This window comes from Candidatus Paceibacterota bacterium, assembly GCA_028714635.1.
In the GTDB taxonomy this organism is placed as follows: Bacteria; Patescibacteriota; Minisyncoccia; order Phycocordibacterales; family JAQTLZ01; genus JAQTLZ01.
In genome coordinates this window covers 57,672-115,342 of record JAQTLZ010000001.1, presented here as the reverse complement: position 1 = coordinate 115,342, position 57,671 = coordinate 57,672, and the positions used below count along the sequence as shown (strand labels likewise).

Genomic DNA, 57,671 nt, shown 5'->3' with positions numbered 1-57,671 from the left:
CGATCTGAAAAAAGAAGTTCGTAAAGTCCGATGCGGAGAATATTTCTATCTACGATTGAAATTTTATCTATCGGCCAGTCCGGCGCCGCTTTTTCAATAATCGCGTCAATATCTTTTTTCTTTTCGAGAATATGCTGAGTGAGAGATTTCATAAATGAAAAATCTCCCATCCCAGGGGCAAACTCTTCGGCATTTCTTTCGAGCACGGCAGATGCATCAGAGGCAGGAAGTCCTCTGAAATCCATTTCAAACATGGACTGCATCACTATACTTCTGGAAAGGTGCCTATTGGCCATTTATAGCTTATTAGCTAAGAACTTCTCCCTCAAAACACGAAACAAAACTCAAAAACTACCTCGAAAAACTATCTTTTAGCGGCAGTTTTTGCTTTCTTTTCTTTCTTGGCAATTTTTGCCAAAACATCGATAACCACCCGGCCTTTATATTTGCCGCAATTGGTGCACATGGTGTGATTCATACGCATTGCGCCGCAATCTGGGCACTTCGATACACGCATCGAAACGAGCGCATGATGTGAGCGCCTGTTTCCTGTATGAGCACGTGTATGTCGCATTCGTACTACCATATTCCGAACAGTATACTCAATTTACAGAAAAACACAACACTTAAGAGATGCGTGAAGCCCTCCCGAACAATCTTGTTGAGGGAGGGCTTTTAGGACACTTTACGCGCGGGACTTTGGTCTCTGCGGAGAACGAAATGGCTGAGAAGGACTTTCGGAGGCGGGCTTGCTCGCCGCTGTCGCAACCCCCTCTTTCTTTTCACCTTTCTTCTCGTCCTTGGGCTTCTCCGGCGGAGTGAGTGTGACAACAAACCGCCGATCTTCATCCTGCCACTCAAACTTGAACACTCCATTTTTCTCCTCCCCTGTGCAAGTTGGTTCACTAGTGACAATTCTGCAAAGCGAGAGCTCACCCCCGCAAAGCGGCCTCTCCAACCTATCCTTGACGTGTATAACCGTCAAAGGATCCTCCAACAAATCCACCTGAATTACTCCTGCGCTGAGAGACAAGTTCTTGATTATACCCCTGACTTCGGAGTAGCCCAGCGTTTGCCAATGAAGCATCCCGCCTTTGAGACCGGCAAGAGTGGCCTCAACTAGCTGTTGCTCAAAAGCCATGACACTATCCTCCTTTCTGCGCATTCGCGCCCACGAGACCTGTTCCCTGTTCACAAGGAACTTACCCTTTTAATTATACCAGAGTAAAACCAAAAAATCCGCAAGAGCGGAAAAATTCAAAAAAAGTGTCCCCCCGGTGAGAAAGGAGGGAGCACAATGCGAACGGAGTTGAATGGAGCTATTTGCAAGCGGACGGGACATCGAAACGATGACGAAACAGCTTTGCAGCCCTCTTTGAGAAGAATTCGGAGCGATCAACGCTACTCATCCTTCCAAGAATCTGAAGCAGCTCAACAGCTGCAGGCCGTTCCGATGTTCCACCGAAATCCCAATCTGATTTCCCTACTTTTGGATCCACATCACCCACTTGTGGATTGAGAATCGAGCTTGTCATGGCCGTTCCCTCCTTCGAGAGTGTGAATGGAAAAACTCCAATTTAACTGCACAATGTTGCTGATATCTATTTTACTCTCTTTTCCACAGTTAGCTGTGGATAACTTGTGGGGATGCTGTGGGTAAGGAGTGGAGAAAACTCTTGCGATGAATCTCCGAAACGCCCCATTTTTTAAGACTTTTATAGTGAAGTTTGGTGCCATAGCCTTTGTGGATTTCAAAGCCGTAACCGGGATATTTTTTTGAAAGTCGAGCCATTTTTCTATCGCGATGAACTTTAGCGATAACAGATGCAAGAGAAATGATTTTTACTTTCGAATCGCCTCCGATAATTGTTTTCTGATTTTTAAATTCTTTGGGAGCGTAAAGCGAGCCGTCTAAAAAAATTTCGCATTCGCTCGGAATTACTTCGAGTTTTTTCAAGCAGTTTTTGAGCGCGCGCCGTACGGCGCGCGCGAGTCCAATTTTGTCTATCGTAAAATTTTGAACTGATGAAATCGAAAATTGGATGGCACCTTTTTCTTTTTCTGATTTTGCGATTTTTGACCACTTTTCACGCACCTTTTCGGTAAGCTGTTTTGAATCCCGGACCCCGCGAAAAATTTCCGAGAAATTTTTCGCTGCCCCCTTCTCCACCATAACTGCGCACAAAGTTACCGGCCCCGCCAAAGGCCCCCGTCCCACCTCATCAATTCCAATACTATACTTGACGACCATTTAAAAATCTTACCACGTTTTTTCGCGTTTTGAATATGTGATAAATTATAAAGAGATTTGACATCATTCGAGACAACCATTGGGAGGAATCGCACATGGAAGAGAGAACGGCGCCGTGGGTCAATCTGCGAAAGGACGCAAAAGGACAGGTGTTTTTGAGCGGAACTTTTGATGTTAGCCCTCCCAATCGATTGGGAGGAAAATGGAATGCGAGAATCAACCTGGATCATAAGACAGGGGAATTGGCCGGAGCATTTAAGACTGAAAAGGGGCGCCGTGCCCGCGCTTGGGTAGTAATAGGCAAGCTCGAAGGAAAGAGGTTCTGGTTTTGCCTAAAAGAGAGATCGGAAGAGGACGACATCATCTTCATTTTCGAAAGACATGCAGAAGAAAAAATCTGCCGAGGCCTCTGGGCATATCTTCTCTTTCTTGATCAAGATGATGCGACCAATCAATCCTTGAAAGAAATTGCGCAGGAACTCGGAAAGGATATGATCGGAGGAGAAGTCTCTTGTAGCCTTCCCCTCCCCACCGATAAGTTCCCCAGATTTCGAATATAGTTCGTTCACGACCCGCCTTTACTGGCTGGTCGTTTTTTCTTGCCCACAATTGACGAACGAGTACCGGATGCTATCTTTATGCGAGGAAAAAGCACAACAAACCACGGGGAGGATACCATGAGCGCAAAGAGGTGCATCAATCCGAGATTTGCGATTGGAGCAGCAATCGGGAGGAAAAGAGAAGAGTGCGGCATACCTCGGGAAGAATTCGTTCGCCGAGTGAAGGTGGATAGGATAGACGCGGATCTCCTCGAGGAAATCGAGAAAGGCGAAGAAAACTTGGAAATCGCCAGTTGGAGATTCATCATCAAGTCCGCGGAGGTCTTGGGGATGTCACTGGAAGAGTTGCTTACAAGTGCCCGCCCAACAGAAATCTCCATGGAGCGATTCCTGTTGGAACTTTTCTGTGACGAAATACGAGAACGTCACGAATAACGTGGTTCAAGAGAACCTCTTCGACTGTATTTGACCCGCCTCTGGTGGGTCAATTTTTTGTTATACTACATCCACAATGCCCTCGAAATTCGTCCACCCCGGTAGCACATCAGAGATGGCTACGGGGCAAGCCTCCATACAAAATGTCTAAATTTATCCACTTACATACACATTCACATTACAGCTTATTGCAGGCCCTGCCCAAAATCCCAGAGCTTGTTTCAGCTGCAAAAGATGCCGGGATGAACGCTCTTGCTCTTACCGATAATGGAAATCTCTACGGTGCCATCGAATTCTATCAAGCCTGCAAAAAAGCTGGGATAAAACCCATCATTGGCGTTGATGCATACGTCGCGCTTCGTACCCGACAAGACAAGCAAGCTGGAGTGGACAACAGACGCACTCGGCTCGTCCTTTTGGCAAAAAGCGAAACGGGATATAAAAATTTGATACAGCTTGTCACTCGCGCAAACATTGAGGGCTTTTATTACCGGCCTCGCATTGATAGAGAGCTTCTTAAGCAAAATCATAATGGTCTCGTCTGCATTATGCCCGCTTTTAATGGAGAACTTTCGGGAGCGTTAAAAATCCACGATACGGAGAAAGCGAAAGAAATTGCTCACTGGTATCAGGAAATTTTCGACCGTGATCTCTATCTTGAAATTACCCATCATCCGGAAATTGAAGGGCATGAAGCACTCGTGAAAGAAATTGTTGAATTTGGAAAAGCAGAAAAAATCCCCGTTGTCGCTACGAACGATGTCTATTATCTTTCACTGAATGACAGAAAAGCACGAAATACGCTTCTCTCGATACAAAATAATGGCGAAGTAGGAGAACGAAATGCGTTTGGAGACGACGAACCCGACCTTTCTTTTATCAAAGAATCACTGGCGGAAGAATTTTTCAAAGATTTTCCTGAAGCTGTCGAAAATACGATTAAAGTTGCCGAAAAATGCAATTTGGAATTGACGCTTGGTACTTGGTATTTTCCAGATATGAAAATTGAGAGCGGACGGACACCGGATGAAGAATTACGGCATCTTGTAATTGAAGGCCTCAAGACGCGAAAAATGGAGGCAACGGAAGAAGTGAAAAAACGATACGAATACGAGCTTGAGGTCATCAAAAACAAAGGATACTCAAAATATTTCCTCGTCGTGGGAGACCTTTTGCGTTTTGCCCATGAAAATAAAATTTTGACCACCATTCGAGGTTCGGTCGCGGGCTCGCTTGTCACCTACCTCGCAGGAATTACGAATGTAAATCCGCTTGAATATAAAATTCCGTTCGAACGATTTTTAAACCCCGAACGCCCTTCCGCTCCCGATATCGATATGGATTACGCCGATAACCGCCGAGACGAAGTGATTGCTTACGCCCGCAAAAAATACGGAGAGGAACATGTCGCCCAGATCGGAACATTCGGAACGATGATGGCTCGAGGCTCTGTCCGCGACGTTGCCCGAGCGCTTGGCTTTGCATATTCCGAAGGTGATCGGCTGGCAAAACTTATTCCGATGGGCGCACAAGGATTTCCTATGACGATAGACAGGGCACTCGAAGACGTTCCGGAACTCAAAGAAACATACGACAAAGAGGCCGATGCAAAAACCATCATCGATATGGCAAAAAAAATCGAGGGTTGTGCTCGGCACGTTGGAGTCCATGCCGCAGGTGTGGTTATCGCTCCAACTCCCCTTACCGATTACACCCCGCTTCAGTTTGATCCCAAAGGCGAAGGGAAAATCATCACTCAATACGATATGTACAGCGTCGGAGAAGATGGCGTCGGACTTCTGAAATTCGACTTTCTCGGAATCAAAAATCTTTCTATTCTTGCGAGTTCGGTTGATCTCGTAGAGAAAATTCTCGGCCAGAAAATCGATATTGAGCATGTTCCGCTCAATGACAAGAAAACATTTGAAATGTTAGCACGCGGAGAAACGATCGGGCTTTTCCAATTGAATGGTTCAGGCCTTACGAAATTTTTGAAAGACCTTCGCCCCTCGACAATTCTTGATATAAACGCAATGGTGGCGCTGTATCGCCCAGGACCGCTTGAATCAATCCCTCGGTATATCGAGCGCAAGCATAATCCCCTTCTCATCCGCTATCTTGATCCGCGAATGAAAGATATCCTCGACCAAAGTTACGGAGTGATCACCTACCAGGACGACGTGCTTCTCATTGCCGTAAAAATCGGAGGTTATTCATGGCTTGAAGCGGACAAGCTTCGAAAAGCCATGGGAAAGAAAATTCCAGCTGAAATGGAGGCGCAGAAAGAGAAACTTCAATCTGCTTTTGTCAAAAATGGCATGAGTAAAGAAAAAGCGGAAGAGCTTTGGAAACTTATCGAGCCTTTCGCTGCATACGGATTCAACAAAGCCCACGCTGCGAGCTATGGACGTGTCGCATACCAGACCGCATATATGAAAGCGAATTTCCCTGCTATCTACATGGCGGCAGTGCTCACAGCCGACGCCGGAGATGTGGAGAAAATCGCCGAGTTCATCGCGGAATGCAAGCGCATGGGAATTCCCGTGCTTCCACCTTCTATCAACGAAAGTTTCCAGGATTTTACTGTTGTTAAGAAAGAAGAGGAAACCAATCGTGTTATTTTGGATGAAATTCAAGAAGGGAGTGAGCACCGCGACCAAGCTGTAGTTAATACTACTGCGCGTGGAGCGGGCGGAGCTTCCGACGCAGAAGTTCGCCAAAATGGCACGATTGGAAAAGATAAGATTCGGTTCGGGCTCAACACGATTAAGAACTTTGGAGAAGGCATCGCGAAAGTAATCATCGAAGAAAGAAAAACGAACGGACAATTCAAATCCCTCGTCGATTTCCTCGATCGTATAAAGGATAAAAATTTAAATAAAAAATCACTCGAAGCGCTCATCAAATGCGGAGCGATGGACGAACTTGGCGAAAGAGGAACAATGCTCGGAAATCTTGAAGATATCCTTACTTATAACAAAGAGAAAAATAAGATCAAAAATCAGGATTCCCTTTTCGGTGGAATCGCGGGCGAGCACGAAAATCTCACGTTGAAATCAATGCCTCCTGCGGAACAAAAAGACAAGCTCGCGTGGGAAAAAGAGCTTCTCGGCCTCTATGTGTCTGGCCATCCGCTCGATAATTTCAAAGAAAAGCTTGCAGGAAAAATTTCCATTCAGAAAATAAAAGAAACAATGAAAGAAGGCATGATGACCGTTGTCTCCGGCATTGTAGAAGAAGTGAAACCGATACAGACCAAAAAAGGCGATCAAATGGCATTTATCAAGCTCTCTGATATGAGCGGAACGATGGAAGTGGTCGTCTTCGCACGTACCCTTGCAGAATTTAAAGCATTCCTTCTTCCCGAAGCCTGCATAGCGATTAAAGGCAAGGTTTCAATGCGAAATGGAGAATTTTCGCTTCTCTCTGAAGCAGTGAAGAAATTATGACCGAAGAAAAATCATGGATTATTTTTGACTGGGGACGCACTCTCTATGATGCAGAAAATGCTGATCTATTTCCCGACGCTATTGAAATCCTTGAATATTTGAAAAGTAAATATCATCTGGCTATTGTTTCTCTTGCTAAAAAAGACGGAGATATCGAAAGACGAAAAGCTATCGTAAAAGAAAAGGACTTGGAAAAATATTTTGAATATGTTGCTTTTACGGACGAAAATAAAGATGCTTTATATGAAAAAACGGTACAGCAATTCAAAATGAAGCCGGAAAAGACAGTGATTATCGACGACAGAATGTTCCGAGGAATACAATGGGGAAATAAATTCGGAGCAACAACGATCTGGCTCCAAAAAGGAAAATTCGAGAATGAATTGCCGAATGAAGAAACCGGCCTTCCCACTTTTACAATAAAAGATCTGAAGGAATTGAAGGCTATTCTTTAGGAAAATTCTTCTCGCGGAAGCAATGAAAAAAATTATAAAAAACTACACAAATTTTCTTAGTGTAGTTAATCCTTTTTAAGGCGTCTCACAACAACATCGGCTAAAGATACCTTGCTCCTAAAAGAAGGAGGATAAGCTGAGCCGTTTAAATGTTGAAGACGTCTCTCTATATTTTTCGCCAAATGCTTTGAGCTGCTCTTCTTGGCTTTTTCAATACAAAGAAGACATGTGCAACGTTTTTGTCCCCTAGGAGTTTCAGAGGGGGCAAGACCAGCAAGACGGCATTTCTCTACATTCACCGAAGTGCACAGCCAAGGTTGAGAGCACCCAGGACAAATGTAGCATTCACCAATCTGTAGTTCCATCGCCACCTCCTCAATCCAAGTGTTACCTCTTATGCCAAAATATCTTTTTGGGAGAAAATAGTCAAATTTTAACTATCTCAAGAAAAAGAAACAATGGAATTTCTTTGCGGGCTTTGTCTTCCGCTACCGCTCGCGGGCCTTTTTGGCTCGCCTTGTGGGAAATCCATTCTTCGAGACGGGTTACGGCCAAATTATTTTTACGAAACATTTTGAAATAGACTTGGAGCGAGCGGTGGAATGAGACCGTGTGCTCACTTTCTTTTTGACCCGGATGCATATCGATTTCGGTGCGGGATTCTGAAAGATATTCGTCCACTCGGCGAAATTGTATCTTCTTTTTCTCGTCGAACTCCCAGCCGGATTTTTGCGGGATGCGAAATGCTGGATGGTTGAGAACCAGATAGAGCTTCCCTGTCTTACGCAGTATCCGAGATGCTTCTGCTAGTGTTTCGGAAAGTTTCTCGATATTTTGAAGCGCCAGGATACAGACTACCTTATCGAAAGATTCATTCTCTTCAAACGAAATATCATCCGAAGGAGCAACATGAAAAATGGCTTCTTTGGGCGCGTCTTTTTTAGCGATTGCAATAAGCTCTGGAGCGATATCCGAACCGACAACATTCGCTCCCGCTTTTACAAATTCCCGCGAAAAAAATCCCTGTCCGCAAGCAATATCAAATATCCACTCGCCCTTTTTGATCTCCATAAGCCGAAGGAGGTTCGGCAGAATAACCTTAGATTGGTAGCTGTCGGAATCCTTCGAGAGAAGTTCGTCATACCATCCCGCAACATTCCCCCATGATGTATCTTTCTTTTTCACATTGCTACTCTATCACAGACTAGAAAACAAAAAAGCCACATGCTAGTATTTTATTAGTCACCGAAACTCAACCAGAAACCGGAGGAACGTATCATGGCTTCAGAGAATCTTTCTCGTCCCGACGCCGTAGCGCGAGCGATCTACGGAAGGTTGGAGAACAAAAAGCCGCTCTTGTTTACATGCGAAGAGTTCGCGAGTAACGATGCCAGTGTACAGGCGATGTGCAGGGCCTTTGTAGACCAGGTGCTCCTGGAACTTGCTCATCATTGCATAGTCGTCGGACCGCGAGGAATAAGCGTGGAACTTGGAGAAGAAGGACTTTACGTGGTGCTTAGCCAGCACACTGGAATCCGAGCGACTCCGCGCAAAGACCACTGCGATATCATCGCCATAAGTTCATTGCCCTAAGGATTTCGAAGGGTGCAAGTTTTCGAAAGTGGCCGATTCACGTCGCGCCATTTTTTTAATATTTTGAAAAAACACCAGAAATGCTATGATTACGGGCATGAAATCCGAAGAAAAACTCGAACATAAACGACACTCACTCTCTCACCTTCTCGGCGCGACTGTTTTGGAAATGTATCCGAAAGCAAAATTGGCGATCGGCCCTGCGATTGAAAACGGTTTTTATTACGATATCGAATTGCCGGAGACTATAAGCGACAACGACCTTCCTAAAATCGAAAAGGTAATGGAGAAAATGCTTCCAAGTTGGAAAGAATTTACCCACAAAGAAGTTACGGAAGCAGAGGCAAAGAAACATTTCAAAGGAAATCCCTACAAACTCGAACTCATCGAAGAAATTGCTGGTAAAGGTGAGAAAATAACCCTCTACACTGCGGGAGAATTCACCGATCTCTGCCGAGGAGGACATGTTGAGAATCCTGCAAAAGAAATTGACCCATTGGGATTCACACTCGTGCGAGTTGCGGGAGCATACTGGCGAGGAGATGAGAAAAATAAAATGCTCACCCGTATTTATGGACTAGCATTCGATACAAAAGAAGAACTCGAGGCGTATGAAAAGCAAGAGGAGGAAGCAAAGAAACGAGACCACCGAAAGCTCGGGAAAGAGCTTGGCATTTTTGCATTCGATGAAGACGTGGGCGCGGGATTGCCCCTATGGCTTCCACACGGAGGAGCAATGATAGAAGAAATTGAAAAATTAGCGAAAGAAACTGAGTTTGAAGCCGGTTACGAACGGGTCAGAACTCCTCATATCGCAAAAGAATCTATGTATCTAAAAAGCGGTCATCTCCCCTACTATGAGGAAAGTATGTACCCTCCGCTCGAATATGAAGGCGGAAAATACTATCTGAAGGCAATGAACTGTCCCCATCACCATAAGATCTTTGCCGCGGAACCGAAAAGTTATCGCGATCTTCCTCTTCGTCTTGCAGAATACGGCACTGTCTATCGCCACGAAAAATCAGGAGAACTCTTTGGCATTATGCGTGTTCGCTCTCTTTCAATGAACGACGCGCACATTTATTGTACGGAAGAGCAATTCGCCGACGAATTCAGAGCAGTGAACGATATGTATCTCAAATATTTCAAAATCTTCGGCATTGATAAATATGTTATGCGCTTCTCGACTCACGATCCAGCAAAACTTGGAGAAAAATACGTGAATGAACCAGAGCTTTGGAAAAAAACCGAAAAGATGGTGCGTGATGTTCTTATTGAATCAAAAATTCCGTATGTCGAAGTACCGAACGAAGCCGCATTTTACGGACCAAAGATTGATGTTGAAGTTTGGAGCGCTATCGGACGCGAATTTACCTTGGCAACAAATCAGGTTGATTTCTCGGTTCCCAAAAAATTTGGACTAGTGTATACAAACAAAGAAGGAAAAGAGGAAACACCGCTTTGCATCCACCGAGCGCCTCTTGGAACTCACGAACGCTTTATCGGATTTCTTATTGAACATTACGGAGGCAATTTCCCTCTCTGGCTCTCCCCTGTACAGGTGCGAGTGCTTCCTGTAAGAGTTTCGCATAATGAATACGCAAAAGAGATTTACAAAAAATTGCGTGAAGCTGGTATCCGAGCGGAAATCTCACTCGAAGATGTTGGGCTTGGCAAAAAGGTCCGTTCTGCGAAAGAAGAGCGAGTTTCTTATTTTATAATTGTCGGAGATAAAGATATTGAAGCGAAGAAAGCAACACTCGAACATCGCGAAAAAGGAAATCTCGGGCAGATGAGTACGGAGGAGATTGTTACAAAACTCACAGAGGAAATAAAAAGCAAAAAATAAAACACGCAAAAAACCGCGCGACCTTTAAGGGTCGCGCGGTTTTTTTAATTAGAGATTATTAAGTTTTTCTTTCGAGAGAGCAATCCAAGAATCGTTTCCTGAAACGGCTTTTGCTTTCGCAATAACTCGCTTAAGAACTTCGCTTGCAATCGCCTTTTCAGCTTTTGCTTTCTTCATAATGGAAGCGATCGCATCTTGAGATACAACCACATTCTCTTTTCGAGCTTCCTCTTCGAGAGAGCTTACGAGTGCGCTATTTTTAGCAATATCGCGAAGCACTTTCTTTCGGAAGATGAAGTATGCGATCCATGCACTCCAGAGAATAAGAGCTCCAACGAATCCGACAAGCTTCCAAGAAAGCTCAAGACCGGTGTAAGGAACCTGGGAGAGATAAACTGCAGATGAAAGCGGAGCAGTAGGTATACTGGTCACCGTTACAGATGTTCCAAGTGTGCCTGTAATAAATACCGATCCACAATCTTCAGTTTCGCTGTCTCCATTAGATCTTACAGTCAAAGAAACTCTTTTCGTTCCTGTCGAATCGTATCGAGTACGAAGTGTTTCGTTATCCTTACTACCGACATTATCAGATGTTCTCCATGAATAATCATAGTCTCCATCGCCCCCTTCGACGTCAGCCGTCCATCGGACAGTCTCGCCTACTCGCGCGCTATTTCTATCGGCTTCACAAGTAAAGTTGAGATCACGGTTATTATTTCTTTCTATAGTCGTGGTACAGCTTCGGGTGATCGTCTGATTTCCAGATCGCACTTCTACCGTAGCTCGTTTCGTACCAGAACTTGAATATGATTCTTGTTCAGTCCTTCCATCTCCTGTGACAGCTCCGCTCCAATCGTAGGAGTAAGAACCTGATCCTCCAGAAGGAAATACCCTCCAAGTAACCGTTTCATTTCGGTCAGCATTATTCGGAGTTGCTTCACAATATGCGTCTAGGTCATTTTGTTCCTCCTGTACGAAAGTTGTACAAGAAGCAGTTTCTACCTGATTTCCAGATCGTACTTCAACAGTTGCACGCTTAGTTCCAGAACTATTGTATGTTCTCGAAACATTAGAGCCTGAACCGGAAGCGTCTCCGCTCCAAGTGTATGAGTAATTGCCATTACCGCCAGAAACATTCGCTCTCCATGTTACGGAATCTCCTACACGGATATTTGTATCACTCGCTACACAATAAACGGAAAGATTCTGAACAGGAGTTGGTGTTGGATGCGGAGTAGGATGCGGAGTCGGACGTGGTGGAGGAGGTGGCGGTGGATAACAATTGTATGAACAACCAGTGTTGTGACTGTAACAGTTAGAAGAACAGCCGTAATCGTAATTATCATAATAGCCAGAATTACAGTCTGAACATCCATTGTCATAATTATTATCGTAATAGGTGTTATTACAATCATCACAACCAGAATCATAATTATTATTATCGTATGAGGTGCCCCAATCAGCATCGTAAGTAGTGCCATAGTCACCATCATAGGTTGTGCCCCAATCCGCGTCATAGGTGGTACCCCAGTCAGCGTCATAGGTTGTGCCCCAATCAGCATCGTAAGTAGTACCCCAGTCAGCATCATAGGTGGTTCCCCAATCTCCATCATAATAATCATCCGCTTTCGCAACGAAAGGAGCGAACACGGAAAAAACCACAACAAAAATAAGTGCTGTTGCGAAAATTTTCGACATAGTATCTTTTACTGAAAAAATGTTTTTCATGAATGTTAAATTGCCTAAAAAAGCCATAATTCAAGCCGTTTTTAAGCTCAATTAATTACCTTACTCTTGTATTATATAGTATATAGATACTATTGTCAAGTATTTAGCTCTCTCCTCGAATACGGCCTCCCGTGGCGAGAAAAGAACTTTAGAGATCAGTGCTCCCAGAAAAATCGGCTTCGACGACATAGCGCTGTTGTTTTGTGCCAAAAGTATCGCAAGTCGAGAGCGTAAGCATCTTTCTTTGTGTAGAAAACTCCACAAGCACCTTGCTTGCATCCACAAGAGTTACTTTAGAAACAGTGTACGAATAATCTTTGGTCTGCGAGAGGACATGAATTACATCGCCTTGTTTTAAAGTCTTGATCTGGGTGAATACTTTAAAGGCTTGATTATGGATAACAGGAAGATTTGATCCATGGCCAAAGAGAAACATATTCCCCTGCCCCAGATATCCCGAACCTGGATAATGCACAACGCCTTTCAAAAGCTCGTTATCGAGCGCGTCAATATCGGTAGTCGAAGGATTTCGTATTGGAGAATCAACTCCAATATTTGGGATTTTAATGCGGATCGGCTCTTCACCCGTAGCCATTGAGGCCGTCGGTGCTGGCGACATCCCGGAAACTGAAACGCTTTCAGTGGGGCTTGGCAGAGACGGCTCTTCATTCGTCGGTGCAAGCTCAAGAGGAATGAACCCCAGGGCGTAGAGAATGCCGAACGATACGAAAAAAACAGCGAAAAATATTCCAAGAAACAAAAGCTTGTTCTTAAATGAACTCCCTGTGACGATGTTATTCTCTTGATATGACATTTTTTAAATATAGCACACAATCAGACACAAAAACGAGAACATGCTGTCGGACTGTTGACATTGAATAGATACTATCATATAATAGTGAAATATGGAAGACGACGAACATAAGCCGGATGTAGAGGTAAATTTCCACGAAGAGCCCCCAAAAAAGAGTGGGACGGGAGAATTTGTCAAAAAAGCCCTAGTAATTGGGCTGATTATTATCCTTATCATCGTAGGTAGCTGGGCAGTGATCAGATTAGCCCCTTCTATTTTCTCTGGCCTTGCTTCTATTTCTGTGTCTGTCTCTAAAATTTTCAAACCGAAAGCGACTCCTATTCCCGCAGTTTCTACACCAACACCAACCCCCGTCATTATTGTAAGCACTCCAACACCAACCCCCGCTCCTGTTGTTTCTTATCCGGATAATTCTGGAACCACCGACTATACGCCGACTCCAACACCCGTCGCTGCCTACAATCAAAACACGCGGGCTGATTTGGTTTTATATATTCTCGCGACTGGAGTTATCGATCGAAACACAAACGTATTCGTCACTCGCCCTTCGATAGACGCGAGTGAGCGTGCAGCAGTAAGATTTGAAGTGCAAAATGCCGGCGGACGAGCAAGCGGAGCATGGGCATTCAGTATGCTTATGCCAGTTGTAGCTGGAAAAGATACTTATTCTTCACCAACAGAGCGCTCACTCGCACCCGGAGAGAAAATGCAGATTACCGTCGGTTTTGACAATATTCGTTCTGGACGACAGCCCGTAACGATAAGCGTAGATGAAGGCGGTCTTGTCTCTGAATCACGAAAGGATAATAACGCGGGCACTGTTTATTTCAGCGTGACTGGAGACGCTTACTACGGAAATAATGATGTCTATTATCCTCCTGCAAATAATTATTACGGAAATGGTTTGCCCGATCTCGCTATCCGAGTCATCGGCATCGGTACTGTCGATCCATACACCGGAGCATTTCGACCAACAGGACAGCTTTATTCAAACCAGAGAGTTGGAGTGCAATTCGAAGTAAGAAATGATGGCGGGACTGCAACAGGAAGATGGGCGTTCAATGCGGACTTGCCTACCAATGCTGACAGCTCGTTCGAATCAGATCTTCAGCCGTCGCTGCGACCTGGGGAGAGAATCATCATTACGATCGGATTTGATAATCTAGATACGAATTATTCAGACGATTACAGATACGACGATTATCGTTATGACTATCGAGGAAATTACACCGCTCCAGTGACAATCACTCTCGATCCAGACCGAGACATTCGAGAATCGAGTGAGAATAACAATACTTTGAGAATCTCGATTCCGATTGTGTACTAAGCATAGTAGAATTGGCTTATGAGAAAATCCAAAATACTCCAGGTTGCTCAACTTGGAAATGCGGTAATCCGGCAAAAAGCTAAGGCTGTCAAAAATGTTCACGATCCTGAAATTCAGGAACTTATCGAAAATATGATCGCCACCTGTAAGGATTCGAACGGAGTTGGTATTGCTGCACCGCAAGTTTATGAACCGCTCCGAATTTTTATTATTTGGTCGCACCCAAACTCTCGATATCCAAAAGCTCCAAAGATGAAGCCGATTGCGATGATCAATCCCCGAATCCTCAAGAAATCGCACAAGATGAAGAAAGATTGGGAAGGATGCTTGAGTGTGCCGGGAATCCGCGCTCTTGTCCCCCGCTCGATTTCAGTCGAAGTCGAATACACAGATAGAAAAGGAAAAGTAGAGAAGAAAAAACTTTCGCATAATTTTGTCGCGAGAATTTTTCAACACGAGCTCGACCATTTGAATGGAATTGTATTTCTCGATCGGGCAAGGAGCAAAGATATCCTCACCGAAAAGGAATATCAACTTCTCATGAAGAAGAAATAGAAAAAAGCCTCGCGATTTTGGTCGCGGGGCTTTTTTGTTTTAGATATCTATGTTTGCCAATTTTGCGTTAGACTGTATAAAAGATTTTCGTGCCGGCACATCTGTCCCCATGAGGATATCGAATACTTTGTCAGCCTCTTGTGCATCGTCTATCTTTACTTGTTTCAAAATGCGTCTTGCGGGGTCCATCGTCGTCTCCCAAAGTTCTTCCGCATTCATTTCTCCGAGACCTTTGTAACGCTGGATTGCAATTTTAGCAACTTTTTTTGATTCCTTGCCTGCGCCCGCTTTTGTATCTTCTGCTTCTTCGCTTTCTTCACCTTCCGGCAAAGATTCGGAACTCTCTTCAACTATTTCCGCTGAAGCGTTTTTGCCGACAATCTTTACTTTATCCTCATCCGAATAGGCGTAATGAATTTCTTTCCCTCTCTTTATTTTATAAAGCGGCGGCTGGGCAATATAAATAAATCCTCCATCAATGAGCGGACGGAAATACCGGTAGAACAAAGTTAAGAGCAAAGTACGGATGTGTGCTCCGTCAACGTCGGCATCGGTCGCAATAATGATTTTGTGATAGCGAAGTTTACTGATATCGAATGTGTCGCCGATAGCAGTACCGACAGCAACCACCAAGTTCTTGATCTGCTCTGACGCAAGCATTTTATCAAGCCGAGCTCGTTCAATGTTCAAGATTTTTCCTCGCAAAGGCAACACTGCCTGCACTCGCCTATCACGGCCAGTCTTTGCGGTACCTCCTGCAGAATCTCCCTCTACTATGAACACTTCGGATTCAGAAGCGTCTTTACTCTGACAGTCTGCAAGCTTTCCCGGCAACGTCATACCCTCGAGCGCACCTTTTCGAAGCACGCTGTCTTTCGCAGCCTTAGCGGCTTTTCGAGCCTTCATAGCGAGCACAGCCTTGCTTATGATAGCCCGGCCATCATCAGGATGCTCTTCCAGAAATGCGCTAAATGCCTCGCCGAAAACAGTGCTTACTGCTGACTGGGCTTCAACGGTTCCGAGTTTAGCTTTCGTCTGGCCTTCAAATTGGATTTCGCGGATCTTTACAGAGACAACGGCAGTCAGTCCTTCCAGCACATCATCTCCGGTAAAATTATCTTCGCTTTTCCCCCCTCCATTTTTATTAGAATAACTGTTGAGCGTTCGGGTAAGAGACGTTTTGAATCCTGTGATATGCGTACCGCCTTCGGAGTTGTAAATGTTGTTTGCGAAAGCAAGTACGCGAGAACTAATATCATCCACGTATTGAAGCGCGACTTCTACCGCCACATTATCCACCTCTTTCTCAACATAGAAAATATTTTTATGTACCGGCTTTTGAGTTTGGTTATAGAACTTAATGAGCGACATGAGTCCTCCTTCAAAATAGAAAGTGAATGAAGGAAGGTCTCGTCCAAGCTCTCGGAAATAAAAGACATCAGTCAAATCCACTTTCTCGAGATCTTTTGATTCTCGCGCATCAATGACAGCAATTTTCAATCCCTTCACCAAATAAGCCTGCTGGCGCATGTGCGAAACGATCTTGTTCCATTCAAATTTTATCTCCTTAAAAATCTCGATGTCTGGCTCGAAGGTCACAATCGTTCCGTGGAGTTTCGATGAACCAATTTTCTTGACCGCCGCCTTTTTCTTTCCTTGCTTGTACTCCTGCATGTACTTTCCGCCATCTCGATGCACAACGACTTGGGTGTAAATAGAAAGTGCATTCACCACAGACGCACCCACTCCGTGCAACCCACCGGAGACTTTGTACCCTTCCCCGCCGAATTTTCCTCCGGCATGAAGCGTGGTCATAATCGTTTCAAGCGCGGAAACTTTTGTAGATTTATGAACATCAACTGGAATACCTCGGCCGTTGTCCGTCACTCTCACTTTATTTCCGGGAAGCAAAACGATTTCAATATCGTTAGCAAAACCACCCATCGCCTCGTCGCGGGAGTTATCGAAAATTTCAGTGATGAGGTGGTGCAATCCGTCCGGTCCAGTCGTTCCAATATACATTCCGGGACGCTTTCGGACAGGTTCAAGACCCTCAAGAACAGTGATGTCTTGAGCGCTATATGAACCTTTTGTTTTGACTTCTTCTTTAGGCATTTATGAGCGAAAATACAAACAAAAAAGCACCCTTTTGGTACTCTTATTATAGCAAATTTAGCCTTAAAATGAAAGGGCTTTTTCTCGGTTTTAGTGGATAGTTTCTGGTATCAAAAATTTGACTTTTTAAAAATAAAATGATATGAATTTGATAGAGTTCTTCATGTATAAAGCCTGTCACCAAGGCTTCTGGAAGGGGCTCGACCCCAAGTGTGAGCTTGCCCGCGTGAGGCAATACAGGAGGAGTGAAGTCATGAGAATAAAAGTTCCGAGAACGAAAAGAATCTTTGTCGCCCTGTCAGGCGTACACATACTCGCGTTCGTCGGCCTGCTGCTCTGTGTCCCGATAGCGATTGCTCTGATCGTTCTCAATGCCGAAGGCAAACCGGCCCACATGAGCAAGCTCCAGGGCGAGCCGCATACGCTCCTGGCGCAAATCGGAGACACATCTGTCTTCGAAGCGGCGGATGGCACTCGGGTGTTTGTGAACACCCCGGGTCCGACGCTGCGAGTCGGCGCGCAGTATGTGGTAAAGTCCAAGTGTTATGCAGTTGGTAATGCGAAAACCAACTCATACTGGCTCGAGCGCTTATAAACAGAATGCGCGGACAAACACAGGTGCCGTTGAGGGCTTTTAACTCAACGGCATCTTTTATTTTCTCAAAAATATATTGATTATTTTTACAAATATTGCGTAAACATCTAATCCCCAACAAACTCACAATTTCTCCACAGGCTTATGCACAAAACCAATTTGCGGGTTTTTTATACAAATGCATATAGTATAAAAAGATGCGGAGATAAGGAGGGATAACCAAGTACATTTTGAAGGGAGAAAGTCATGCAACTGGCATGTGACAAACGGCAAGAGAACCTCTCTCTACTCCTATCAAAACCGCGAGGTGCGATAGGTGCAGGAAGCAGTAGCCTGTCCGCGTGTTCAAGAAGTATCGCCGATGTTCTAACTTGCGGGAGAAAAAGGCCTCCGCGGGTGAAAAATCCCGGATGCTACCTCGCAACACATGTAGCGATCTACTTCAACCTTCCGTGACACATTCTGTTCTGTTTCGCCACCGACAGCGATACAGAACAGTTTTATTTTCTCAATTCGAAACCCTCTTTCTCTAAAACTCCATAGACCTTCTCCATAAATCCATTCGCCTCGCTGTCTGTGAGTGTCTTTTCATATGATTGGAAAACAAGCCGGAATGCGAGAGATTTCTTGTCTCCTTTTTCGAATACATCGAAAAGTTCCGGACCTCGGACTACCAAATCCCCCGCTGATTGTTTGATTATATTTTGCACATCCCCCTCTTTGGTGGCAGATGGGACGAAAAGTGCTACGTCACGGACAATAAATGGAAAGGCTGATGGTTTTTTGTAAATGACTTCTGTCGCTTTGGCAAAATCATATTTCTTTGGGTCGGGTAATTTTTCAATACACGCATCAAGATTCGCTTCCATAACATTCGCCGTAAGATTGTGCGCCTCTGGCGCATCTCCAATCTCCTTTCTGAAAGCATCTGCGATCTTGTCGAACTCGGCTTCAATCATTTCTTTTTGTTTTTTCTTTGTGCCAGTCCAAAAACCAATACCCAAAGCTGTATGTTCTTCAGCGCCTTTATCGAATACTTTTCCAATTTCAAATATTCGTACATCCGTGAGCCCGAGAAGCGGAGCATTGAGCGCGTTCATATCGAGGCTATTTTGAAGCGCAGAAAGGTTTTTGCGCAAAAAGCTTTTATCCGATGCCAATGGGTTTTCAAGCTCTACTTCCCCACTTTCCTGAAGCGCATATGTGTAGACTTCGGTAAAGCCCAGATTTGTAAGCACGTCTCGGAATTTGTTTTGATAATAGACATTCTTATTGATCGTGGGAGATTTCTGCATTTTCTCCATCGGCACGGGCTTGATATTTTCATAGCCGTATAGCCGTCCAATTTCCTCCACAATATCTTCAGACATCTCTAAATCAAGACGAACAAAGGGAATCGTGAGTGAAAGATGTCTGCCTTTCTTTTCTATTTTAATTTCAAGGCGATTCAAAAGTTCAATAACCTTTTCTTCGCTAATTTCAACCCCAAGAAGCCCGCTTGCCAAACTTGGGTCAAAATCAATCACAGTTTGCTTTGCAGGATGTGGGTAAACATCCACAAGGGATCCGATTTTGAAAGGACTTTTAATACAGTATTGAAGGAAAAAGGTAAGCATTTCCATTCCGCTTGCTGCCAGCTCCGGAGTTATCTCATTTTCATAACGCTTTGATGCATCAGTCTTGATTCCAAGCCGAGTAGAAGTCTTGCGAATATTTACCGGATCAAAATTGGCAGATTCGAGAATGAGGTTTTTGGTCTCTTTCGTCACTTCCGCCCGCTTTCCGCCTTTGACCCCTGCAATAGCAATTGGTCCCTCGTCGTCAGCAATCACAAGCGTTTCAGCATCGAGAGTAATATCTTTGTCATCAAGTGTAGTGATTTTTTCCCCTTTTTTTGCGAGACGTACTGTAATTCCCCCCACCACTTTATCCGCATCGAAAGCGTGAAGTGGCTGACCGACATCGAACATCGCTCCGTTGGCATTATCAACAACAACATTTATTGGTCGCTGACCGACAACCGCTAAGTCGGCAGAAAGCCAATCCGGCGAATCAGTAACAACCACATCTTCGATAACGCGCCCGATATATCGTCGGCAAAGTTTCGGCTCATCTATTTTTATTTTCAAATCACGAACTTTGGCAATAGGAAAAACTTTCGGCTCGATTTTCTTGAGTGGAATTCCGGTTATTGCAGAAAGCTCTCCGGCAACGCCTCGATGCGAAAGACAATAATGCGCTCGGTCTGGCAAAATTTTTACATCCAGAGTTGCATTATCGCCTTTCTTTTCCAACCCTTCCACCTCAAAAGCATGAAAAGTAAAAAGCTTGGCAACCTCCTCCGGTGAAGGAATCGGTTTGTCGAAATACATCGTGAGCCATTTGTAAGAGATGAGCATAATTTATTTTTTAACCTGCCACAATCGTAAATCTCCTGAATAAAGCGAACGAATATCATCTACGCCATATTTGAGCATCACGAGGCGGTCCAGTCCGAAACCGAAGGCGAAACCTGTGTATTTTTTGTGGTCAATTCCTACACCTTCGAGCACTTTTGGATTAACCATTCCTCCGCCCATAACTTCTATCCAGCCGGTGCCTTTGCAAAGCGGACAGGCAGAATCTTTTCCAGCACACTTAAAACAAGAGACATCAATCTCAACGCTTGGCTCGGTAAAAGGGAAAAAGCTCGGGCGAAATCGAACATCCGCATCGGGACCATAGAGCTTTTTGAAAAAAGTGATGAGCACTGATTTCATATTCGCGAGCGTAATTCCCTCGCCCACGGCAAGCCCTTCCATTTGGAAAAATTGAGCTTCATGGGTGGCATCCGTTGCCTCATGACGGAAAGTTTTTCCTGGAACAATAATGCGGATTGGCAAATCCTTTTTGTGCTTCTCCATATAGCGGATCTGGACAGGAGAAGTGTGAGTTCGCAAGAGTTTACGAGCTGAAAGAGGTTTCAGCCAAAACGTATCCCAAAGATCCCGTGCTGGATGATTCGCGGGAATATTCAAAGCGTCGAAATTGTAATGTTCGGTTTCAATTTCCGGCCCTTCCGCCACTTCAAATCCAAGATCATTCCAAATCGAAACCGCCTGCCGAATAGTCTGTGTAATTGGGTGCAAATATCCTTTTTTACTTTCTGTCTCCACGCTTATAGTATATTACAAATTTATCTTCGATATATTGGCACCGTCTTTTAAATAGATGACGCCATTTGAAACTCTAAAGTCCGCTGTCTTCGTCGGATATACCAAAACTGCATTTTGAGGAAATGTCGTATCAAGCTCAACTGCCTCTATACCCTCTTTTGTTTCGAGTAACACCACATCGGTACGCCGTGGCAAAAATTCAAGATGGGATTTCGGCACAACATTCGTATAGACAGTGGAAGTCGCGCTTGTATCTGTCCCGCACAAAACTGCATGACAGAAAAAGTAGGGCATCGAATTGGTATCTCCAAGCCAGACAGCCTGTAATTGAGTTCCTGTCTCAAAAACCACAAGATTCCCATTTCGAAGAGCGTCCTCTCCGTAAGACAACGTAGTTGTAGCGAGAGTTTTCTTTACCAGCGATTTTTGGAAAAGAAGCAGAGCATCGGCATAATCAGGATTTTTTATTTTTGTGCTAGTAGCTGTGGAAGTTGAAAATTCGGGGATCAGAACGGGCTCAATATTCAAAGGAATAAGAAACGGATGTCCTTCCGTAACAAATCCTTCTTTCACTTCAATATCTTTTTTCCAAGAAGAAAAATCTGCCTTTGATACTGAAATCTCATACTTCCCTTCTGTAAGACCGTCGAGAAAAGTTCCCCTCTGAAAAATCCCACTTTTCTGCAAGAGGACTCCGTTCAAAGAGACGTCTGCATTGCTTTCGGAAGCATAGACATAAATACCGCCCGTTTCAGCGACTTGCCAATCTTTGGTGATCCTATACCCATTCGCGTAAAAAACAAGAACAGGGATGAGCACGAAAAAAATCAGGCAAAAAGAATAGAAATAGAGCCTTCTTCTGCGAAGAGACATGTGCGGCATATAGGAGGATATTATACACAAAATCGGCTTCTTTTACAGAGACGGCATTTCTTAAGATTTCCGGTGTTTTGGCGTCACCCAATAGCCAAGACGGAATTTTCCGGAGAGCATGAGACGGGTCTGCGCCTCAAGAGCCGGGATCGAGCCAAACACGAGAAGTGTTGCGGGCACGAATATCCACTGGGCAAACATGGTGAGCGTTCCTCTTTTTGAGCTCCCTTTTGGAGGCGGAGGAAGAAGCGAAATAGAAACGATAGCGGAGAGCAAAATTCCGAGGATGCCGAGAAATGTCAGATTCCTTGAGACAACCGGCAAATTATATGAAAGCAAAGTACTATTGAAAACTCTTCCTCCGAGAAGAATTGGCGTCCAAGTGAAAAGAAAAAGAAGGATCGGGTTTGTCGCAAGAGACCATGCCCGTTCAAGTTCGATGAATGTGATGCGCAATTTTCTCCCCAGAGAAATCCGAGGATTTTTTACAAAGCCCATAAGAATATAAGGAAGATTTTCTACGCCCCAGCTCCATCGGCGCTGTTGTTTATAGACATTCTTCATGGTCTGCCAGAAAGAGGGCGCGAGATTGGCATCCATCGAGAGCGGGTAAGAAATCGGTACAGCTTTGTAATTTCCATCATGTGCAAGAAATGCATTCCAAAAAATACGGGAATCTTCGGAAACAATATTTTTCTGCCAATAGCCAATTTCTTGCAACGTCGGAAATGGAATGGAATGCGAAGAAAAAGTGGTAAGACGCTCCGGACGCTCCTGCTGGATCATCTGCCAGAAACTTCCCGACGTAGCGACGATTCGCGACAGTGCCGGTGCATCCCACATATTATTATTATAAAAAGGAACTGGCTGATACGAAGCATGAAGCCTATCTTCGCTCGTCAGGAAATGCCACATAAGACAGAGGAAATAATCCGGATACGCGATAGTATCGATGTCGAATGCAGAAACAAGAACATCCTCGTACAGAATTTCATTCGCGTCGAGAATCTTCTTTCGCGCATCTTCCGCTGCGTAAGCAATGTTCGAACCCTTCCCATCCATCTCTCCTGAAATACCGCTTGGGTGAATGGTGATTAGAAAGTAGCCAAATTCTCTGCCATACAAGTCCCTGATTTTTTCTGCCGTTTGGAATGCGCTCTCGCCTGCTCGCGCCTCAACAGCGAGAACGACCGCCATTTTCTTTTTATTCCCACGCGCAGAGAGAAGGGATTTAATACTTGTTTCTACAATTTCATATGATTCTTTGTAGAATGGCAAAATAACAAGATGGACAATACGAGTATATTTAAGAGGCGCAAGCATTTCCTCCCAATCCATTCCCAAAGATTTTCTGATATGGCGCCAATTTTGGTAGAGGTGAAGCGAGAGATAGGCGCTTTTCAAAACCCAATATAAATTGAAGACAATGATAAAAAGCGCCGCATAAAAAGGCGCGAGGTAAGAAAGCAAAAGCGCGCCAAAGAGCGTAGCCCACGCCAAAAATCCGGGAAGAATTTCAAAGAAGCGATAAATACGAAAATCTTTTCCTGTAAGATCTTTTGCCTGCCCCGCTGTGTAATAGGGTGTCCGAATGTATTCCATGTCCTATGAGTTAGTCTTCAAGTATTTATTCTTTCGCCAAATTCTTCCTTTTCCCTTGTTCAAATTTCTGAAACCCGGGGTGAGAGAATGACAATTGGGACACAAAAGTTTTAAATTTTTTTCGCTATTATTCTCTGCATTTCCATCCTCATGATCAACTTCTAGCGGGACTCTACCAGTAATAGGATGAATATCCCTCCATCCACACTTCGAACAAAACTCGCCGCACTTTTCAATGAGGTAACGCTTCAGGTGTTGAGATAGAGCTTTGGTTGTGATTCCTCTACTCCCATCAAAAGTCCCAGATTTCCAGCCCTGAATGTATTCCTTATATTGATGATTGGACTGACACTTATTAGAGCAATATTTTAATTGAAATCTGGTTTTAAGCGACACACCACATTCTTTGCATCTTTTCATACTTTACAGTGTACCACAAGTAACCAAACATTTGGTATACAGGGAGCCGGCACGAGGGTTCGAACCCCGGACATCCACTTTACAAAAGTGGCGCTCTACCAACTGAGCTATGCCGGCATCTATAATTTTTACAAAACAGTTCGTTATTGTCTGCTTCATTTCATTCAGCAACGGCAATTTCGATTACGAACCTCCTGAAACGAAAAGCAGTTTTCGTTTCAGCCCCACCAACTTCACTAAGGCAACGTGAAAACCTTCTCCATTCTACATTTTTTTCTCTCCTCCGCCAGTTTTTTTATCCCGAGAAATATCCTTAAGAAAAATGGAAACTTCTCCGTCGCTTTTTTTGACTGCGCCAGTCTTAAGTGAATGGAAAAAACCATTCCATTTTCGGATGAGACTTTGTCTTATGTGGAGAGCTGCTTCAGCCACTCCGCTAAAAAAGATCTTGAAAAATTTTCTCACCGTTCCCTTTTCAAACATATGAGAGTGGCTTTTTACCACTGAAATGTTTTCAGACACCATCGTATCCATCTTTCCTCGAATTTTCGAGAATGCGGTCTCGCTCCGAGACATTTCATAAAGCTTGTGCCCGATAAGCACCACGATGAGCACAAACGACACGATGAATGATGAGAGTGCAAATGTCATTTTTAGAGGAACTTACTTCTCGAGAGAACCGAATCTCACAAATCGCACAATTTCTGTCTTCTCGCCGAACTTCTGAATCGCTGCCTGCACAAGACCGTTTACAGTTACTTCAGGATTTTTGATGAATGGCTGTTCAAGAAGAATCTTGTCTTTGAAGTAGGCATTGATCTTTCCCTCGAGAATCTTTGCCTGCATATCTTTCGGTTTTCCAACCACTTCCTTTTCAAAAATCTCAATTGCCTTCTTTTTCATGTCTTCGGAGACATCTTCTTTCTTAAGAAATTCCGGATTCATCGCCGCAGCATGCATCGCAATATCATAAGCAAGAGCCTTGAACTCTTCGTTCTTTGCGACAAAATCTGTCTCACAGGAAAGTTCAACGAGAGCGCCAACTTTTCCATTACTATGAACATATGCAGAAACAATACTCGCACCAAGGCTTCGATCAGCTTTCTTAGCTGCAATATCGCCTCCTTTTTTCTTGAGAATAATGAGAGCCTTTTCCTTATCGCCTCCCGCCTCTTCAAGAGCCTTTCGGCACTGCATAATAGAAATACCTGTTTCGTCTCGAAGCGCTTTGATTTGTTCTGTGGTAATCATAGTTAATAGCGATTAGCGTATAGCGGTAAGCGTGTAGAAATACAAAACTCAAAATACGGGGACGAGCTGGCGTTCTTCTCTACGCTTTACGCTTTGCGCTCAACGCTGCCCTTTCCTTCCTGGTAGGCCTTCACAATTTGGTCTACGAAAAATCGAATACTGGCGAGCGAAGCGTCATTACCGACGATAGCATGATCTACTTCAGAAATATCACAGTCAGAACCGAGAAGAGCGATAACGGGAATGTTCATTTTCTTTGCTTCATCTACCGCGATCTTTTCTTTTCTTGAGTCAATCACAAATACGGCCTGTGGCATTCCTTTCAAGAGAACGAGTCCGGAGAAAAAGAGGTTGAGTTTCGTGATCTCTCGGTCAATGAGAAGTCGCTCCTTCTTTGTGTATTTTGAAAGCTCTCCTTTCTCTCTTTGGTCCATGAGAGTGAGCATCTTGTCGATTCGGCTTCGGATTTGTCCAAAGTTGGTAAGAGTTCCTCCAATCCATCGTCCAGCAACGTAAGGCATATTGATAGCCAAAGCGCCGTTTTTCATTGTGTCTCGTGATTCTGGTTTGCCTCCAACAAAAAGGATCTGTTTTCCTTCCGCACCGAGAGTTTTCACGAACATCTTCGCCTTTTCCAAAAGGTCAGATGTTTTCTCCAAATCAAAGATTTCAACCTTGTTTTTAGCCCCGAAAATATAAGATTTTACTGAAGGATGTCGGCGTGATTTTGAATAGGCAAAATGAGCGCCCGCTTTAAAAAGGCCCTCAATAACCGCACTGTTTTTGGTATCTGTCATGGATGAAAAGTCTAGCAGATTAGATATGAAAAGGCAAATTATCCCTCATCATCTTCATTTCCAATCTCACCCTTATTCATAGCCTCCGCAATTGGCTCAAATTCGCCTGTCATGATCTTCTCGAGACTATACCACGACTTCTTCAGACGATGATCAGTAATGCGATTTTGCGGGTAATTGTAGGTGCGGATTTTTTCTGAACGATCTGCGGTACCGATCTGATTTTTGCGGTTTGCTGAGTACTTTTTTGCATCTTGTTCTTCTTGAAGCATCTCGAGCTTGGCAATGAGCATAGACATTGCTTTTTCCCGGTTTCTGCCCTGACTTCGCTCGTTGGTGCATTTCACCTCAAGCCCTGTCGGCTTGTGGACGAGTCGCACTGCAGTCTCCACTTTATTCACGTTCTGTCCCCCCTTCCCTCCGGACTTCGAAAATTCCATCTCGATATCGGTTGGATTTATAATTACTTTCGATTTCTTGCGAATCGGGAGCACGGCGACAGAAGCTGTGGAAGTATGCACCCGTCCCATTTTCTCTGTTGCAGGAACTCGCTGAACTCGGTGCACTCCCGTCTCAAATCGCATGGTTTTGTAGACTTCCTTCCCGCGAATTTCAAACGTCGCTTCCTTATAGCCCCCAAGTGCAGTTCTGGATTCATCGAGAAGAACAAAGACCCAACCTTTCGATTCAGCATATTTTTTATACATATTCGCCAATTCCTCGGCAAAAAGAGAAGCCTCGTCTCCCCCGGCTCCCGCACGCACTTCCAACACAACCTCATTCGGAAATTCCTCCTCAACTTTTTCTCCCTCAACGATTTCATTCATCTGCTTCAAAAGGTTTTCCTTTTGTTCCCTCAAGCTTTTCAAATCTTCTTCTGCAAGCTCTTTGTATGATGGATCTTTTTCAATCATAGCCAAAAGTCCCACCTCTTCTTTTTCGAGACGTTCATATTCAGAAGCCAAAAAGCTTGTTTTGTGATTTTCTTTGTAGGGTGTTAAATCCATTGTGATAATTTTACCTTAAAGGGACGAAAAAATCCGCGAGTCAAAAGACCCTCGGATTTTTTCGTTCATAATTTCAGTTATTTAGCGGAAGCCTTCGCTTTCTTCTTGGGTTCCACGGCCTTTGCTTTTCGAGCTTTAAATCGCTCTACTCGTCCTGCAGTATCGATGATCTTTTCAGAACCAGAATAGAATGGGTGGCAAGCGGAACAAATTTCAACTTCAAAAGTCTCTCGGGTTGAACCGACAGTGTAGGTCTTGCCACAGGCGCATTTTACCTTGGCAGCAGGAAAGTATTTTGGATGTATTTCTTTCTGCATAAATGACTTTCATATTTGGAGAACTGCGTTGTTGCAGGTTCCGCTTGTTCCTGCGCAGTAGGTTTACTACAGCTTAGTCACAATGCTCACCTGCGCCTAGCATTTCTCTCAAATATGGAAGTCATTAATATAGCAGAACTTGGCAAGCCCCGCAAGTGGCTGGGGCGCTTGCAGGGCTTCCCCTCTTTCTTCATAATAAAGCCATGGATTCAGAATTACCCCTAGATGAGGAAAACGTGGTTACACCTCCCGAACTTCCAGAAGAAAAATCTGGAGAGAAGACGCAGATAATTCCAATAGAGGAAATGACTGACGCTATTGCCGAGGCTCACCCGATAAACATGGACACTCTTTTTACGGAACTCCATCAATATCTGACTCGCGGCAAAAAGGATGAGTGGCCTTCGGGTCCGGAGGAAAAGGGCATTTTAGTTCTCTATCCTACAGAGGATACTCTTGAAGAGGTCGTGCTGCTTCTAAAAAGAGCCGGACTCCGGCCAGATGCTGGTGGTGGACCGGAGGAGAGATCAGACAGACAATCAACTTATGTATCCAGTTTTCCAAATGACTCAAAATTCAGAGCCTTTCCCTCACCAGAAATTCGTGACGGAAAAAGAGTGTGGATGATTCGCGCAGATATGGCTGGTATTCGTAAATAGATTTTTCGACATTTCTCTAAAGATTCTGCAAGGGGTCGATCATGTTCTCCTGAATACTTGCTGCTTTGGCCATTACTTGCGCGCCATAGCTTTTTGCGTAAGAAGTGATACAGCCCGAACCTGAATAATATTTGCAAGCCGCATTCATTTCTCCTGTATAGCTTCCATTTTTTGCCCCCAAATCAGTCAAATAAAGTGCAGAAGCAGTGAAGGCATCTTTAGGGCTCCAAGGGTTCGGCAATGCATTGCCCGTGACAGCTGCGATTCGATTTACGAATAATTTCCAAGTTGAGGGAATAAATTGGGCTGGTCCCATCGCTCCTCCCCAACCGATCGGACTTCCTTTACTATAGATAGGTTGCCAGCAAGATACCCGCGTGGTTGCAAAATCAAGACCTAGACTCTTTGTTATGCCGAGAAATACGGGAACATCGCGAGTAGGATGCATTACCCGAGACTGCGGAGTCCTCGTATTTGCTCCGATACCATTGCCAGTCGTCGTATCAGTGAGAAAACAGGAACCGACATTCTGGCCGAGATTTGATTCTTGAGTAAGGATTGCAAGGAGAAATGCCGGCCGAATACCAGTTTTCCCTGATATAAATGTCGCATATTCAAGTGCAGTGCCGAAAGGAATCGCAGAAGTATCTCGGAGAGAGAAAAGCGCGCTTCTGATTTCAGCCGCCCGTTTCTGTCTCGCTGCCACAGCAAGCGCATAATTTTTCTCTTGAGATTTTGTAACGGTAAGCAGATCTTTCTTTTGTTTTTCTGTCAGCTCTACTTGGCGTTTTTGGGCTTCAAGAAGCGCTTTTGCGTCAGCTTCCGCCTGGCTTTTTTCTTCAAGAGATTGCTTTTCAGTTTCAGTGGTCTGCTTTTGGTCGCTTATCTCAAAATAGAGATCACGAAGCGAACTTTTAATAGTATCGAAATCATTGATGTCAGACACGAAATCAGAAATGGTCTGATCATTGAGAATCATTTCAACTAACGAATTATTTTCCGTCTGATTGGTCTTCCGGATAAGGTCGGCGAGCGATGCCTTGTTTTTTGCTATACGTTCTTCCAACGCAGAGATGGTCTCTGATTTTATGCCAATATCATTATTCAATTGCTGAAGAATAATGTCGCTTGCTTTGATGCTTAATTTTGCCTTTTGAATCTTACCGTTTAGAAGGGCGACATCTCTTTGAAGCGATGCCGATTCTCCATGTTTTGCATCAAGAAGCGCCTGTTTCTCTGCAATTTCTGCCGTCAAAGCTGCGAGTTCCGCTTTAAGTGCATCCTCGCGTCTCTGAACTGCATCAGCAGTTAGATCTGCTCTAGCAAAGTGTGGAGAAGAAAGAAAACACAGTCCCCAAACGAGGAATGTGGCTAAAGAAAAAATCGCAATTCTTCTGGAGAACATCCTCAAATTTTAACATATTTTAAGAAAAAGCCCCGCCTGATTAAATCAGACGGGGCTTTTTAAATTTCTTATTTTTTTGCAGGCTCCTTACAGGAGCAGTACACCTTTTGGATATAATTTTCGCCTAGTCTCAATTCTATCTCAAAAGGTCTTGCGGAATGGGTCCCTACCCTTTCTTCACCTCTTTCTTTGCCACTTCTGGTTTCCCACCTTCCTTGCCTGCGGGTGCTTTCCCTGCCTCTGCTGGTGCTCCCTCAGCACCTTCTGCATCAGGTTTGATTCCTTTCGTCTCACTCATCTCAATTGCAGAAAGATCAACTGGAGCTTCCTCGACTTCTTCTTTAGCAACAGCGACTGAAGCAACCACCTCATCTGGTTTTGTGACAAGAGAAACGTTCGCAGGAAGTTTAATATCGCTCGCTACAATTCGGCTATCAAGCATGACAAGCGCCGCGATATCTACAGAAATAACATGCGGAAGATTTTTTGGTTCCGCCTCGAGTTCAAGCTCGTGAAGCACTTTCACAAGAATACCAGCGAGATCCTTCACAGCCGGAGCAACGCCTACGAATTCAATCGGAACTTTCACTTTGAGCTTCTGTCCTTTTTCAATGATATAAAAATCAGCGTGTCGAGGAGTACTTTTAATAGGATCGAGATCAACGTCTTGGATCAAAGCATCGTGCTCTTCTTTTCCTTCTTGAACGGTAAAAACTGAAGATTCTCCAACCTTTTTCCACACTTTTATAAACTCTTTCTGAGATACGGAAACTGGAGTAGATTTCACTTTGCGGCCATAAAAAACAGCCGGCATTTTGCCAGATTCACGCAATTTTTCCGCAGAAATCTTGCTTTCTCGCTTTTCTACATCCAATTTGAGCATGGGCGATACTATAGCAGAGCCAGTCTCACTTCGCAAGCCCGGGCACCTAAATTAGGTGCCCGGGCAAGTTTCGGCTTAAACCCAGGAATAGAGCTATTTTATGAGTTTAAATCGAGGCTGTTTGAGCCCCTCATATTCGACTTCCTCAAGCCACATTGAAGCCGGCCGAACCCATGTCTTCGAAGTTACATTTTCATACTGGCATTCATACACCACCATATCTTCAAGGGTTTCCGAGTGCTTCGCGAGAGCGATCACTTTATACAATTTCTTATTTTTGAAATGCTGGTAGGTTGCCCCAATTTTTATTGTCGTGTTCACTTCGCAGTATTGAGATTGTTGAACAAGGCAAGCTTCTCCTCCACTACCTTTTCCATCGCCAAGAGCGCGCCTTTGAGATATTTATAGGGAGCAATTTCATCTGGATTTTCCTGAAGCGCCAAAGCCAAACCTTTTCGATATGCGAGACGAAGTTCAGTATTAATATGAACAATTGCAATTCCGCTTTTTATTGCCGCCAAAAATTCCTCATCGGAAGTGCCCGAACCACCATGAAGCACGAGAGGAACCCCAGTTGCTTTGAAAATTTCAGAGACGCGAGCATCATCGATCTTTTTTACTGCTCCGCTATCCTTTACCATTCCATGAAAATTCCCTACCGATGGTGCGAAAAGATCAATTCCGGTCTCTTTTACAAATTGTGCAGCAACTTCTGGCTTGGTAAGTGCGTCGCCTGAAAGCCCGACTCCCACAGGTACCGCATCAAGAATCTTTGAAGATTGCCCGATGAATCCGAGTTCACCTTCGAGAAGTACGTCTCGCCCGCATTGACGTGCATACTCGACACACTTCTTCGTTGTTGCAGTATTTTCTTCGAGCGAAAGCTTTGCTCCGTCGTAAATTACAGCATCAAAGCCGGCATCAATCGCCTCTTTTACCTTTTCAAATGAATAAGTATGGTCAGCATTAAGATAAATTGGGTAATTGAATTCCTCTCGAACACTTTTGACGAGCGCCGCGACTTGTCTCACTCCAATAAAATCCCGCTCCCCTTCCGATGCGCCGATAATGACAGGTACATTTAATTTTTGTGCAGCCCGAAACACAGCCCAAAATCCTTCAAGATTGGAGATGTTGAAGTGCCCAATGGCAACCTTCTTTCGTATTGCGTCAGTGATAGCTTCTCGAAGCGTCATCATGGGGATTATTGTATCACAAAGAAAAAGGGATATGGTGTATAATCTGACCATGTCATTTTTCAAAAAAACCTACGATTTTGTAGCAATCGGGGATAACACAACCGACGCTTTTATTCGCCTAAAAGATGCCCATATCATTCCTGATGATACCCACGATGGCTACAAAAAGCTCTGTATAGATTTCGGCTCCAAGATTCCTTACGAATCAGTTGAAGTAATTCATGCAGTCGGGAATGCAGCCAACGCTGCAGTTTCGGCGGCTCGGCTCGGACTTTGCTCTGCGCTTATCTCTGATACGGGTGATGATCAAAATGGCGAGGAGTCGCTACAGGTTTTCAGAAAGAACAAAGTTTCGACTGATTTTATCCGAGTTCACAAAGGCATGACATCAAATTATGATTTCGTTCTTTGTTATGATGCCGACCGAACAATATTGGTAAAGCACGAAACATATCCAAGCAAAATGCCAAGCTCCCTCGATACCAAATGGATTTACCTCTCTTCATTCGCCCACAAGAATGAAGATTACATTGAGGAAATAATGACCTTCATCGAGAAAAATCCAAGCGTAAAAGTGGCTTTTCAACCAGCGACCTTCGAAATAAAGGCTGGAGTTCCAAAATTTGCTCGTATTTATAAAAGAACAGAAGTTTTTATATGTAATTTGGAGGAGGCTGAAACAATTCTTGGAAAAGAAAACGCTGATCCGAAAACGCTTTTAGAGGGACTCTGCGCACTCGGGCCAAAAATCGTCGTAATGACCGATGGGCCGGCAGGCGCGTATTGCTATGACGGACAAGAGTTTATCAAAATGCCGATCTATCCAGATCCCAAACCCCCTGTACAGAGGACTGGTGCTGGCGATGCATTCGCTTCAACATTTGTTTCTGCTCTCGCTCTTGGAAAATCAATCCGCGAAGCGCTTATGTGGGGACCGATAAACTCCATGTCTGTTGTCCAACAAGTCGGAGCACAGAAAGGACTCCTCTCTCGGGAGGCGCTTCTCAAATACCTTGCCGAGGCGCCCACAAATTACGTTCCAACAACACTCTAGAACAAGCTACGGGGTCATAAGATTCGTCCAGCTGAAAACATAAAAAGTGTAGGCACTAATGGAAAATGAAACCGCGAAGAGGACGATTTCCGCCCATGAAAGTTTCGATTTCCCGTTCTCAAGAAAGATAACGAGCATCCAGGGAATAAGAATCATTGCGTATCTGTAAGAAACCTGCCAACCACCCGGGTTTCCATGCATCCAAAGAATAAAAGTCAGAACAAAAATTGCAATCCAAGCGCACCATTTTATCATCTTGTCCTTCGAGTTTCTGCGGAACAAAAGAAAAAGAAAAGGACAAAAGACAAATATAGATCCTCCCCAGCCGGTTGGAATGAAATAAGGAAAAAAGGAAATTTGTTTCCATCCACGGATAAGCATCTGCTCAAAATTTTCACGTATAGCATAGAGGGAAAAGAAGCCATGACGATATCCGGGTTCTTCAAGAATTCCAGGAATTCTTGAATACCCGAAATCAAGAGGAGAAGAAAATCTCAAAAAATTATAGCCTAACGTCGCCATTCCCAAAACAAAGGGCACGAAGAAAAAAGGAGCGACCTCCCAGAGAAACTCTTTGAGTGAGGTTGCATCTGATAGACGCCAGAAAATAAAGAGAAAAATCGGCAGGGTAATTATAATTTCAGTGCGATTCCCAAATGCGAGTGCAAAAAAGAGCCCCGCCCAAAAAGGCTTTTTGCGAAAAGTAAAATAAAGAGCTCCCAATTCGCCGAGCATCGCAAAGCCGAGTGCTAACTGCCATGAACTGGCAAATGAAAGATTCGCCCAACTCCATGTTCCAAATATCGGAAATAAAGAAAAGAGAATACGGCGAAAAATCGACATCTCATAAAAACCACAAAGAAGAAAGGAAAATAGGGTCACAAGGATTCCGATAATTGCCACAAGAGGTTGCGTTGGCTGATGAGGAATCACATCAAAATTTTTAAGAACAGCCCAAGGCAACATCACCAGAACACTTCCCAAAGGAAACACTGAAAAATACTGTCCTTGAAACGGAACAAGTTCGCCAAGCCAGGATGGACGCTCTGAAATTCCCAATTCACCGTGAGTAAAAGCTTCCGCTATCCTAAAAGTGTAATCATGCACAACATAGTGTCCTTTGGGTGAAAAAAATGACAAATAGCCGGACAAAATAATCACAAGCAAAAAAGCTGCAATTATCTCGTGTTTTTCGGCTAGATAGTGCAATAGACTCTTCATCCAATCTAAATCTTATAAAGCGTATACTCTCCCTCTTCGAATACTTTCTGAAAGCGGGCATCGAAATTTTTCTTGTCCGCTTTGAAATCTGAAACAGACCATGAATCGAAAAGTGCATATTTTGCATTATATTTTTGCGCCAAATCGCTTTTGGAAGGATTAGCGTAGAACTTCTTTATCTCCTCCTCACGCGCTCCGTAATTAATCCCATGCGTCCAAAGCCATCCCGGATATCCAACTAAGACTCCTCTCCCCGCCAATGAAGCGACAGGATTAAGATGAGTCGTGCCAGTAACGATAAGATCTCCCTCGGGAATATTTGTTTTTATAAAATCCGCGAGACGCAAAGCTGCGGGAGAAAAAATAACCGGCTCTTCTGGAATTGTTTTAATAAGTCTTGGCACTATCTCCAAAATACCCGAAAAAATCGAAAGAACTGTAAAAATAACCAGCAAAACTACTCCGAGAGTTTTTTTCTTGTCGTATATTTTAGAAAGTATAAAAAGGATAAATGGGACGGCAAAAAATTGGTAGTACTCGAAAATTTTATTGTTATCGAAGTCCCACGGCTGAAAGCGGAAAAGCTGTCCGATAACAAAAATGAGGAGACCAGTGAATCCGAGTAAAATGGGTAGTTCGGCTCGAGAAAAAATCTCTCGAACAAAATTCATCCGGTTTCGAAGCAAATACAAAAGCCAAGCGAGAAGAAAGGCAATAAGAATCGCACCAAAATTAAGAAAGGTGAAATGCACAAACACCCATGAAAATATCGAGCGAGGTGCGCCAGTAGGAAAATTCATTCCTCCAAATGCCGGCTCGCTCATCCAGCCAAGCCGGTATGAGATAAAAGTTGCGCTAGCACTAAAAACTGTTTTGGTTCCAACGAGATACCAGATCTGAGGTAGAGCAACAAGTCCGCCCAAAATAGCAATAAAAAGATATTTTTTGAAAAGATCGAACCTTTTGTAGAAAAGTGAGAAAAGTCCAAAAACTCCGAACACAATCGAAGCACAGACAAAGCTATGCGTATGCATAATCGGCAGAATCCCAAAAACTATCGCAGTCGCGATTATTAGCGAACGTTTTACCCGCCCCCTCTCCTGCCACATCTTTATAAGCAACAAAAGAAATAAAGAAAAACCAAAAAGTCCCGGAAGAAACGCTCTTTGATGCAAAAAGGATAACACCATCGGAGTTCCGAAGATAACACTCTGCTCTGGATAGGCATCCTGCCATATGACAGTTGTTGAAAGATTGTTGTGCGAAAGATATTCGAAAAGCGCTACTGGTCCCATTTTATCCTGATATGCTTTTTGCAAGAATCCATATCCGGCAAATCCGGTACCGAGAAAAAAGATAAAAAGTCCTAAAACTGCGTATCTCGCTTTTCCAATGCATTTTTTATAGATCTGATAGACGAGACAAGCATTCAGAAAGATAAAAATGTACGCGGGTAAAAGGAATGAGAAGACGAGCGAACCCGTAATACGCACAAGCATTCCACTTAGAAAATTGATGAAAAATGGATAGTGAAGTTTTTCTCCCAAAAATGTCGGTTCATTGAGATTTGTGAGCGAACTATAGCCAAATTTGGTCACTTGGGTGAGGTGATATGGGGTGTCGCCATAGCCGTAAAAAGTGCTATGGAGCGATCCTCCCGAATCAAAAAAGAGCACATGGGACATGAGGTAAAAATGGATGCAAAGAAAAACAACAAATGCCACAAAAACTACCCATTGCGTACGAGTGGTGTCGCCAAAAAATGAGCGAATTTTGTTAAAAAAAATCGGCATACAATTTCCTTGGTCTCTATTATAGCTTGATTTCACGGACTATTCCATTTGCCGAAAAGCTGATAGTCTAGATGCATGAAAGAATTTTCGCTATCGGTTTTCTTCCCCGCTCACAATGAAGAAGGCAACATCAAAGAGACACTTCTCGATGCTATAAAAACAATAGACTCAATTCCTGAAATCAGAAAATCAGAAGTCATTGTCATTGATGATGGAAGCACCGATAAGACAGCGGAGATTGTGCGAGAGGTCATGGTCAGAGAACCTCGCGTGCGCCTCATAAGTCATGAGAAGAATATGGGCTACGGCAGTGCGCTTCAAAGCGGTATCAAGTCATCAGCTCTCGAATATGTATTTTTCACGGACGCAGATCTCCAATTTTATATGGAAGAAATAAAGAGGCTTATACCTTTCATACCCGCATACGATGTGGTGATCGGATACCGAGAAAAGCGGATGGATCATTTTATGCGCCTAGTGAACGCGAAGGGATGGAATATCTTGAATCGAGTAATGTTTGGGCTCAAGGTCAAGGATATCGACTGCGCGTTCAAACTTTTCAGACGAATGGCGCTCGAAGATATCACAATCACCTCCCACGGAGCAATGATCAGCGCTGAAATTCTCATCAAACTAAAACAGAAAGGTTACAAAATAAAAGAAGTGGCTGTGAGCCACAGAATGCGAATGCGGGGGAAAATGAGTGGAGCAAAACCAAGCGTAATTGTAAAAGCATTTATGGAACTTATTCAGCTTTTCCGAAGCGGAGAACTAAAAGATGCGCCTAAAAAATGAAGTGTCAGTAGTTTGTCGGCTGTTGGGAGACTGGAAGTTCGTAATAGCCAGCACTATTGGATCTAAGGCTCCCGTCTAGGGATTCCGGAGTTGGCCTAACAACGCCTGAAGATACAGTATCAGAATCTTCCACTAATACCGACGTCATGCAAGACGTAACGAGAGCTGATGGCCCATTGGGTGCATTATTAACAAATATTGTAAATTTGTAATAATTTACACCAAGTCTATTCGGTGTTACCGGTATCGCATCATATTTAGTGCTTGAATAACTTGTATTTAAGCGAGAACCGTTGGTAATGTCATACCATTCGTAAATATGTCCCTTACTTAATAGACTGTCGTCTTGAATGACTGCTACAAGAGTGGACGAATTTCCAGGTTTTATGGTTGTCGGATTTGCATAGCAGGTGAGACTCCGAGGCTTTGTCGCCAGCAGATTCCTTACAGCCACAGGAGGTCTCGGGGGCGACTTGGTTCTATTTTTAAACCATTCAAAAATATCAAATCCACCTGAAGCGAGGGAATGCGTGTTTATTTTCTGGGAAAACTTCGATGCAACTATTCCCCCAAAAACAATAGCTAAGATTAATACTATCAAGACAACTTCTCTCTTCTTTATTTTGAAATATTTCATAATAATTTTATTTTTTTCTCTGGAGAACTTCTTTAACTGCGTTCTCAATTGCGACCTCGTCCATCCCATAGTGTTTAATGAGTTCCTCCATCGTTCCTGATTGGCCGAATTGGTCGTGAACACCGATAAATTCTTGCGGAGTTGGAAGCCATTTTGCCAGACATTCTGCTACTGCCGAACCCATTCCTCCGGCAATTTGATGCTCTTCAACAGTTACAATCGCACCGGTTTCTTTTGCTAAATTCAAAATTGCTTCAGTATCGAGGGGCTTGATTGTTGCGAGATTTACTACTTTGACCGAAATTCCTTTATCGGAAAGTGTGTGAGCAACCCGAAGTGCGCGGGCAACAAGGGCACCCGTTGCAATAATCCCCACTTGAGCTTTTTTCTCCGGAGCGAAGAAAACTTGCGCCTTCCCTATTTCGAACGGAGTGTCTTCGGTTGTGATGATCGGAGTTTTTTCTCGAGCAAGCCGCAAATAGACTGGCGTGCCGTTTTTTGCCGCCGCAATGGTCGCTTTTTTGGCCTCAATAGCATCGCACGGAGAAAGCACTACCATTCGGGGCATGACGCGCATCAGAGCGATATCTTCGATGGCTTGATGTGTTCCACCGTCTGGACCAACAGAAATTCCCGCATGAGAACCGACGATTTTTACCGGTCGATCATTATAGGTGATTGTGGTGCGGATCTGTTCCCAATTTCGCCCCGGAGAAAACATGGCGTATGAGCTGACAAATGGAATCTTTCCCATCGCTGCCATTCCTGATGCTACAGTCACCAAATTCTGCTCCGCTACCCCAACTTCGATAAATCGCTTTGGAAATTCCTTGGCAAAGAGATCCATCTTGGTGGATTCGGTAAGGTCAGCGCAAAGCGCAACAACTTGCTCATCCGCTTTTCCAGCAATAAGCAAACCCTCTCCGAACCCCTTGCGTATTGGAGCTTGCTCGACATCTTTATCGAATATTTTACTATTTAGTTTTGCAGTTTGGTTTAACATTTAATCAATGATGAAAACCAGTTGAAAGTAAGATAAACACGCCCAAGAAAAAAGATAAGAAATAAATCAAAAACAATCCTTTTAAAATAATCATGGATTTTTGAGCAGGTTCTAGCACAACACCTTGCAATCTCCCCCGACCTCGTAAAAACAAAAAAAGTGGAACCAAAATCAAGTCGCCAAAAGAACAAAGAATCAAGAGGAGTGCTACGATTTTTTCATAAAATACGAATGAAGACGAATCAGAAGAAAGGAGATCCACCCTAAAAAGAATGAGTAGCAAAAATGGCGCTACAATAAGCAGAGCAACTATATTTACTGCCATCAATAACCCTCGCAATCCTTTCAAAAATTGACGATTTATTGGTATTGCCATTTTTAATCTATAAAATAATAATTTTATTCATGCTCACTCTTAATTTTCCCTCCCAACGTTCGTAATTCCTTCAAAGCCATCGCAGCCTCCTCTTTATTCGGCGGTTTGCCGTGCCATTCGTATTTTCGCTCGAATTCTTTAACGCCTTTTCCGGGAATCGTGTGAGCAATGATCATCTTTGGTTTCTCAAAGATCGCTTTTGCTTGTTCCACCGCATCCACAATTTCTCGCATATCGTGCCCGTCAATTTCGATGACGTGCCAGTTGAACGCTTCGTATTTCGCCCGCACGCTTTCAAGCGGCATGATGTCCTCGGTAAAGCCGTCGATCTGGATATTGTTTCTGTCCATTATGGCGATGAGATTGTGGAGCTTTTCTTTGCCAGCCATAAGCACCGCTTCCCAGGTATTTCCTTCGTCGTGCTCGCCGTCGGATGTTAATGCATAGATAAATCGGTCGCCTGAGACACCTTTGTCCATTCTATCTGCGAGAGCCATACCAACAGCTTGCGATAACCCAGCGCCGAGCGGGCCAGAGCTTGTCTCGACAATCGGCAGATATTCCCGATGTGGATGACCTTGAAGTCGCGTTCCAAATTTGCGAAGTGTGAGGAGCTCTTTGACTGGAAAATATCCGGCATGAGCGAGTGTCGAATAGTAGACTGGGCAAATGTGACCGTTTGAGAGCACAAGCCGGTCGCGTTCTGCCCAATCCGGTTTTTTCGGATCATGTTTAAGAATATGAAAATATAAAGCGGTAAAAATATCTGCCATGCCAAGCGGCCCTGCAGTATGCCCGCTCCCCGCTTCAACAAGCATTTCAATAATACTTATGCGAATGAGGTTAGCTTGCAACTCTAACTCCTTTATTCTGCTGTCAGTTAAAGTACTCATAGAAATTTATATTACCACCTCTCGCCCCGTAGCCAGCTTTGCTGTGGTACCGGGGGAATTCGCCTGAAGCTCGAGCTCTTTTACTTTTTGGTCAGAAAGATCAGACATTTTTTGCATCGTGAGCTAATTTTTTCAGCTCTCGGATTATTTCGGCGGGATTTTCGCTATTCAAAATAACCGAACCGGCTATAAGTCTGTCTGCTCCGGCTTTTACAAGTGCCTGTGCGGTTGTTAAATTGACACCCCCGTCAACACTTATTATAACGTCCTCGTGGCTTTTTCTTAATGTTGATATCTTTTCGAGCACTCGTTCATCAAAAGACTGGCCTTGATAGCCCACTTTTCGGATTCCCATAAACTGAACAAAATCAACGCTATCTACAAATGGCTCGATTGCTTCGTTTGGAGTAGAGACGTTCAGTGCAATGCCAAGCTCTGGCGCGACAGAAAATTCACTGCTTCTGCCATACTTTTCATCAAATTTTTTTAAGATCGCACCGAAATCTTTCGTACTTTCAATGTGCACCACAATTCGCGCGGCACCTATCTGCACAAAGTCATCAATTCTTTCTTCCGGATTCTCGATCATAAGATCAAATTCAAAATCCATTTCTTCCCAGTTCGGCATTCCCTCTTTCTCTTCGAGCATCGCTTTGAAATGCATGTCTTCCTTTCCGTATGGCCAAGTAGATGATGGTACAAATTTCCCATCGCAAATATCTATTTGTGCGAGAGATGTAATTCCAGCCAATCGAGAAAGCGTCTCGGAAAGAGACACGTAGTCTTTTGCTAAAACTGCGGGAATTATTTCAGTCATGTTTGGTCGTCAATTTCCTTAATTCTACGCACATGTCGAGCGTCTCCGGAAAATGGAGTTGAGAGCCAGAGCTTCACTGCTTCTTTTGCGTCTTTCTCACTAATAAATCGTGCACCGAGGGAGAAAATATTTGCATCATTATGCTCGCGTGAAAGTTTTACAATTTCCAAATTCCCGCCGTAATATTCCGCGGCTCTGATGCCCCCGATTTTATTTGCAACAATAGCTTCGCCTTCACCAGAACCCCCAATAACAATGCCTTTTGAATCTTTTAAATCTGCGCTGACAGCCTTAGCGACAGGCAAAATATAATCAGGAAAATCATCTTTTAGATCCAGTGTCTTCGCCCCGCAATCAATCACTTCATAGCCTAATTTTTCTACAAAGGGAATAAGCGTATTTTTTAATTCAAACCCTGCATGATCGGAACCAATGTAGATTTTCATTTTTAAAAACTAAAAAATATAAGTAAAAAGAGTCAGGATTAGAAAAATAGGCATACCTATAATTACGCTTACAAGATTGTTTATTAAGCTCAACCTCATTGATTGTCCTAGAGTCAGTGTCTTTCTTCCGACAAAATAGATAAAATATGCTTCAAAAAATACTGCAAAAATTTCTGAGATTAGTATACTCATAAAACCCAGTATTGATGCTAGTAAAGGAAAGAAAAACCAGACGAAAGGTAAAGATATTATGTTTGCGAAAAGAACAATAAGGAGGATTTTTTTTGGTTTCTGCCATCTGGAAATAAGCAACCACGTGGTCAGTAACTCCAAAGCTATCGTTATAAGAAATGCCAGAGTGAATGACGATACCTGATCTCTTTCGAAAAAGAATGTTGTATCAGTAAGCTTAGCTGAGCCATCCGTGTATAATTCAGCCTTATAATCAGCATTGAAATTTGACCTTAAGATTTCATTCGTAATAAAGACCTTATTAAGACTGGGAATAAAAATAGCTAATTTGAATTCGCTAGGATAGCCGAAACTTTCCATCCCACATTTACTATTTGAGCAAAGTCTCATTGGATAATAAGGCTCCCAAGAGCACTTCCTTGCAGAGTCAAATTGTGAGATATTCAATAACTGGGGGATTGGCTTTGCAAAATATAAAATCTGATACGATTTCTCGTTGTATGACTGTTTAAAATTACCGCAAAGTAATACTTCCTCATGAAATTTCTGATCGGGAATGGCTTTCTGACCATATGTGACATAAACAGTTTGTGTTCCTGGAGGCATAGGAAACATATCCGCGTTTACAATCTTTGGTAAGAAAATACAAGCGGATAGAGCGAAAAATAAAAGAAAAATATATCTCTGCATAAAATTTACTTCCCCATCTCAAGCACATGCCAAATAAGAGAGTGCGTATACCCGACTTCATTGTGGTGCCATGCTGATATTGCCATTGCTTTAGATTAACACAAATCCCGCGTTGTTTGAATTACCTCCGCTCGCTTGTCTACAAAATTCGCAATTCTTATTGTGACCTTTGCAGACGAGCGAATATTCTTTTTTCAACGAACATTTATCTCTGCTGGAATTATTTACTTGGTCTTAGTTTTTGGCAAGAGACAAAGTGACAGCACACAATCGCAGGACACGTTCGTCAATATGTCTGGCGTCTGCGGGCGACTCCAACAAATCTTTCCAAGTTTGCAAATTCATTTCCTTTCTCATCTTCATTCTCTACTTAATTCTCTTATTAGGTTTATCATTTCTGAAGCGAGGTTTATCACTTTTGAAGGGAGGTTCGGCGGAAATGATAAAGCTGTGGATTAGCAAATCTGTTGAACCTGTGGATTTCTTGAGGATTAGCACACACGTCTCCCTTTACGGCATAATTGATTTATCCACTTGATTGAAAACACAGAAAGAACTATGATTCAAATATGTTATTCTGGTTAGTAGGCAGAAAAGGAAAGAGTATAATTGCATTTACCTTCATTCTGTTATTTTTTCTTGGTCTTCTTTGGCTTGTAATAAGTAGTCCAGATACCCCCGCGCAAATCTGGTGGTTTCTTGTCGCGTTGTTATGTATTTTAGTCTGGATTTGGATTCGTGGTATACGGGTTTATGTATGGATAAAGAAGGAAAAGGTTTGACTTTCTATCCACTTTTTTGATATGGTATCTGCCCGTACCGAAGGGTATAATAAAAACACATTACATCCCGCTAAAGATGTAATGCGTTGAAAGCTTAAGCTTTCACTGACGTTTGAATGAAAACGCTCTTAACCTTAATAGGTGGGGGCGTTTTCTGTTTCTTCCCCAGTGGCCAGCAAATTCTCTGGCCTCGGGCATCAATACAGCACTCAAGTGCTATACATCCGCCGACAATGAAAGTTTTCATTGTTATTTTTTTGAGCTTTATTTTGGAGCTTGCTGAATTAGCTAGAGCTATTTAAATCCACCCAAAATAAAAAACTCTTATCCTGAATCGGAGTATCAAGGAACACTCATTTCGTAGAAAGAATGCGCCTCAACTTGTAGGAGTATAAGGTTTTATCCTGATACCCCGATTCAAAACGAGAGTTTTTACTTTTACAATATCGGTTTTTCTCTTACTAATGACTGTTCACCATAACACTCCTACAAGGAGAATTATACCGCATTACCTATTTTCATTGCAACAGTATTTGTGATAGGATACTCGTTACGAAACAATCTTCGGGAAATATCAAGATTCTCTCTACTATCAAGCGTGTAATATCATTCCGAGTGAAAAGGAAAGACGCATTTCTCCGGATTCTGTCCCGGAACAGTGTGTCTTGATTTAAGCCGATAAACCCGAGGCTTACTCCTTTGTCTTTTGTGTTTCGTCAACCAGTTCAATCTCCCCCTTCACTTTTCGAAATTTTATCGCAAACGAATCGAAAAATCCTTTCTGACCAAAGACACCATACCCCAACCGTGACAGTGTCGGCATGAAGGCCACTTCCAGATCATATTTCCAGCCGCCGACATTGATGCTGACCGGATGTATCCAGTAGTCCTGCTGTTCGCCTTGCGTAATGCCTCCAACAGTTCCTTTTCTTCCAGTTGTAATATCTTCGATTCCAATCAATTCGGCGATTTCTGCGTGAAAGATACAAATATCAGCGCCAGAATCTATAAGCGCAAAGTAGTTGATTGCTTGCCCTCCGTTATGACTTACCTCTACCTGAATAATCGGGCGAACGTGTCCCGTCGCCAACTTCTTGTACGAGAATTTCATTTTAGAGCAGGTACTAGAGAGCACCGACAAACGCGGTCAGTTTGTCCGGTACGCGAGTAAGGAGCGGGTGAGAATAGCCCTTTTTGAGAGCAGCTTGGAATGCCTCTTTTGCGGTCTTGCCGCTGGCGACGACAGAGGTCTCGTCATCCTTGAGAGCTACCCACATTCCCTTATATTTCTCAATCAAATGTGTCCAGTTGATTATCATAGTATTTATTATATTACCACACTTTATAATTATTACAACGTATGAGATCACGTTCTGTGACATCAAATTGTAATTACAAACAAGCGGAGCTCCTTATTTCCAATGCAAAGCCTGACAACAAGTTCGACTCCTGTTGATAAGCTTTGCATCGCCTTCACATCCTGCACGAATTTCTATTGTCCCATCTCCAAAACATGCCAGATTAAAGAATGGGTATACCACAACTTCACCACGGATAGTTTCGCGGCTATTCTTGCCGAGGCCCGCAAATACCGGCTCTGTTTGACGCTCAGTCACCAGTACATGGACCAGCTTACCAATGAAGTCCGCACGGCGATTCTTGGCAATGTCGGCAGCATCATTTCTTTCCGGGTTGGAAGCACTGACGCCGAGATTTTGGAAAAAGAATTCGGCAACGCGTTCCGCTCAACTCAGTTTATGGATTTGAACAACTATGACACGTACATGAAGATCCTTGACGGCGGAGTTCACGGCGAGCCATTTCTCGCCACGACCTATCCCCCGTCCGGCACGCGCTACGGCAAAAAGGAAAACATGATTCGGCGTTCGCGGGAGCGCTACGCCATGCCACGGGCAGTGATTGAAGATAAAATCGAGCGCTGGAGCAAAAATGGTATGAAGTAACCGGCGAGAAGATAGCCATGCTGTTTTTGCTTGTATAATTCCTCCGCCATGACTGAAGCATCTTCGCGCAGGCCGCGTTTCGAGCGATCCCATGAAGCGCCCGCCTTTCATATTACGGAGCGAGACATGGAAATTATCAAGCAGGTCTACAAGCACCGCTTTCTACGCTCCGACCAAATCGCCGCGCTTTGCGGCGGCAGTCCGCGGAACATTTTGCGCCGCCTTCAGCTTCTCTATCACGCCCGCTTCCTTGACCGCCCGCGCGCGCAGATCGACTACTATAGGCAGAACGGCAATCAGACAATGGTCTACGCTCTTGGAAACCGTGGCGCGGATGTTCTGTCCGCGCGCTTCTCAATCCCCCGCCGCAAGATCGACTGGCAGGCCAAAAACCACTCGGCGAAGCGGCCTTTCTTGCAGCATACGCTCCTGGTTGCCGAAGTAATGCTGAAATTGGAAACGGGAAGCAAGCGCGCCAATGTACGGATCATCGACAGTGAAGAAATTCTTGCCCAATGTCCCGAAGAAACAAAACATAGGCACAACCCGTTCAAATGGAATGTGCGGTGCAGTTACAACGGCGTTCCGCTGTCGCTTGGCGTCCACCCGGACAAGGTTTTCGGACTTCACTTTCAGGACCAAAACAACCCTGCATATTTCTTTTTGGAAGCCGACCGGGCCACGATGCCCGTCGCGCGCGAAGGCTTTGAACGAACTTCCCTCTTTCGCAAAATGCTTGCGTATCAGGAATCGTGGAAACAAGGGCTGCACGAACGCCACTTCAACATCAGGCGCTTTTGCGTCTTGATCGTGACTACAAGCCAGGCGCGCATCAAGACCTTGCTCGAAGCGAACCGGCAATTCAGCCAGGGCAAAGGCTCACGGCTTTTCCTCTTTGCCGATACATCGTTTCTAAATTCGGAGAATACTTTGACCGCCCCACTGCTCAATGGCGCATCGGAAAGCACCACGCTCCTGGACATTATTCAATAGTTGTTGTGCATTGCGTGCCAACATTGACATTAAAAACGATTTCAATGTTACCCTTTTTTCAGTTCAGTTCATTTGACAATTCAGTTTCGGCAAAAGGCGCGTGACAACCGCCGCATTCAAAGGAGGGATTGCATGAAGTCACGCAAGGAAAGAGAGGAGCATGAGCGCGCCAAGCGGCTCATTACCCTGGCCCGCTATCGCTGCGCATTGCTGCGCATTCGCATGATAAAGAGCGCGCTTGAACGAAATGGATATGCTGAAAACAACGTTCCCGCGCTCGCCAAGCAGTTGCTCTTCTATTCCGCTCCAAGCTGGTTTGCACAGAGCGAACGGAGTGCAATCGAAAATACAGTCGCTCTGGCCCGAAAGTGCATTGCAGCGGCGTTTTCCAACGCAGACGTGCAGCGGGCAATCGAACGGCGGTTAATGACTGTCACGGAAATCTACAGGCATACTCCAATCGCATTGGAATTTGAGCACGCGGCTTCTGTCTCTGACCTGGGAACCTGCGTGTCATGCAGTGGAACGAAGAATTCGTTCGGGCGCTGTATTGGTTTGAGTCCGCTTGATGTTGAGACGCCATGCGATCACGAGCGCATCCTCTACCTGTATCGTCGTACCAGTCCATATAACCGGCGCGTGGAACAACGCGCGTACCTTAAAGAGAAACTGAAGAAGCATCGGACGCTTGTGGCGCTCGCTATGCGCAACAGCAAGAGCGAGTTCATCCGGGACCACGGCGCCACGGCAGAAATCATCGAGCGCACCTTCAGAATGCCGTTAGGTCAGTTCTGGCGAGTTGCACGCGGCAAGGAGTTCATAGAATTTCCTAATTGGCCCGTGCAGCTCTTACTTCCATTCGAATAGCCCACAACAGAAAGGAGAACAGTCATGCCAAAAGGCAAGGGAGAGTTTGTCGATTTCAAGCAGGTCAAGCAGTCCGTGACGATCCTGCAGATTTTGGATCATTACGGCATCACGGCGAGCCTCAAGCGAACCGGCGATACGTTGAACGGCCCGTGTCCGCTGCATGGCGGACACAACCCGACGCAGTTTCGAGTGAGCGTAGCGAAGAACTGCTACAACTGTTTCGGGGAATGCCAAGCAGGCGGCAACATTCTGGATTTCGTGGCAAAGAAAGAGAACGTGAACATCCGTAATGCCGCGCTCTTGATTCAGAAGTGGTTTTCGGTCGATTCATCCAAGGGGAAAAAGCCCGCGGAGAATACGCCGAAGGCACCGGCCACGTCAGAACCACAGAAGCCAGCATGCCCGCCGGTCGAAAAGCCGGAGCCAACAAGTCCGCCAGCGGAGACACCAAAGCAGCAGGAAGAATCCGACGCGCCCAACAAGCCGCTCGGATTTGCATTGAAGAATCTCAACACGGCGCATCCGTATTTGCAAGAACGCGGACTCACGAAAGAGACCGTTGAAACGTTTGGCCTCGGCTTCTGTGAGAAAGGCACCATGACCGGGCGGATCGTCATTCCGATTCACAATATCGGTGGCGAGCTTGTCGGTTATGCCGGACGCTTTCCTGGCACGCCGTCGGACGACACACCGAAGTACAAGCTCCCCAAAGGATTCAGGAAGAACGTGGAAGTCTTCAATCTGCACCGCGCAGCCAAGGCGGAACCGGGTGCGCCGCTGGTCGTGGTCGAAGGATATTTCGGATGCTTCACAGTATGGCAAGCCGGCATTCACAGAGTAGTAGCCATCACCGGCTGGTTTCTTTCGGACGTGCAAGCCGCTTTGATTGCCCAGGTGGTTGGCAAGAATGGCAGAGTTATCTTCATGCTCGACGCCGGCAAAGTCGGGCAAGCCGGCCAGGAGCAGGCGCTCGTTAAGCTGGCATCGAAGGTTTTTGTCCAGACGGTCGCCTTAAAGCCGGAACGGCCGCAGCCCGACCAGCTTTCCCCCACCGAAATTCTTGAACTCTTGCAGTGAGCGGCATCACATCGAAAGGAGGTCGCATGCCAGTAGCCAAACAACATCGTGCGGCTTCCCAGCCGGAGCCGCTTGAACTCGGACAAGTCGTCATCACCGCCGCCGCAAACGCCGTGCTGTCACCGGAAGAAGTCCTGCGTGCCATCAGCCGCCATGCTTATGGAGACTGGGGCGATCTGGATGCTGAGGACCGCAGCGCCAACAAACGGGCGCTCGTAAACGGCGAGCGGATCGTCTCGATTTACCATTCGATGAAGCGCACGAAGTTCTATGTCATCACCGAGTGGAACCGCATGTATACGACGGTGCTCCTGCCTGAGGATTATTGACTCAGTTCTTTTCTATTGCAGTTCAATGACCCCGCCGGGGTCATTTTCTTCCCAACACACTTAACACCCAATAGAAAGGAGGTGTCCGTGAAATACTACGGACGGGCGGAAGAGACCGCCCAAAAGATACTGGACGCATTCATGCGGGGCGATGTCGCCAAAGCCATCGCTCCCATCTTCGTGCGCCGGAAAGACTGTGTGCCCTGCCGCTCATGGTCGTGGGGCAATCAGTTGCTCTGCGCCCTCAACAATACGAACGATGCTCGCGGCATGAGGCAGTGGAACGCGGTTGAACGCACGGTGAAGAAAGGCGCAAAATCGTTCGATATCCTCGTGCCCATGACCAAAGCCGTCAAGGTCAAGGATGAAGAAACCGGCGAGGAAAAGGAAGTGCCGGTTCTCTTCGGTGTGAGAACCGCGCCAGTGTTCGCCATCGAAGTCACGGAGGGGGCGGCAATCCCGCCCGCAGACCCCGAAGTGTTACAGTGGATCAATTCTCTGCCGCTCCTCGACGTAGCCCGCGCATGGGGTTTGAATGTGGAAGCGTTTAATGGGAAGGAGGGCGGGGCGCTGGGCAAGTACGTTCGCGGCCAGCAGATCGCCCTTGGGGTGAAAAATCTATCCACATGGGCGCATGAGCTCATTCATGCCGCCGATGACCGCCTCGGCCACCTTATCGAACGCGGCCAGCACTGGCGCTCGGAGACCGTTGCCGAATTGGGCGGCGCGGTCCTGCTTGAAGCTTTGGGCTTCGAGCAGGAATCCGACCGCGGAGGCTGCTTCAAATATATTGAGCGCTATGCCGAAGCAGCGGACATCGCGCCGATGCAGGCGTGCCTGGACGTGTTGAAGCGAACGTGCGATGCCGTCAACTTGCTTTTGGCGGAGGCCGGGAAACTCACGTTGTCGCAACCCGCCAAACTGGAAACCATCAACACCCCCGGTCAGTCTCAGCCTTCGGCACAAGAAAAATAGCAACCGTTCACTGGTATTTTTGTTCTTTCACAAGCCCTTCTTTGAAAAAGAAGGGCTTTATCTTTTATCGCGCCGCCACAGCTTGCGGACGAGCAATCCGCCAAGACAAAGCAGCTATGTGTGAGGGAATTTAGCGTGTGATGCGCAAGCGGGAACCGCCTGATATTCGCAGGGAGGCATTCCAAATCTTCAGCCGCGCCGCATGATTGATGATTGCGCCGAAATTCCAGTTTGTGGTATTGCCGCCATCGCTGTTTGTCCCGTTGGCGGCATTCACCTCGGCAAAACCGCCCGCATTTGAATACGAAACTGAAACATACGAAACAGCTTGAGCGGCGGCGGCATCAAGGTGAAGCTGCCACTCGGAAGCGGGAGTCAACGGAGCGAGCGTGAGCAGGTGGCCGGCAGAGCCGCTCAGGGCCAGCGAGCCGTTTGCCGCGATTGACTGAGCCGCGCCGCTTTGAAAAGAGACGGTCCGGCCGCCGCCAGTGATCGCCAATCCGTAAAAAGTGTTGGCCCCGCTCATTGTCTGCGCGCCCGCTCCATTAAGGGTGACCATACTCGTTCCGGCAGAAAATGTTCCCGAGTTGCTCCAGTTGCCAGCTACGTTCATCATAGAGCTATTAGCCGAGACGGTTCCGGCGGAAATCGTAAAATCGCCGCCGAGAGTGACAGTGTTCGAGATTGAAAAAGCGCCTGTTCCGATCTTGGCCAGAGAACCTGCGCCGGAGAGCACGCCCGCGTACGCCGCCGGGCTGGTGTTGTCGCCGCCAACCGTGAGGGTCGCGGATCCGAGCGTCACGTTACCGCCCGTTCCGCCGCCGCCGGTCAAAGACCCAATCTGCGTATTGAAGTCCGCAAGGTCCAAAACGGCGCTCGCGGCATTTGCCAGGGTCACGGCTGAATTATTGCCAAACGCGCCGCTGACGTTTGCCACCGAAGCCACGCCCGCCCGAAGCACTCCGGCATTCACGTTCGTCGCGCCCGCGTACGTATTTTGACCGGCAAAAATCTCCGTGCCTGCGCCGGATTTAACCACCGATTGCAAGCTGTTTATGCCGGTCTTGTCGACTACGGTGGTGACACCAATAACGCCGCTCCAGGTGAAACTGGAAGCAGAGGGATTGAGCGCCAGCACAGCGGGATTTACCTGGTTCGTGCCGCCGACTTTAGCCGTCGAGTCACCGATGAGACCCGCGAGAGTCTGGGTCCTTGTGCCGGAAGCCTGACCGCAAATATTGAACGCCCCATTATTGATAATAGTAAGGACTGTGCTCGCAGGCAGGCGATTGTCGCCCGCCGACCCGGAATTGAAATAGGTCAGAGTAGCGTTATCAATGGTAGTGTTGCCATTGTAGGTGGAAGCGCCATTAAACTTAAAGAGGTACGGATTGGATCCGTTATTCGTGCCAGCGCCGCCCTGGATGGCCAGGTTACCGCCGCTTGTGCCGGCGATAATGCCCGAGTAAACGAATGAGGGAGTGTCCGTCAGCGCGTTGAAAGAGCCGCTCGCTACCGTGTACGTGATTTTGAGGGTTCCGCCCAGGCTGCCGAGCGTGATGCCGCGGTTGGTGGCGAGCGTGGCAGTTTGGCCGGTCGTGCCGCCCGTGAATTGAAGAGTGCCGCCGTTAAGCGTGATGCTGTCTGGAGTGACAGAACCAGGGGTTGCGCCGAGATTGCCATTGTTGGTAACGCTCAGGGCGCCGCCGGTAATGCTGGTTTTGCCCGTGAAGGTATTGGCGGCGGAGAGGGTGAGCGTGCCCGCGCCGGATTTGGTAAGACCGCCCGCGCCGCTCATGACTCCGGCAATGCTCACGCTCTGGCCGTTGGTGTCAATGAGGCCGGTGCTGGTCAGCGTCAGTGTCCGGGTGCCCGGTGAAGTAATGGCGCCGGAGGCTTGCAAGGCGCCGCCGCTGAAGATGAGCGTGTTGGCCGCGCCGCCGCTGCCGAGCGCCGAGGTGGAATTTGCGTTCAATGTTCCCGCGGCAATGGTCGTCGCGCCGGCATAGGTATTTATCCCCGTCAGCGTCAACGTTCCGGCGCCAATCTTGGTCAGGCCGCCCGCGCCGGAGAGCACGCCCGCGTACGCCGCCGGACTGGTGTTGTCTCCGCCAACCGTCAGCGTCGCGGATCCGAGCGTCACGTTGCCGCCCGCCGCTCCGCCGCCGGTGAGAGAGCCGATCTGTGTATTGAAGCCGGTGATATTCAAGGCGGCGCCCGCAACGTTCGCCATCGTCACAGTAGAGTTTTTGCCAAATGCGCCGCTGACGTTTGCCACCGAGGCCACGCCCGCTTGAAGCGTGCCGGCGCTGACCGTTGTCGGGCCGGTGTACGTGTTGGCGCCGCTGAGTGTCAAACTTGAGCTGGCGCTGTTTTGAACCACTCCAGTGACGTTGACGCCAACAACCGCGCTGATGGTGGCGCCGCCGCTGCCGGCGCCGGAGTTGGTGACCGCGCCGGTGTTGTTGACGCTATTTGTCGAGAGCGTGACAGCGTTGGCCGTGCCGGTATTGTTCTTGATAATGAGGTTGCCCGTGCCGTTCACGCCGCCGGAGACGGTCAATAGAGATCCGTTACTGCTGGTGTTGGTCAAGGTAGTGCCGCCGCTATTGACGGTGAGCGCCGTCGTGCTGATGGTGAGAGACGCCGTGCCGTTTTGAATAATGTCCGTGACGTTGGCGCCGACACCGCCGCTCACCGTCACCGCGCCGGCGCCAGATTGCGTGATCGTGCCCGTGTTGTTGACGCTGCCGGTTTGAATAGTGATCGAGTTGAACGAGGAATTGAATGCAAGATTTCCGGCGCCCGTGAAGCCGCCGCTCATGCTGAGCGCATTGCCGCCGGGATTGAGGACGAGGTTATGCGAGTTGAGCGTGACCGCGCCGCTGAAAGTGCTATTGCCGCCGACACCGTTTCTGATGATGGTGGCGGCGCCCGTGTTGCCGGAGGCCACGGAGATCGGATTGGCAAATGGACCGGCGCCGCCGCTCAGCGTGGCGTTGGCGCTGCCGCTGGAATCACCGAGGGTGATGGCGCCGGTTCCAGAGCCGCCAAAGGCATTCACGCTCCCCGTGCCCTCGAGTGTGCCCGACTTCACGGTCAAGCCGCCGGTAAAGGAGTTGTTGCCGGATAGCGTGAGCGTTCCGCCACCGCTCTTGGCAAGGCCGGCGGAGCCGGCAATGCTTGAATTGATGGTGGCGGCGCCGGAGCTTACGGCGATTGAGGGGCCATCGAGAGTCAGCGTGCCGCTGTTTAATGTGTATCCAGTCTTGTTGAACGTTATGGAATTGGGATGATTCGGCGCAGATACGGTTACAGTACCGGCGCTTCCTTCAAATACGGCATCGTCGCCGGTATTGAAAGTTGCGGCGTTGTAAGGACCGCCCGGACTGGTGCCCCAGTTGGTATTGGCGGCGTTCCATGTGCCGGTGCCGGACCAGTATTTGGTGGCGGCAAAAGCCAGCCGCGGGCTGAAAAGAAAGATGAAAGAAACAAGAGATAGTGTGAGCAGTAGTTTTTTCATGGGTTGTTTTTAAGAAGCGATAATCGCTCTGGGCATGACGATGGCAAAAGAAACGGATTATGGCGTTGCGGGAGGTTCATCCGAAGTTGGAGCGCTGTCTTGCGCGGGAGTTGGTGTCGCGGCCGGTTCATCGGGTGGCGGCGCCACTTCAGGCGAAGGAGTTGTCGTGGCTTCCGGCGCGGGCGATGAAGTTATTTCAGGACTTGGTTCGGGACTCGTTGGAGAAGGAGTCGGGCTTGGAGAAATATCTGAAGCAGGTGAAGCGGAGGGCGTCGGCGAAGAAGTTGCGGAAGGAGCCGGGGAAGCATCTGGCGTGGAGGTTGCCTCCGGAGAAACAGCCGGTGCCGGCGCTTCCGCTCCCACACCAGAAGAAGGAGCCGGGGATGGAGATGGAGTTGGGGTTTGGGCTTCAACCAGCGGTGTCGCAAGGACAGGCGTTGAGGTTGCCGCCGTACAAAGTCCTTTCTCTTTGTTCCAGTCGCCGTTGCGGATTTTTACGCAATAGGTTTCGCCCGTGGCCTCGTCTTTGAGTTGCAGCCCGCCGTCAATCGAAACATTCCCGCCGGCCTGAACATTCCCGCCAACCTCAAGATCATTTTTAATATGAGCATTATACGTATCCACGCTTTCGAACACTCCGGTGAGCGCGGTAATCTTTTCGACCACAAGATTTTTGAAATAAGTGACCGTGTCGGTTAGCGCAACGCCGAGAGATCTAAAAGCAGCCGCGACAGGTTGAGCGAGTGTCGAGAATAGCGAGGAAACCGTCTCAGCGCCCGGCGAAGAAATTGACGGAGAAGCAGCCTCACGGCTTTGGACAAAGACCACGACAGTGCCATTCGGCGAAGAAAGCGCGCTCAGGGCAATGCCGACCGACTCTTCCGCCAGAGCGGCCTTTTTGCCGACGCCGGGGACGGACGAGAGCGCGATCCTGTCCCCGACGGCGATAGCGCCGCCTTCGAGATTGACCTTAACGGGCACGCGGCCGGAGAGCGCGATAGGCTTGCTCTTTGCCGAATCTCCCAGGGTAAGACCGGGAGCTGTCGAGACAATTCCGAGAAGCGGCGTCATCGTTGATTGTTCCGCCCGCAAGATAAATCCGGGGTTTGCGGGATCGAGAGAAACGATTTCCCCGGCGGAAAGCGTCTCGTCGGCCGTCGGATAATTTTCCGCAAGGTCAAAAGCGCTCTGGACGATGAGTCCCTGGGCCACGATCTTGCCGGAGACTTCCGAAGGGCAGGCGTTGCCTGCCGTAACACATACTCCGCCCTGCACCGTGAGCGTTTGAGTGGGGGCGACCGTCCCAATCCCGACCAATCCGCCTTTCAAAACCGCAAGGGCGACATTGCTCGTGAGTGTTGTTGACGACGCAATCCTGAATGACTTGTCCGCCGATAAATAGCCGATGGTCCAGGCGTTCCCATCAATGCCGAATTGAACCGGGGCATCGCCTTCCACCTGGCTTCCGAGCGTAACATCGTTGAAGGTTGAAGGGGTTGTGCTTGAGGTGGCGGCAAATATTCCGGCAGATAATTTCCCGCTGTTTGCGCCAGAACCGGAAATGGTCAAGCCTCCGCCTGAATCAACAGTGAGTGATGAATAGTCGCTCGTATCGTAGCGCAGGCGAAGCTGTTCGGTGGCGCCTAGAATATCAAGCTTGGCGGAGGGAGACGCAATGCCGATCCCGGCGTTGCCGGTGTTGAAATAAATATCCGGGCCATTGGTGATCCATTGTGACGAGATAATACCGAGCGTCGAGGTCGCCATCCATGTCGGCACTCCGCCCGAAACCGAAAGAACGTCACCGGCATTTCCGATTATCCGATTTGCAAGCGTATTCGACCCTGAAGCATAGATGAGATCGCCGGTTGCGTAGGAGGTGAGGCCCGTGCCGCCATAGGTCGGGCCGATTGCCGAACCGTTCCACACGCCGCTTGTGAGCGTGCCAAGCGAGGTGATGTTGCCCTGCACGGCAGCGGGAAGGGTTGAAGAAATTGAGGGTACACCGCCAGAGGACGTGATGAGCACGCCGTTGTTGCCGGTGGCGATGGAGGAAAGCGCATCGGCGGCGGTGGTATAAAGAAGGGTGTTGGCGCCGCCGAAGGTGGTGGTTCCGGTGCCGCCTTTGTTGACCGCCAATGTGCCGGTCACGTTCGAGCCGCTCAAATTGATTGCGCTCGCCGTAATCTGCTGGCCGGAAAGCGAAAGATAATTTTCTCCTGTCAGAGTGACATTTCCCGTGTTCGTGCCAGAGAGGTTTGACGCTACGAGCGCGTTGGTGACGGTAGTAGTGGCGCTATTTGTTGGAGTGATAGAAAACGCGCCGTCAGAGCCGACCGTGAAGGAAGCATAGTCGGACGCGTCGTAGCCGAGGCGGAGCTGTTCGGTGGTGCCGAGGATGTGGAGCTTCGTCGCTGGAGTAGTGGTGCCGACGCCGACGTTGCCGTTCATGAATGCAAACTTGCTTGCATCGAATTCCATTGCGCCAAATAAACTGCCCCCTGCAGTTGCGGCGGTTAAGACAGAAGATGTATTGCCACTGGTTGCTCCAAAACTAATTGATAAGTCACTTCCCGTAGAACCGCTGACAAAATCATTTGTGGTGAAAATAGAATTGGATGAATTTCCGAAAGAGGACAGAACATGAAATCTCGATCCCGGAACCGAAGTGCCGATGCCGATGTTTCCCGAAGTCTGCTGCACCACAAACTGATTGCCGCCGATGGTGAAGCCTCCGGTCGAGAACGTGGAGGTGGCAGTAGCGCCGGTCACCGTGAGTTGATTGAGGCCGGTGAGATTTTGGGAGTTGCCGGTGACTGTTCCGCCGAGGGTGAAGGCAGGGAGCGTCGTGCGCCATGATGGTGTGCCGGAACCATTGGTAACAAAAATGCTGTTGTTCGCTGTGGTTGATGTTCCCGTCCCGCCATTTGCCGTTCCCAGAACCCCGCCAAGCGTCAGTGTGCCTGAAGTGGTAATAGGACCACCAGAGAAAGTGAGTCCTGTTGTACCGCCGGAAGCATCTACAGAACTCACCGTCCCGCTCGAGCCTCCAAGTCCGAGAGTTGAGGTCGCCACCCACTGCACCTGCGAACCGGTAGAGGAAAGGACATAGCCGGAAGTTCCCAGTGAAGAAGCACTGTCATACAAGCCTCCAGTGAAAGAGAGGTTGCCGTGGATATAGGTATCGAGAGGGTTTGAGTCTGTTCCCAACTGTGCCTGATTGCTCGAAGATGCGGTGGCGCCAATTCCAAACAAAGCCAGGTTGTTGTAGGTGTTGAAACTTCCCGCTCCGTTGCCTATGGCAACGATGTCATTGCCGGTGTTGCTGTTAAGAGCTCCATTTCCGAAAGCATTGACATTGTTTCCAGAATTACCTATGCCCGCCAGATTTCCCATGAAGTTAGAATTGGTACCGGTGTTTGAGAATCCAGCAGACTGTCCGAAAGCGTTTACATCTGTCCCTGTGTTGGAAAGGCCTGCCCCACTTCCAAAAGCGTTCAAATTGTTTGCTGTGTTTCCGTTTGCCGCAGCAGAACCGAAAGCATTGACGTTTCCTCCGGAGTTTCCTTGACCTGCTCCGCTTCCCAAAGCATTGAGAGAGGTGCCAGAGTTGCCTTGACCTGCAGAAGAACCAAAGGCGTTGACGTCGCCGGAAGTATTGCCGTTCCCGGCGTTGTTTCCCAAAGCGTTTACATTCGCCCCGATGTTTTGGTATGCGGCATTTCCTCCGAAAGCGTTGACATCGTTGCCGATGTTGCTTTGGGCGGCCAATGGTCCGAGTGCATTGACATCAGTTCCGGTATTTCCAACCAACGTATTCGCAGAATCCCCGATTCCATAGACATTATTCGGAACATTGATGAAAAGACCGGGGATCGTTAAGTGATTTCCTGATGTGCCGTCTCCGGTGAGAGGGCTGTCAGCGAAAATGGGACCACCGCTAAATCCGAGGGAAGAAGTGGCCACCAAATCATACCCTCCCGAATTGTTGCCGAGGAGAACCTGACCGAATGACGGAGCGGTGGAAGTTCCCGTGCCTCCGCTTCCCACACCAAGAATGCCTGAAAGCGTCAACGTGCCGGATGTAGTGATCGGGCCGCCGCTGAAGGAAAGGCCGGTCGCGCCGCCGGAGGCGTCAACGGAGGTGACGGAGCCGGCACCGCCTGTAGCATTGAGCGTATTCCCGCTCCATGAAAGGCCAGTACCCGCGCTGATACGGGTGGACGGCGTGTCTAAGAAGCTGTTCCAGTTCGTGGTCGAAGCGGTAAGCGGAATGGCATAGCCAGAGGTAACGGAAAGCACTTGTCCGGAAAGAGAAAGACCCGTTACGTCACTCAAGGTGAGGTCTCCGGTGTTGACGCCGGAAAGATTAGCGGCGGAGAGCGTGCCAGACGTTGTGAGATTGTTTGCGCCCAAATTGACATTCCCCGTGGCGCCCGTGTACGGAACATACCCGCTCAAAGAAGAATTGGTGATGAAGCCGGCATCGTTTGTGAATGTTGAAATGGGAAGCCCCGTGACGTACGTGGAAACATTTGCGGCGGTTTGATAACCGATGTCGTTGGTGAAGCCGGAAATATTCGCGGTGGTCGATGCCTTCGCGTCCAGCGCGGACTGCAAATCAGTTTGGTTGGAAAGCGTGCCCGTAATGCTTCCCCAGGGGGAAATTGTGCTCACCGTGCAATTCGGTTCCCCAGGAGCACACGCGGGATCAAGTGTCTCTCCCGGCGCGTACGGTGAATCCGGCGGGACGGCGAGAACGGACCCGGCAGCAAGGAAAATTGCCAACAGCAAAAGAGCTGACATCCCAATGGAAAACTGACTCAGGCCCTTTCTCGTCATTGATTTCAATTAAATTTACAACGCCTCAAGTATAACAGAAATTCTTGAATAGAGGTGTGCATAAGCGCTGCTTTTTAACAGATTTCTGCCCTTGATAATACTATACTGGTGTATTGTAATATCGTTCATGCTTGACCCGCGCCACAAAAAGAAACTGCTCCAACGCATCAGCCGGATCCGGGGACAGCTTAACGGCGTGGAAAACATGCTTGCGCAAGACCGGCACACGTTCAAAATTCTCCAGAACGCGGCGGCTTGCCGTGGCGCGCTCAACGGTCTCATGGCGGAGATCATCGAAGCTCACATTCATCAACTTTCCGATACTGGTTCGCAGAAACAGAAAGAGTCCGCCTCGGAGTTGATTGACATCGTGCATGCGTACCTCAAATGAGCCGCGCCATTTTCGCATGAGCGTTTAACAGAAAGTGTTCTCCCGTTCCAATCGCGCAGCGGTTAGAATGTGCGGTTCGGGTGGACGAAGGAATGAATCAATGAAAGAAGTTGGTTCGAAGTCTGTACAGTCGCCCCGACCAATCTTCAAAACGAGATCTTCGGCGAGCGCGTCGAAGGGCTTTCTCTTTTGCAGTTCAAGAGTTGTAGTGCCAAGGAGCCGGTTCGAACTCACGCAGAGCAGGATTTCACGCCGGACTGAATAGTTCGAACCGCGCCAGCGCTCGGCCAAATTCTGGCTGAAGTCGAACACTGACAGGGCGCGCTCCGCCGCTTCGGGATCGTACGCATCCGCCTTTTCCAGAGCGCTTTGAGTCTCCACGGCTTGCGCTTTCAACTCGGTGGATTTGCGGTTGAAAACTGCCTCGTCAATGGCTCCAGCCAGATAGCCATTCAACAACCGGTCCTGCATGTTCACCAATTCAGTTGTGCGCTTGCCCAACATTTGCTTTTGGCGGCGCTGGTTTTCATCCACGTTCGCAAATCCGGCCCGCAAGGCTGTTCGGAACCACTCCGCCGATTCCGGCGTGGGCAGCTTCAGAGCAAGGAACTCGTGCAAGAGCGCTTCTTCAACAGCCTCTTCGCGCCAGCGGACTTTGGGATGTTCCGGCGCCTGGTTGTTATTGCCGCATTTGTAGTACGTGTGGACATTGAC

54 protein-coding genes and 1 tRNA gene (2 of these 55 cut by a window edge) are annotated in these 57,671 nt (G+C 46.7%); 18 read left to right on the top strand and 37 right to left on the bottom strand.

The window, feature by feature from the left end; genetic code table 11:
• The 5 genes from nusB to PHS53_00545 form a co-directional block, all read right to left on the bottom strand.
• Positions 1-296: the beginning of a transcription antitermination factor NusB gene (nusB, locus tag PHS53_00565; GenBank protein MDD5356629.1), read on the bottom strand. The gene continues 607 nt to the left of window position 1, outside the view; 296 of the gene's 903 nt are visible here — the first part of the coding sequence; its start codon is at positions 294-296; the stop codon falls past the left edge of the window.
• Between the two features lie 68 nt (positions 297-364).
• Complete coding sequence (gene rpmF / locus PHS53_00560; protein MDD5356628.1) at positions 365-574, bottom strand: 50S ribosomal protein L32; 210 nt, start codon at positions 572-574, stop codon at positions 365-367.
• A gap of 111 nt (positions 575-685) precedes the next feature.
• Positions 686-1,141 (bottom strand): hypothetical protein, encoded by a 456-nt coding sequence (locus PHS53_00555; GenBank protein MDD5356627.1) that lies wholly within the window; start codon positions 1,139-1,141, stop codon positions 686-688.
• Positions 1,142-1,319: 178 nt separating this feature from the next.
• A complete protein-coding gene (locus tag PHS53_00550; GenBank protein MDD5356626.1) occupies positions 1,320-1,535 on the bottom strand; it encodes a hypothetical protein in 216 nt (71 codons plus the stop codon).
• Between the two features lie 89 nt (positions 1,536-1,624).
• Positions 1,625-2,251 (bottom strand): ribonuclease HII, encoded by a 627-nt coding sequence (locus tag PHS53_00545; protein ID MDD5356625.1) that lies wholly within the window; start codon positions 2,249-2,251, stop codon positions 1,625-1,627.
• A gap of 95 nt (positions 2,252-2,346) precedes the next feature.
• Between PHS53_00545 and PHS53_00540 the strand changes: the two genes are divergently transcribed.
• From PHS53_00540 to PHS53_00525, 4 genes are all read left to right on the top strand, one after another.
• The gene (locus PHS53_00540; GenBank protein ID MDD5356624.1) at positions 2,347-2,811 is read left to right on the top strand and encodes a hypothetical protein; all 465 of its coding nucleotides are present in this window, start codon (positions 2,347-2,349) and stop codon (positions 2,809-2,811) included.
• 78 nt (positions 2,812-2,889) lie between these two features.
• Complete coding sequence (locus PHS53_00535) at positions 2,890-3,246, top strand: hypothetical protein (protein ID MDD5356623.1); 357 nt, start codon at positions 2,890-2,892, stop codon at positions 3,244-3,246.
• 143 nt (positions 3,247-3,389) lie between these two features.
• On the top strand, positions 3,390-6,695 hold the full coding sequence (gene dnaE / locus PHS53_00530) for a DNA polymerase III subunit alpha (GenBank protein ID MDD5356622.1): 3,306 nt from the start codon (positions 3,390-3,392) through the stop codon (positions 6,693-6,695).
• Entirely contained in the window at positions 6,692-7,150 is a 459-nt protein-coding gene (locus PHS53_00525; GenBank protein MDD5356621.1) for an HAD family hydrolase, read from the top strand. Before dnaE ends, PHS53_00525 begins: the two co-directional genes overlap by 4 nt.
• 426 nt (positions 7,151-7,576) lie before the next feature.
• Here PHS53_00525 and PHS53_00520 read toward each other — a convergent pair whose 3' ends face one another.
• Positions 7,577-8,335: a class I SAM-dependent methyltransferase gene (locus PHS53_00520; protein ID MDD5356620.1), complete on the bottom strand. Its 759-nt coding sequence runs from the start codon at positions 8,333-8,335 to the stop codon at positions 7,577-7,579.
• A gap of 505 nt (positions 8,336-8,840) precedes the next feature.
• On the opposite strand from PHS53_00520, the gene thrS reads away from it, so the two are divergent.
• Positions 8,841-10,592, top strand: coding sequence for a threonine--tRNA ligase (thrS, locus tag PHS53_00515; protein MDD5356619.1), 1,752 nt, complete (start codon positions 8,841-8,843; stop codon positions 10,590-10,592).
• A gap of 48 nt (positions 10,593-10,640) precedes the next feature.
• Here thrS and PHS53_00510 read toward each other — a convergent pair whose 3' ends face one another.
• Entirely contained in the window at positions 10,641-12,290 is a 1,650-nt protein-coding gene (locus tag PHS53_00510) for a hypothetical protein (protein MDD5356618.1), read from the bottom strand.
• 178 nt (positions 12,291-12,468) lie between these two features.
• The gene (locus PHS53_00505) at positions 12,469-13,134 is read right to left on the bottom strand and encodes a sortase (protein ID MDD5356617.1); all 666 of its coding nucleotides are present in this window, start codon (positions 13,132-13,134) and stop codon (positions 12,469-12,471) included.
• A 91-nt stretch (positions 13,135-13,225) separates the two neighbouring features.
• On the opposite strand from PHS53_00505, the gene PHS53_00500 reads away from it, so the two are divergent.
• The gene (locus tag PHS53_00500) at positions 13,226-14,461 is read left to right on the top strand and encodes a CARDB domain-containing protein (protein MDD5356616.1); all 1,236 of its coding nucleotides are present in this window, start codon (positions 13,226-13,228) and stop codon (positions 14,459-14,461) included.
• 18 nt (positions 14,462-14,479) lie between these two features.
• Entirely contained in the window at positions 14,480-15,016 is a 537-nt protein-coding gene (def, locus tag PHS53_00495) for a peptide deformylase (GenBank protein ID MDD5356615.1), read from the top strand.
• 39 nt (positions 15,017-15,055) lie between these two features.
• On the opposite strand, the gene PHS53_00490 is transcribed toward def, so the two are convergent.
• Positions 15,056-17,131 (bottom strand): DNA topoisomerase subunit B, encoded by a 2,076-nt coding sequence (locus PHS53_00490; GenBank protein MDD5356614.1) that lies wholly within the window; start codon positions 17,129-17,131, stop codon positions 15,056-15,058.
• 142 nt (positions 17,132-17,273) lie between these two features.
• Here PHS53_00490 and PHS53_00485 point away from each other — a divergent pair, with 142 nt between their 5' ends.
• Positions 17,274-17,726 carry a hypothetical protein gene (locus PHS53_00485; GenBank protein ID MDD5356613.1) on the top strand — a complete coding sequence of 151 codons (453 nt, stop codon included), beginning with the start codon at positions 17,274-17,276 and terminating at the stop codon, positions 17,724-17,726.
• A gap of 500 nt (positions 17,727-18,226) precedes the next feature.
• On the opposite strand, the gene PHS53_00480 is transcribed toward PHS53_00485, so the two are convergent.
• From PHS53_00480 to rpmE, 10 genes are all read right to left on the bottom strand, one after another.
• Positions 18,227-20,125 carry a phenylalanine--tRNA ligase subunit beta gene (locus PHS53_00480; GenBank protein ID MDD5356612.1) on the bottom strand — a complete coding sequence of 633 codons (1,899 nt, stop codon included), beginning with the start codon at positions 20,123-20,125 and terminating at the stop codon, positions 18,227-18,229.
• A 3-nt stretch (positions 20,126-20,128) separates the two neighbouring features.
• On the bottom strand, positions 20,129-20,881 hold the full coding sequence (pheS, locus tag PHS53_00475; GenBank protein ID MDD5356611.1) for a phenylalanine--tRNA ligase subunit alpha: 753 nt from the start codon (positions 20,879-20,881) through the stop codon (positions 20,129-20,131).
• Between the two features lie 12 nt (positions 20,882-20,893).
• A complete protein-coding gene (locus PHS53_00470; protein ID MDD5356610.1) occupies positions 20,894-21,763 on the bottom strand; it encodes a hypothetical protein in 870 nt (289 codons plus the stop codon).
• Between the two features lie 51 nt (positions 21,764-21,814).
• Positions 21,815-23,356: a glycosyltransferase family 2 protein gene (locus tag PHS53_00465; protein MDD5356609.1), complete on the bottom strand. Its 1,542-nt coding sequence runs from the start codon at positions 23,354-23,356 to the stop codon at positions 21,815-21,817.
• A 464-nt stretch (positions 23,357-23,820) separates the two neighbouring features.
• Positions 23,821-23,893 (bottom strand) — tRNA-Thr (locus tag PHS53_00460).
• Between the two features lie 147 nt (positions 23,894-24,040).
• Positions 24,041-24,427: a hypothetical protein gene (locus PHS53_00455; protein MDD5356608.1), complete on the bottom strand. Its 387-nt coding sequence runs from the start codon at positions 24,425-24,427 to the stop codon at positions 24,041-24,043.
• Positions 24,428-24,439: 12 nt separating this feature from the next.
• Positions 24,440-25,027, bottom strand: a complete 588-nt coding sequence (gene tsf, locus PHS53_00450; GenBank protein ID MDD5356607.1) for an elongation factor Ts — start codon at positions 25,025-25,027, stop codon at positions 24,440-24,442.
• Between the two features lie 86 nt (positions 25,028-25,113).
• Positions 25,114-25,824, bottom strand: a complete 711-nt coding sequence (gene rpsB, locus PHS53_00445; protein ID MDD5356606.1) for a 30S ribosomal protein S2 — start codon at positions 25,822-25,824, stop codon at positions 25,114-25,116.
• 38 nt (positions 25,825-25,862) lie between these two features.
• Positions 25,863-26,831 carry a PCRF domain-containing protein gene (locus tag PHS53_00440; GenBank protein MDD5356605.1) on the bottom strand — a complete coding sequence of 323 codons (969 nt, stop codon included), beginning with the start codon at positions 26,829-26,831 and terminating at the stop codon, positions 25,863-25,865.
• A gap of 77 nt (positions 26,832-26,908) precedes the next feature.
• The gene (gene rpmE / locus PHS53_00435; GenBank protein MDD5356604.1) at positions 26,909-27,148 is read right to left on the bottom strand and encodes a 50S ribosomal protein L31; all 240 of its coding nucleotides are present in this window, start codon (positions 27,146-27,148) and stop codon (positions 26,909-26,911) included.
• Between the two features lie 203 nt (positions 27,149-27,351).
• On the opposite strand from rpmE, the gene PHS53_00430 reads away from it, so the two are divergent.
• Complete coding sequence (locus PHS53_00430; GenBank protein ID MDD5356603.1) at positions 27,352-27,807, top strand: hypothetical protein; 456 nt, start codon at positions 27,352-27,354, stop codon at positions 27,805-27,807.
• A 16-nt stretch (positions 27,808-27,823) separates the two neighbouring features.
• On the opposite strand, the gene PHS53_00425 is transcribed toward PHS53_00430, so the two are convergent.
• From PHS53_00425 to PHS53_00410, 4 genes are all read right to left on the bottom strand, one after another.
• Positions 27,824-29,212: a lytic murein transglycosylase gene (locus PHS53_00425; protein MDD5356602.1), complete on the bottom strand. Its 1,389-nt coding sequence runs from the start codon at positions 29,210-29,212 to the stop codon at positions 27,824-27,826.
• A gap of 166 nt (positions 29,213-29,378) precedes the next feature.
• Positions 29,379-30,095, bottom strand: a complete 717-nt coding sequence (locus tag PHS53_00420) for a 50S ribosomal protein L25 (GenBank protein MDD5356601.1) — start codon at positions 30,093-30,095, stop codon at positions 29,379-29,381.
• A 93-nt stretch (positions 30,096-30,188) separates the two neighbouring features.
• Entirely contained in the window at positions 30,189-30,416 is a 228-nt protein-coding gene (locus PHS53_00415) for a DUF1653 domain-containing protein (GenBank protein ID MDD5356600.1), read from the bottom strand.
• A complete protein-coding gene (locus tag PHS53_00410; protein MDD5356599.1) occupies positions 30,413-31,294 on the bottom strand; it encodes a class II fructose-bisphosphate aldolase in 882 nt (293 codons plus the stop codon). The genes PHS53_00415 and PHS53_00410 overlap by 4 nt, the downstream gene beginning before the upstream one ends.
• Positions 31,295-31,343: 49 nt before the next feature.
• On the opposite strand from PHS53_00410, the gene PHS53_00405 reads away from it, so the two are divergent.
• The gene (locus tag PHS53_00405) at positions 31,344-32,348 is read left to right on the top strand and encodes a carbohydrate kinase family protein (GenBank protein ID MDD5356598.1); all 1,005 of its coding nucleotides are present in this window, start codon (positions 31,344-31,346) and stop codon (positions 32,346-32,348) included.
• Between the two features lie 6 nt (positions 32,349-32,354).
• Here the strand turns inward: PHS53_00405 and PHS53_00400 are convergent, their stop codons facing one another.
• Positions 32,355-33,569: a hypothetical protein gene (locus PHS53_00400; protein MDD5356597.1), complete on the bottom strand. Its 1,215-nt coding sequence runs from the start codon at positions 33,567-33,569 to the stop codon at positions 32,355-32,357.
• A gap of 5 nt (positions 33,570-33,574) precedes the next feature.
• Positions 33,575-35,362 carry a hypothetical protein gene (locus PHS53_00395; protein ID MDD5356596.1) on the bottom strand — a complete coding sequence of 596 codons (1,788 nt, stop codon included), beginning with the start codon at positions 35,360-35,362 and terminating at the stop codon, positions 33,575-33,577.
• A 75-nt stretch (positions 35,363-35,437) separates the two neighbouring features.
• Between PHS53_00395 and PHS53_00390 the strand changes: the two genes are divergently transcribed.
• A complete protein-coding gene (locus PHS53_00390; protein MDD5356595.1) occupies positions 35,438-36,157 on the top strand; it encodes a glycosyltransferase family 2 protein in 720 nt (239 codons plus the stop codon).
• Between the two features lie 4 nt (positions 36,158-36,161).
• Here the strand turns inward: PHS53_00390 and PHS53_00385 are convergent, their stop codons facing one another.
• The 9 genes from PHS53_00385 to PHS53_00345 form a co-directional block, all read right to left on the bottom strand.
• Complete coding sequence (locus tag PHS53_00385; protein ID MDD5356594.1) at positions 36,162-36,758, bottom strand: hypothetical protein; 597 nt, start codon at positions 36,756-36,758, stop codon at positions 36,162-36,164.
• Between the two features lie 43 nt (positions 36,759-36,801).
• Complete coding sequence (locus PHS53_00380; GenBank protein ID MDD5356593.1) at positions 36,802-37,797, bottom strand: transketolase C-terminal domain-containing protein; 996 nt, start codon at positions 37,795-37,797, stop codon at positions 36,802-36,804.
• 4 nt (positions 37,798-37,801) lie between these two features.
• The gene (locus PHS53_00375; GenBank protein MDD5356592.1) at positions 37,802-38,173 is read right to left on the bottom strand and encodes a hypothetical protein; all 372 of its coding nucleotides are present in this window, start codon (positions 38,171-38,173) and stop codon (positions 37,802-37,804) included.
• A 23-nt stretch (positions 38,174-38,196) separates the two neighbouring features.
• Entirely contained in the window at positions 38,197-39,066 is an 870-nt protein-coding gene (locus PHS53_00370; protein MDD5356591.1) for a transketolase, read from the bottom strand.
• Between the two features lie 100 nt (positions 39,067-39,166).
• On the bottom strand, positions 39,167-39,883 hold the full coding sequence (locus PHS53_00365; GenBank protein ID MDD5356590.1) for a hypothetical protein: 717 nt from the start codon (positions 39,881-39,883) through the stop codon (positions 39,167-39,169).
• On the bottom strand, positions 39,880-40,329 hold the full coding sequence (locus PHS53_00360; GenBank protein MDD5356589.1) for an RpiB/LacA/LacB family sugar-phosphate isomerase: 450 nt from the start codon (positions 40,327-40,329) through the stop codon (positions 39,880-39,882). Before PHS53_00360 ends, PHS53_00365 begins: the two co-directional genes overlap by 4 nt.
• 9 nt (positions 40,330-40,338) lie before the next feature.
• Positions 40,339-41,127 carry a hypothetical protein gene (locus PHS53_00355; GenBank protein ID MDD5356588.1) on the bottom strand — a complete coding sequence of 263 codons (789 nt, stop codon included), beginning with the start codon at positions 41,125-41,127 and terminating at the stop codon, positions 40,339-40,341.
• Positions 41,128-42,684: 1,557 nt separating this feature from the next.
• Complete coding sequence (locus PHS53_00350) at positions 42,685-43,104, bottom strand: hypothetical protein (GenBank protein ID MDD5356587.1); 420 nt, start codon at positions 43,102-43,104, stop codon at positions 42,685-42,687.
• Positions 43,105-43,117: 13 nt separating this feature from the next.
• Positions 43,118-43,312, bottom strand: coding sequence for a DUF5678 domain-containing protein (locus PHS53_00345; GenBank protein MDD5356586.1), 195 nt, complete (start codon positions 43,310-43,312; stop codon positions 43,118-43,120).
• 102 nt (positions 43,313-43,414) lie between these two features.
• Here PHS53_00345 and PHS53_00340 point away from each other — a divergent pair, with 102 nt between their 5' ends.
• From PHS53_00340 to PHS53_00315, 6 genes are all read left to right on the top strand, one after another.
• Positions 43,415-43,957: a hypothetical protein gene (locus PHS53_00340; protein ID MDD5356585.1), complete on the top strand. Its 543-nt coding sequence runs from the start codon at positions 43,415-43,417 to the stop codon at positions 43,955-43,957.
• A gap of 48 nt (positions 43,958-44,005) precedes the next feature.
• On the top strand, positions 44,006-44,950 hold the full coding sequence (locus tag PHS53_00335) for a replication-relaxation family protein (protein MDD5356584.1): 945 nt from the start codon (positions 44,006-44,008) through the stop codon (positions 44,948-44,950).
• A gap of 132 nt (positions 44,951-45,082) precedes the next feature.
• The gene (locus PHS53_00330) at positions 45,083-45,817 is read left to right on the top strand and encodes a hypothetical protein (GenBank protein MDD5356583.1); all 735 of its coding nucleotides are present in this window, start codon (positions 45,083-45,085) and stop codon (positions 45,815-45,817) included.
• Between the two features lie 24 nt (positions 45,818-45,841).
• Complete coding sequence (locus PHS53_00325) at positions 45,842-46,897, top strand: CHC2 zinc finger domain-containing protein (protein ID MDD5356582.1); 1,056 nt, start codon at positions 45,842-45,844, stop codon at positions 46,895-46,897.
• Positions 46,898-46,923: 26 nt separating this feature from the next.
• Positions 46,924-47,226 carry a hypothetical protein gene (locus PHS53_00320; GenBank protein MDD5356581.1) on the top strand — a complete coding sequence of 101 codons (303 nt, stop codon included), beginning with the start codon at positions 46,924-46,926 and terminating at the stop codon, positions 47,224-47,226.
• Between the two features lie 87 nt (positions 47,227-47,313).
• Positions 47,314-48,201 carry a hypothetical protein gene (locus PHS53_00315; protein MDD5356580.1) on the top strand — a complete coding sequence of 296 codons (888 nt, stop codon included), beginning with the start codon at positions 47,314-47,316 and terminating at the stop codon, positions 48,199-48,201.
• A 130-nt stretch (positions 48,202-48,331) separates the two neighbouring features.
• Here the strand turns inward: PHS53_00315 and PHS53_00310 are convergent, their stop codons facing one another.
• Together PHS53_00310 and PHS53_00305 are read right to left on the bottom strand one after the other, a co-directional pair.
• Positions 48,332-51,724: an autotransporter-associated beta strand repeat-containing protein gene (locus tag PHS53_00310; GenBank protein MDD5356579.1), complete on the bottom strand. Its 3,393-nt coding sequence runs from the start codon at positions 51,722-51,724 to the stop codon at positions 48,332-48,334.
• Positions 51,725-51,781: 57 nt separating this feature from the next.
• Positions 51,782-56,530 (bottom strand): hypothetical protein, encoded by a 4,749-nt coding sequence (locus tag PHS53_00305; GenBank protein MDD5356578.1) that lies wholly within the window; start codon positions 56,528-56,530, stop codon positions 51,782-51,784.
• 163 nt (positions 56,531-56,693) lie between these two features.
• Between PHS53_00305 and PHS53_00300 the strand changes: the two genes are divergently transcribed.
• Complete coding sequence (locus PHS53_00300; protein ID MDD5356577.1) at positions 56,694-56,957, top strand: metal/formaldehyde-sensitive transcriptional repressor; 264 nt, start codon at positions 56,694-56,696, stop codon at positions 56,955-56,957.
• Positions 56,958-56,981: 24 nt separating this feature from the next.
• Here the strand turns inward: PHS53_00300 and PHS53_00295 are convergent, their stop codons facing one another.
• Positions 56,982-57,671 carry the 3' portion of a recombinase family protein gene (locus tag PHS53_00295; GenBank protein ID MDD5356576.1) on the bottom strand. It continues 906 nt past the right edge of the window, so only the last 690 of its 1,596 coding nucleotides appear in the window; the start codon falls outside the window, past its right edge; the stop codon is at positions 56,982-56,984.

Coding starts and splice junctions, on each gene's coding strand:
- rpmF (MDD5356628.1), bottom strand. CDS start 574: ATGCGACATACACGTGCTCATACAGGAAACAGGCGCTCACATCATGCG.
- PHS53_00555 (MDD5356627.1), bottom strand. CDS start 1,141: ATGGCTTTTGAGCAACAGCTAGTTGAGGCCACTCTTGCCGGTCTCAAA.
- PHS53_00550 (MDD5356626.1), bottom strand. CDS start 1,535: ATGACAAGCTCGATTCTCAATCCACAAGTGGGTGATGTGGATCCAAAA.
- PHS53_00545 (MDD5356625.1), bottom strand. CDS start 2,251: ATGGTCGTCAAGTATAGTATTGGAATTGATGAGGTGGGACGGGGGCCT.
- PHS53_00540 (MDD5356624.1), top strand. CDS start 2,347: ATGGAAGAGAGAACGGCGCCGTGGGTCAATCTGCGAAAGGACGCAAAA.
- PHS53_00535 (MDD5356623.1), top strand. CDS start 2,890: ATGCGAGGAAAAAGCACAACAAACCACGGGGAGGATACCATGAGCGCA.
- dnaE (MDD5356622.1), top strand. CDS start 3,390: ATGTCTAAATTTATCCACTTACATACACATTCACATTACAGCTTATTG.
- PHS53_00525 (MDD5356621.1), top strand. CDS start 6,692: ATGACCGAAGAAAAATCATGGATTATTTTTGACTGGGGACGCACTCTC.
- thrS (MDD5356619.1), top strand. CDS start 8,841: ATGAAATCCGAAGAAAAACTCGAACATAAACGACACTCACTCTCTCAC.
- PHS53_00510 (MDD5356618.1), bottom strand. CDS start 12,290: ATGTCGAAAATTTTCGCAACAGCACTTATTTTTGTTGTGGTTTTTTCC.
- PHS53_00505 (MDD5356617.1), bottom strand. CDS start 13,134: ATGTCATATCAAGAGAATAACATCGTCACAGGGAGTTCATTTAAGAAC.
- PHS53_00500 (MDD5356616.1), top strand. CDS start 13,226: ATGGAAGACGACGAACATAAGCCGGATGTAGAGGTAAATTTCCACGAA.
- def (MDD5356615.1), top strand. CDS start 14,480: ATGAGAAAATCCAAAATACTCCAGGTTGCTCAACTTGGAAATGCGGTA.
- PHS53_00490 (MDD5356614.1), bottom strand. CDS start 17,131: ATGCCTAAAGAAGAAGTCAAAACAAAAGGTTCATATAGCGCTCAAGAC.
- PHS53_00485 (MDD5356613.1), top strand. CDS start 17,274: ATGAATTTGATAGAGTTCTTCATGTATAAAGCCTGTCACCAAGGCTTC.
- PHS53_00480 (MDD5356612.1), bottom strand. CDS start 20,125: ATGCTCATCTCTTACAAATGGCTCACGATGTATTTCGACAAACCGATT.
- PHS53_00470 (MDD5356610.1), bottom strand. CDS start 21,763: ATGCCGCACATGTCTCTTCGCAGAAGAAGGCTCTATTTCTATTCTTTT.
- PHS53_00465 (MDD5356609.1), bottom strand. CDS start 23,356: ATGGAATACATTCGGACACCCTATTACACAGCGGGGCAGGCAAAAGAT.
- PHS53_00455 (MDD5356608.1), bottom strand. CDS start 24,427: ATGACATTTGCACTCTCATCATTCATCGTGTCGTTTGTGCTCATCGTG.
- tsf (MDD5356607.1), bottom strand. CDS start 25,027: ATGATTACCACAGAACAAATCAAAGCGCTTCGAGACGAAACAGGTATT.
- rpsB (MDD5356606.1), bottom strand. CDS start 25,824: ATGACAGATACCAAAAACAGTGCGGTTATTGAGGGCCTTTTTAAAGCG.
- PHS53_00440 (MDD5356605.1), bottom strand. CDS start 26,831: ATGGATTTAACACCCTACAAAGAAAATCACAAAACAAGCTTTTTGGCT.
- rpmE (MDD5356604.1), bottom strand. CDS start 27,148: ATGCAGAAAGAAATACATCCAAAATACTTTCCTGCTGCCAAGGTAAAA.
- PHS53_00430 (MDD5356603.1), top strand. CDS start 27,352: ATGGATTCAGAATTACCCCTAGATGAGGAAAACGTGGTTACACCTCCC.
- PHS53_00425 (MDD5356602.1), bottom strand. CDS start 29,212: ATGTTCTCCAGAAGAATTGCGATTTTTTCTTTAGCCACATTCCTCGTT.
- PHS53_00420 (MDD5356601.1), bottom strand. CDS start 30,095: ATGCTCAAATTGGATGTAGAAAAGCGAGAAAGCAAGATTTCTGCGGAA.
- PHS53_00410 (MDD5356599.1), bottom strand. CDS start 31,294: ATGATGACGCTTCGAGAAGCTATCACTGACGCAATACGAAAGAAGGTT.
- PHS53_00405 (MDD5356598.1), top strand. CDS start 31,344: ATGTCATTTTTCAAAAAAACCTACGATTTTGTAGCAATCGGGGATAAC.
- PHS53_00400 (MDD5356597.1), bottom strand. CDS start 33,569: ATGAAGAGTCTATTGCACTATCTAGCCGAAAAACACGAGATAATTGCA.
- PHS53_00395 (MDD5356596.1), bottom strand. CDS start 35,362: ATGCCGATTTTTTTTAACAAAATTCGCTCATTTTTTGGCGACACCACT.
- PHS53_00390 (MDD5356595.1), top strand. CDS start 35,438: ATGAAAGAATTTTCGCTATCGGTTTTCTTCCCCGCTCACAATGAAGAA.
- PHS53_00380 (MDD5356593.1), bottom strand. CDS start 37,797: ATGTTAAACCAAACTGCAAAACTAAATAGTAAAATATTCGATAAAGAT.
- PHS53_00375 (MDD5356592.1), bottom strand. CDS start 38,173: ATGGCAATACCAATAAATCGTCAATTTTTGAAAGGATTGCGAGGGTTA.
- PHS53_00370 (MDD5356591.1), bottom strand. CDS start 39,066: ATGAGTACTTTAACTGACAGCAGAATAAAGGAGTTAGAGTTGCAAGCT.
- PHS53_00365 (MDD5356590.1), bottom strand. CDS start 39,883: ATGACTGAAATAATTCCCGCAGTTTTAGCAAAAGACTACGTGTCTCTT.
- PHS53_00360 (MDD5356589.1), bottom strand. CDS start 40,329: ATGAAAATCTACATTGGTTCCGATCATGCAGGGTTTGAATTAAAAAAT.
- PHS53_00355 (MDD5356588.1), bottom strand. CDS start 41,127: ATGCCTCCAGGAACACAAACTGTTTATGTCACATATGGTCAGAAAGCC.
- PHS53_00350 (MDD5356587.1), bottom strand. CDS start 43,104: ATGAAATTCTCGTACAAGAAGTTGGCGACGGGACACGTTCGCCCGATT.
- PHS53_00345 (MDD5356586.1), bottom strand. CDS start 43,312: ATGATAATCAACTGGACACATTTGATTGAGAAATATAAGGGAATGTGG.
- PHS53_00340 (MDD5356585.1), top strand. CDS start 43,415: ATGCAAAGCCTGACAACAAGTTCGACTCCTGTTGATAAGCTTTGCATC.
- PHS53_00335 (MDD5356584.1), top strand. CDS start 44,006: ATGACTGAAGCATCTTCGCGCAGGCCGCGTTTCGAGCGATCCCATGAA.
- PHS53_00330 (MDD5356583.1), top strand. CDS start 45,083: ATGAAGTCACGCAAGGAAAGAGAGGAGCATGAGCGCGCCAAGCGGCTC.
- PHS53_00325 (MDD5356582.1), top strand. CDS start 45,842: ATGCCAAAAGGCAAGGGAGAGTTTGTCGATTTCAAGCAGGTCAAGCAG.
- PHS53_00320 (MDD5356581.1), top strand. CDS start 46,924: ATGCCAGTAGCCAAACAACATCGTGCGGCTTCCCAGCCGGAGCCGCTT.
- PHS53_00310 (MDD5356579.1), bottom strand. CDS start 51,724: ATGAAAAAACTACTGCTCACACTATCTCTTGTTTCTTTCATCTTTCTT.
- PHS53_00305 (MDD5356578.1), bottom strand. CDS start 56,530: ATGTCAGCTCTTTTGCTGTTGGCAATTTTCCTTGCTGCCGGGTCCGTT.
- PHS53_00300 (MDD5356577.1), top strand. CDS start 56,694: ATGCTTGACCCGCGCCACAAAAAGAAACTGCTCCAACGCATCAGCCGG.